Raw genomic sequence first — 56,289 nt, forward strand, 5'->3', positions numbered from 1 at the left:
GTTGGCGATGGCCGTATTATCTCTGATTTCGAGACTTATTCAGAGTCTCCCTAGATAGGCTGCTAGCGCCAGAGCAGCTGCGGTTCCACCGAATGCTGTAAAGAAGATTTCAAGCATTATTCATATGATCCTATGCAGCTAACGCTTGCAGCATGCGCACCCACGGAATGGAGCCGAAGGCGCAATGTAGTGGGCGTCGCCGTGCCTGCACTAGTTAGGCATCAGACTACCCCTTGTTCGATAGCCCACATCCAAACTTGAGACACGATCCCTGCTACACCCACAAAGACGATTGCCCAGGTTAATCGATTACCTACCTTTGCCGTTTTTATCTGATCTTGGTGGCGCTGAACGTTCAACTCAAATTCCGAGAGGGTAACCAGGGCTTTACCGGTCACGACATAGTTCGTACCTTTCTTAGTCAACTCTCCGGAATCCACAAATGAATCAAGTACAAGTTCTAGGTGAGCTTTGTGCTTATCCTTATCTGGATGATAGAGCCACTTACGTGAATATTTCTGAACTGCCAGCATAAGCGGATATATCTCATCTCGTGGGTTGTCGATTTTACGTTCTACGAGATGACGAAGAAGTTCCATTCTCTCTTCACGAACCAAGCGCTTTTTGTTGTATAAGGATTGGCTTACCCGGTCTCGGAATTTAACAATTTTGTGCCAACGGGCAAGATCCATCAGCAGAAATTTACCGGGGTCGGTATAGTCAAACTGGTACCCTTGGTAATAGTGCTCTATTCTCAGATCAAATTTTGCTGGGTCGATATCCTCTTCTGAAAGGATTTTCTCCCTCCCGGACTGCTCACCTTTCCAAACCAACGCCTCGTACCCGGCCTTTTTACGTTTCCGGATCAATATGCGTGTGTTTGAATCAGTATCCTCCAGTTTGACTGAGTAGAAGTCGTTATCCATTGCCCCGGGCGAGCTGAGCGTAATACCCTCAGGGGCCGGCTTCTCCAAAGCCTTATTCAGAGCACGAAAGAACAACTTAATCTCCTTGCCTAACGCCAGTGGTAATGGGCGGCAACGGAGCGCAGCGTAGTTGGCGTCCCGTTGACCACCTTGTTAGAGAGGAAAGAGCTCACTCCGAATAAAGTGCAACAACCGCAATCAGCAGCGAAACCAGAGAAACAATAACTGCGAGGACACTTAGGCGATTTGCGGTTCTACTTATTGCATTGGCGTCCGCAGCGAGCTGAATCTTGGTCTGGCTATGTGCATTCTCTGTTTCTTTCTGGCTATCCAATTCTTCCTGCTCAATTTGGTCAAGCCTGGATTTCAGATAAGCAAACTTCTCTCGCTGGAACCTAGATTGATTACCCAAGTTCACTTCGTTCTGTAGTTCAGCTCGAGACAGAGAATCAATCTTTGCTTTCGCCTCTGGGCTTAAAGTTGCCATTCGTCTCTCGCTAACATTTATATATGAGTCCCAACGATCACTTTTCCACTGACTCATATCTCAAATCAACAATCCTCCAAAACTAGGCGGGAAACTTAATCACGTCAATCAGTTCCGTTTCGGAAGTTGTTAAAACGGTGATGGAAAAACAATCGTTTTAACCACTATCCCGAATTATTCGGACATCTGTAAGCACATGAATCAACTGATTAATTTACCCATCATTGAATTCGTGTCCAGATCATGGTCGAAATGACCGTTTTTCCACCCAATTTGTCAAACCGTCCGGATTTACCTTTACCACTCCAGCCGGGGGCCGATCCGGTATTCGTAACTCAGACCTAGTACTAGTCCAGCCACTACATTTTCTTACGTCAGCGCCGTTTCGGCGTCCACGCCCAGACCATCTCGATCTCAATCGGCTCCTGGTTCTCACTGTCGTGGATGGTCACTGCCACCGACGTCTCGCCCTTGTCTTCGGTGCGCATGCGCGCCTGCTGCTCGGGGGTCAGCCGGGCCTCCACGGTCATGTCGCCCTTGGCACGGCGTGTGTATTCCGCGTGGGCGATTTTAATCACCGGTACTTTGTCATCGGGTACGTTCAGGCCCACCAGGAAACCGGTGGCGGACTCCGCCAGCAGCAGCGAGGCCACCGCGTGAACACCGCCGATGTGGTTCTGTACCCGGCGCTTGTTGGCCAGGCTGATGACACAACGGCCCTGGTCAAGGGACTCGACACGAATGCCTGTGGTGCCGGTAAACGGTACGGCCTTGCCGAAGAACAGGCTGAGGGCCCGGGGGCGGGCAAAGGCGGGCAGCTGGTTGATTCTGGCGACAATACCGGCCAGGCGATTGAGAGAGGCCACGGGTTTCTCCACTTAGCTGAATTATGGGAGCAGGACAATAACCCATTCGTCGAAGTATTGAAACGGCCGGCCAATGACGGCCGCCGGCCCGCGGGCTATACTCCGCGCTACCGTATCTGACGGAACTCTCTGACAGCAAACAAGGATCTGATCATGAGCGACCTGAAAGCCAAGTTTGACGAAGCGGTCAATTACATCCAGACCGCCGAAGGTGACTTCAAGCCTTCCAACGAGATGAAGCTGGAATTCTATGCCCTGTTCAAGCAGGCCACCGCCGGTGATGTCAGCGGCAAGCGACCGGGCATGATGGATTTCGTCGGCCGCGCCAAGTACGACGCCTGGGAAAAGCTCAAGGGCACTTCCGCGGACGACGCCATGCAGAAGTACATTGACCGCCTGGAGCAGTTAAAGGGCTGAAAACGCCTTTCAGGCCGGCACCCTCTGACCGCAGGGGCTGCCGGCGTTCCGGTTACCGGGGATAACCACAGGTCACAACCGGTAACCAATGAAAACTTTGCGACCGTCAACCGATTGTCATAAGATGCGGCCAATATAAAAACAACAACCGCAGTGGAAGGCTCACCATGCACATCACCGAGGCGCTGGAACAGACCCAGCCCGGCCTTGTTGGCCGAATAACTTCAGCGATTCACAAGCACCAGCTCAGTCAGCGGACCGAGCAGAATTATCTGCACTGGATCAGTCGTTTCGTGCTGTTTCACGACCAGAAAAACCCGGAAAGCCTGGAATCCGACGATTGCCAGCTGTTCCTTGCCTACCTGCGGGACCGTATCCAGGTCTCCCGGGCACGGCTGAACCAGGCCAGCCAGGCCCTCACGTTCTTCTTTCAGGATGTGCTTGGCAAACAGGAAGCGGCCGCCACGGCGGCCTGAAATAGCGTCACTCGCAACCGCCAGCCTTAACGGCCGGTCAGCGTCGTGTTGAGCGTTTCGTAGTTGCGGTTCTCCGGCGGCCGGATCAGGTAGTTGTTGCTGTGGGTCTGGCCGGGGATGGAGGGCGGATTGCGGAAGCGGATGTCCACCGGGATCTCGGAACGGCCAAGGTCGGTTCGACTGTCTCTTGGCTGCAATGCCAGCGGGTCGAGATAGAAGTCATCATCACCCTTGGCGCGAATTGCAACCCCCTCCGCCGGCGCCACCAGGCCGCCCTCGATGGCGGTATTGGCCAGCGACTCTTCGTGCATGGACACAAAGGGAATGGTCTCCATGGTGGAGCGCTCCCGGAAGTCAAACGCTGCCGCGTCGTCCAGCGCGTCGCCGCCCGGGTCGGTGCCCGCCACGGCGACAACCGGCACGCAAAGCACCATCAGCCACGCCCGGACCACACCGCATCCCTTGCCGGAAATCCTGTTCGACCTGCCCATTATGCCAACCCCTATCCTGCTCGGCGTCAGCCACCGGCGTTGCCGATGGCGGATCCATGTCATTTTTTGAACAGTTTATAGTCAATCCAGGGCGAGTGGACTCCGGCACGTCAGATTTGTGACGGCTTTCACTACGCATTCCGGGCCAACCGGAGCGATACCGCCCTGCTCAGCTCTGGTACACTCGGCCTTTCACCTGACAAGGCCCGGACCGGACAAGCCATGAGAACCCGACTGATTACCCGCGAGGGCTTCAACGCCCTGCAAAAAGAACTCGATTACCTGTGGCGGGAACAGCGACCGGAAGTCACCAGGAAGGTGCAGTGGGCCGCCAGCCTGGGCGATCGCAGTGAAAACGCCGACTACCAGTACAACAAGAAGCTGCTGCGGGAAATCGACCGGCGGGTCCGTTATCTGCGCCGCTGCCTCAGCGAACTGAGTATTGTCGACTACTCGCCACAACAGGAGGGCCGGGTTTTCTTCGGCGCGTGGGTGGCGGTGGAGAACGAGGACGGTAAAACGCTGCGCTTCCGGATAGTCGGCTACGACGAGATTTTCGATCGCAAGGACTATATCTCCATCGATACCCCGATGGCCCGTGCGCTGTTGAAAAAACAAGTGGATGACGAGGCAACGGTGCAAACACCGTCCGGTCCGGCGACCTGGTTCATCACCGCCATTGATTACGACAAGCCATAAAAAAACCCCGTGAAAACGGGGCAAGGCTAGCGCTGTGCTGGAGGCAGAAGCAGACACGGAGTGGGTCGCCTGCTTCTGTTTCTACTCTGCCCAGTATCCATGTCCAGGATTACCTGGCCGTGGCCGGTGAATTACCATTTTGTCAGCCTGCCCGGGCCTGGCGCCTGACCCCCGCACGAGCGCTACCTCTCCTATACCGGGCATTCGTCATGCCGGGAATTAGGTTGAGTACTCTAGAGTTTGTCGGTAGCGTGCCCGATAACGCGACGTTCACCAGCGTCTTAACTTGTTACGGAACCCGCCATGAATACACAGAAGCTGATCAACACTGCCCTGAACGGGCTTGACGCCCTCGGTTACCGCCTGGACCAGTTCGGCATTACCGGCCGCCTCAACCGCCACAACGTGGCTGCGTTCATCATGCTGGAACAGAAACATCTGGAAGGCGAGTGGGACAGCATTCAGGCCCGGATCGACCGTCGTCGTTCCCAGCTTGACGGACTGCGCCATACCGTTGAGGACAGGGCGAGCGCCGTGCTCGGCCCCATCTCCGAGCGTTTTGGCAAGCTGAGCCGCTGATCAGACCCGCGTGCTGTCCGCCGGTGAATCCTGTTCGCCGGCGGACGAGGCAACCGGTTTGGCGGGAATGGTTTTGATTTTCCGCTTTTCTTCCCGGTGCTGCGGCATCGCAACCTGCACCGTCAGTCCGGGTAACGCGGCGCCGGGATAATGGTCGCTCAGGGTGATTACGCCCTTGTGGATCTCCGCCACCGCACTGACCAGGCTCAGCCCCAGACCGTTACCCGGCAGTGAACGGCTCTTGCCGACCCGGTAGAAACGCTGGAACACCGATTCCTTCTCGTCATCGGGCACCCCGATACCGCTGTCGCTCACCTCGAAAATCGCCTTGCCGTCCTCGGCGCGGACCGACACGCTGATCTCGCCCTTCTCGGGGGTGTACTTGATGGCATTATCAATCAGGTTACTGATCATCTGGAACAACAGGTCCCGATCGCCATCCACCATCACCTGTTCATCCACGGCCTGGCGAAACACCTGCTCCTTGTCTTCCGCCAGGGCTTCGTACAATTCGCAGGCATCGCTGACCAGCAGCCCCAGCGACACCGGATGCATGTCGGCGGTACTGCCACGGGTTTCCAGCCGGGCGATCCGCAGCAGCGCATTGAAGGTAGCCAGCAGCTGGTCTGCTTCTGCCACCGCACGGCCAGCCTGCTCCCGGGCGTCATCGTTATCCACCAGCATGAGGGTGGTTTCCAGCTGGTTGCGCAGCCGGGTAAGCGGCGTTCTCAGGTCGTGGGCGATGCTGTCGGAGACATGCCGTATGCCCTCCATCAGGTAGACGATACGGTCGAGCATCTGGTTAAGGTTGTCCGCCAGCTGGTCAAAATCGTCGTCGGTGCCGCGGGTCGGGATCCGTAACGACAGATGACCGTTCATGATCTTGCGGGAAGTGGCGTTGATAACTTCGATCCGGCGGGTAGTGCTGCGGCTCATCATGAAGCCGCCAAGCAGGGCCAGGGCAAGGGTGATGCCCATCCCCCAGTTGATGGCGGTTTCGATGACGCGCTTGAGGGTGGCCAGGTCGTCCACATCGCGCCCTACCAGCAGCCGCAGACCGCCCTGCACTTCGAACACCCGGGCGCGGGCAAGCCGCTCAGCCCCCTGCCAGCCCACACTTTCATTGAGCGTAAAGTTGATCCAGCCACTCTGGGCCCGGGCACCATCCGGCCAGGCGCCGATGTTGCCGGCCAGCTTGAGGAAGTCTTCCGTGGTCAGCAGGTAGATGGATTTCGCGTTGGGATCCCGCGCTACCCGCTCGCGGATGATGGTAATCAGGCCGTTTACCCCACGGCCACGGTACTGCTCCGCCAGACCGGCAATTTCTGCCTCGATGGTCTCATCGGTCTGGGCCGCCATGAACCCTGCTGTACGCCAGTAAATGAATGCCAGCAACAGAAATACGGAAGTGGCAAACACCACCATGTACAGCAGGGCAAGCTGAAACGACGACGTTTTAAGTTGACTGAGCAGTTTCACGCAACATGTATCCTGCACCCCTGATGGTCTGCAGCAGTGGTGTATCGAATTCCTTGTCGATCTTCGCCCGCAGGCGACTGATATGAACATCAATCACGTTGGTCTGCGGATCGAAGTGATAATCCCACACCTTTTCGAGCAACATGGTGCGGGTAACCACCTGACCGGCATTGCGCATCAGGTACTCCAGCAAGCGGAATTCCCGCGGCTGGACATCGATGTTCTGCCCTGCCCGCTTGACGGTGCGGGCCAGCAAATCCATTTCCAGGTCCGCCACACGCAGGACCGTCTCGGTCTCGGCGGCCTGGCGGTTACGGCGAATCAGCGATTCAATCCGCGCCAGCAATTCGGTAAACGAAAACGGCTTGGTGAGGTAGTCGTCACCGCCGCCGCGCAGCCCCTCCACCCGGTCATCGACATCGCCCAGGGCGCTGAGAATCAGCACCGGCACCTGATTGCCGGTCGCCCGCACGGTCTTGATGATGGACAAGCCATCCATCCCCGGCAGCATGCGATCCACAATCATGATGTCATACTCTTCGCTGGCGGCCATCATCATGCCCTGTTTGCCATCGGCCGCATGGTCCACGACAAAATCGGACTCTTTAAGCCCCTTGATAAGGTAGTTTGCAACGTCCTGATCATCTTCAATTACCAGCGCTTTCACCGGTGAGCCTCCAGATTATCGGATTACATGATTAACAGGGTACGAAGAAGTCCGGGTGCCGGCCAGTTACGATCTTGTAAGAGGGTGTCGCCTATGGCGACGGTCACCGCTTGCCCTCAAACCACTGCAGGCTGTCTGCCGTGGCGGCACTGGGCCGGTACTCGGCGCTGACCCAGCCCTGGTAACCCATCCGGTCGATGGCAGCAAAAACATTCGAAAAGTTAATTTCTCCGGTGCCCGGCTCATGCCGCCCCGGATTATCGGCAAACTGGATATGACCAATCCAGGGTAGCAGGCACTCCATGGAGCGGATCAGGTCACCCTCCATGATCTGCATGTGGTAAAGGTCGTACTGCAGCCGCACGTTATCGCCATCGACTTCCTCGATCAGGGCCAGCACCTTGCCCGAGGTATCCAGCACAAAGCCGGGCATGTCGACCCGGGAATTGATTGCTTCCAGGCACAGGGTCAGGCCGGCCTCTTCCAGGCGGGCCGCCGCCCAGCTGACATTGCTGACCAGCGTCTGCCAGGCCAGGTCCTCATTGAGGTCCACCGGCTTCAGACCCGCCAGGCAGTTCAACCGGGGACAGTCCAGCACCCGGGCGTACTCGATGGCGGTCGCCACGCCGGCGCGGAACTCCTCGACCCGGTCGGGCAGACAGGCGATGCCCCGCTCGCCCGCATCCCAGTCACCCGGAGGCAGGTTGAACAGGACCTGGGTCAGCCCGTGTTCATCCAGCCGGGCCTTCAGTTCCGCGGCCGGCCAGGCGTACGGGAACAGGTATTCCACGCCACGAAATCCGGCATCGGCGGCACGGGCAAAACGCTCGGTAAACGGCACTTCGGTGAACAGCATGGTCAGATTGGCGGCAAAGCTCGGCATGGCTTACTCCTTGCGGGCAGGACCGACGGAACCCAGCAGGGCTCCGTTCAGGTGTTCAAGTTCCAGCAACAGGCCGCTGTGGTCCACATCACTGTGGCCGTTGGCGACCAGCGCCAGGTATTCATTATGAACCTGTTGCGCCAGCGGCAGGGTCAGGCCTTCGGCGCGGGCCTCGTCGAGAATCATCCGCATATCCTTGAGCTGGATGCGGGCGGGCGCGCCCGGCGCAAAGTCCCGGTCGATCATCCGCTGGCCATGGAGTTCAAGAATTCGACTGCCGGCAAAGCCGCCCAGCAAGGCCTCGCGGACCGCCACCGGGTCGGCCCCGCCACGGGCCGCCAGCAACAGAGCTTCGGACACGGCACCGATGGTGATGCCGACAATGGCCTGGTTTGCCAGTTTGGCCAGCTGCCCCGCCCCTACCGGACCAATGCGGGTAACCCGGCCCAGCACATCGAACACCGGCCGCGCTCGCACAATGTCGGCCTCGGACCCTCCGGCCATGATGCTCAAGCGCGCCTCGGCGGCACCCAGGGTACCGCCGGACACCGGCGCGTCGATGTAACCGGCCCCCTGCTCGCCAGCCAGCTCCGCGTGGCGGCGCGCCAGTGAGGGCTGAACCGAGCTCATGTCAATCAACAGGGCACCGGCCCTCAGGGCCTGCAATCCGCCCTGCGCCATCAGCACCTGCTCCACGACATCACCGTTTTCCAGCATGGTGATCACGATGTCGGCATCGGCCACTGCCTCGGCCGGTGACGCGGCCAGAGTGGCCTCGCGGGCAAACAGTTCGCATTTGCTGGCGGTCCGGTTCCACAGGGTCATGGGGTAACCGGCATCCAGCAGGTTACGGGTCATGGGCGCGCCCATCAGGCCAATACCCAGAAAGGCAATCCGCGGAAGCTTGTTTGTCATGGTCGTTGATCCAACTCCAAAAACTGGAAAAGCGGTTAGGTGGCAGGATGACTAACGGTCAGTTTCATCGATTATACAAACAAAAACGCCACCAGCCCGAAAGCATGGTGGCGTAATCAGAATCTGTCGCCGCTGACCGGATCAGGCGGCGTCGGCCATCTGCAGGCGAATCTTCTTCATGGCATTCTTCTCAAGCTGGCGGATGCGCTCGGCAGAGACGCCGTATTTGTCGGCCAGCTCATGCAGCGTCGCCTTGCTCTCGGACAACCAGCGCGCGCGCAGGATGTCCTGGCTGCGCTCGTCCAGTTCTTCCAGCGCGTGCATCAGGCGCCCGTTGGAATCCTCCGTCCAGTCGGATTGCTCCAGCTGCAGCGCCGGATCACTGCGACGGTCTTCCAGGTAATGGGCAGGCGCCTGGTAGACACTCTCATCGTCATCATCCATCGGCCCATCAAACGCGGTATCCTGGGAGGCCATCCGCCCCTCCATCTCCCGCACCACACGAGGCTCGACACCCAGGTCTTCCGCCACCGCATGAAGCTCGTCATGGCTCAGCCACGCCAGACGCTTCTTCTGGCTGCGCAGGTTGAAGAACAGCTTGCGCTGGGCCTTGGTGGTGGCCACTTTGACGATCCGCCAGTTGCGCAGAATGAACTCGTGAATCTCGGCCTTGATCCAGTGCACCGCAAAGGACACCAGCCGCACCCCGTATTCCGGGTTGAATCTCTTGACGGCCTTCATCAGTCCGACGTTACCTTCCTGGATCAGGTCCGCCTGCGCCAGACCGTAACCGGAATAGCTACGGGCAATATGAATGACAAAACGCAGGTGTGAGAGCACCAGCTGACGGGCAGCCTCCACGTCACCCTCGTAGTGCAGGCGCTCGGCAAGGTGCCGCTCTTCTTCCGCGGTGAGTACAGGAATCCGGCTCGCAGCCTGAATATAGGACTCGAGATTGCCCCCCGGAATCAGCCTGTCAACCAACTGTAAACTCGTACCCATGCAGTTCCTCCGTGCTTGGCAGCCCTGAAATATAACAACAAACAATTAGACCGCCAAGACCTTGAATAGTTCCCGAAACCTCAATTAAAACCTTAAAAAACAAACAATTGAAGATTTTCGGGTGTTTTCCACCTGCCCAGAAACTACGGGCAGACGGCATGCTTCTACAATACGGTGTTCCCGCAATAAGCGATCAACCACCAGCCACCTCACCGGGCTCGATGGCATCCAGATGGCGCTTGACCGCCAGCCAGGCACCGAGCCAGCCTAACAGCATTGCTACAACAATCAATGCCAGACTGCCGTCAAAGCTTAGACCATTGAGGGAAAATTCGCTGCGATAGAGCCCCGCCAGGCGTTCCACCGGGCCGCTCAGCCACCACAGCGACAGCTCCAGCAACAGCCAGGCTACCACCCCGCCACCCAGCCCGAACCAGGCGCCGGTATAAAGAAACGGCCGCCGGACGAAGGCATCGGTGCCCCCCACCAGCTTGGCCACCAGAATCTCATCGCGGCGACTCTCGATGGCCAGCCGGATGGTATTGCCGATCACCAGCACCACCGCCACCGCCAACAACAACGCCAGGGTCCACACTGCCCGCCCCAGCAGTTCGGTCATCGCATTGAGGCGCTGCAGCCAGCCCAGGTCCACCTGGACCCGGGCGACCCCGGCAAAGCCCTCAATGCCGGCCACCAGGGCCTCAACGCCGGCGGCTGTTCGCGAACCTTCCTGCGGGGTGATCAGCAGGGTGTGAGGCAAGGGGTTCTCATCAAGGTAATCCAGCGCATCAGCCAGCCCCGACGAGGCCCGGAATTCCGCCAGCGCGGCATCCCGGTCGATCAGCTCCACGCCGGCAACGTCACCCCGGCTGGCGACCCGCTCCCGCAGCTCCGCCGCCTTGTCCAGGCTCAGCCCGTCCGCCAGGTAGGCGGTGACCCGGGCACTACTCTCCCAGCCGGCGCTCACCCCCTGCAGGCTGGTCAGCAACAACAACAGCGCCACCGGCAGCGCCAGCGCCACCCCCATCACTGCCCAGGTCATCAGGCTCGCCAACGGCGTGCGCCACAGCCGGCCCGCACTGTCGACCGCCACCGTACGGTGGTTGGTCAGATAGGTTTCCGCCAGGGTACGCCACGGTGCCCGGGACCGCTCGGCACCACGCCGGGCGTCCGGCCGCTGACGATTCTGCGGGCTGCTCATACCGGCACCCCCACCGACAACGGCTTGCCACCCGCCACCAGGCGGCCCTGGTCCAGGGTCAGGGTGCGGCGGCCCATGTTAGTGATCAGGGCAATGTCGTGGCTGGCAATCAGTACCGTCACACCCACCTGACTGAATTGTTCGAACAGGTGCATGATGTCCGCCGACAGCTCAGGGTCCAGGTTACCGGTCGGCTCATCCGCCAGCAGCACCGGAGGTTTGTTCACCACGGCGCGGGCGATGCCCACCCGCTGCTGCTCCCCGCCGGAGAGCTGGATCGGATTCATCTTCTCCTTGTCCAGCAGCCCCACCTTGTCCAACGCCGCCCGCACCCGCCGACCAATGTCCCGCGCCGGCACGCCGGTTACCTGCAACGGCATGGCCACGTTGTCGAACACGGTGCGGTCAAACAGTAACTGGTGATTCTGGAAGACCACGCCGATGTGGCGGCGCAGGTAGGGAATCTGCCGGCGCGGCAGGGTATTGAGCACCTGGCCGCCGACAATCACCCGACCGGCACTGGGCCGCTCCATCAACATGATGAGTTTCAGCAGGGTGCTCTTGCCAGCGCCGGAATGGCCGGTCAGGAAGGCCATCTCCCCCCGCGCCAGGTCGAAATTCACCTGGCGCAGCGCAGTGTGGTCATTGTCGTAGCGCTTGGTAACCTGCTGGAACTCGATCATTGGCCGGGATTACTCATCAAACAGCGCGTCGATAAAGGTTTCGGCGTCGAAACTGCGCAGGTCGTCCACCTGCTCGCCCACCCCGATGAAACGGATCGGCAGCTTGAGCTGGCGGGCAATGGCAAACACGATACCGCCCTTGGCGGTGCCGTCGAGTTTGGTCAGGGTAATACCACTGACTCCGACTGCCTGCTGGAACACCTGGGCCTGGCTGAGAGCGTTCTGCCCGGTACCGGCATCCAGCACCAGCATCACTTCGTGGGGGGCGTGCTCGTCCAGTTTCTTCATCACCCGGACCACTTTTTCGAGCTCACCCATCAGGTTGTCCTTGTTCTGCAACCGGCCGGCGGTATCGGCAATCACCACATCAATACCGCGAGACTGGGCCGATTGTACCGCGTCGAAGATCACCGAGGCGCTGTCGGCACCGGTATGCTGCGCCACCACCGGGACCTGGTTGCGCTCTCCCCACACCTGCAGCTGCTCCACCGCTGCCGCCCGGAAGGTATCACCGGCAGCCAGCATCACTGATTTGCCATCTGCCTGGAACAGCTTGGCCAGCTTGCCAATGGTGGTGGTTTTGCCGACGCCGTTAACACCAACCATCAGTATCACGTAGGGCTTTTTGGCACTGGCCACTTCCAGCGGGTGGGAAACGCCGGCCAGCAGGCCACGCAACTCTTCCCGCAGGGCTGCCTTAAGGGCGGCACCGTCCTTGAGCTGGTTGCGCTCCAGCCGGGCAGTGAGGGACTCGATAATTTCCGAGGTTGCCGTCACCCCGACATCGGCCATCAGCAACGTGGTTTCAATCTCTTCCAGCAGATCCGCATCGATTTTCTTACTCACCGAGAACAGATCGACCAGGCCACCGGTCAGGCTGGCGCGGGTCTTGCCCAGGCCATTGCGGATACGCTCGAACACGCTGATTGACGGCTGTTCCGGCTCAGCTTGCGGTGCCGGCGCAACTTCGACCCGAACTTCAGCCTCGGCGGTCGCCGGGGCTTCGGCAACAGGTTCTGAGGCTGCCGGAGCTTTGGCAACCGGTTCAGCGGCGGCCGGGGCTTCTGCCGGCACCGCAGCTTCCCCGGCACCAGCCACCGGCGCGGCCCCTGGCTGGGGTTCGGGCTTGCGCTGGGGTACCGGTTTCGGTCGGGGCAGGCGGCGGCGATTACCCGCCAGGTCCGCAACAAAAATCAGCACCAACAGGGCCAGGAGGCCTAAGGAAATCCACTCTGCCGTCATAGCGATACCATCAAGTCTTTAAATGGGCGGGATAATAAAGGCGATCATTCTAGCGGCAGCGGGGAGCAGCGTCCAAACCTGTACGGTTTGCGGGCGCGGAATTCCCGCTGCATTTCCGCTACCATAGTGATCCACCCCGCCAACCGGGGAGGAATCTGACGTTCCTGACCGGAGTGACCTGACAACATGAGTCGACGCCCAGCCCGCAAACGCGGAACCGCCCCGACAGCGCCCGCAGGCGAGTTGCGGATCATCGGCGGGGAATGGCGCAGCCGCAAGCTGCGTTTCCCCGACGCCGGCGGCGTGCGCCCGTCCCCGGCCCGCACCCGCGAGACCCTGTTCAACTGGCTCAACTACCATCTGGCCGGCAGCCGCTGCCTCGACCTGTTCGCCGGCTCCGGTGCCCTCGGCCTCGAAGCCCTGTCCCGCGGCGCCAGCGCCGCAACCCTGGTAGACCACACCGCTGCGCTGGCCCAGGCCCTGCGGGAGAATTTGCGGCTGCTGCACTGTGATCGCGGCGATGTGGTGTGTCAGCCGGTGGACCATTACCTGGCGCAGCCTCCGGCACAACCCTTCGACATCGTATTCATGGATCCGCCGTTCCGCCAGGGCTGGCTGGAAAAGCTGTGGCCGGTAATTTTCACCCCGGCCTGGGTCCGCCCCGGCGGCTGGGTGTATGTGGAGCACGAAAGCGACCGTGCCACCCCGCCAGCCCCCGAGGGCTGGGAACTGTACCGCCAGAAGACCGCCGGGCAGGTCACGTATTGCCTGTTCCATGCCAGCCCGCAGGCCCCGGACCAGCCCTCCGGATAACCCCGCCCCAGAGACAAAAATCCCCGCTTCAGGAGCGGGGATTTCAAAGCCACGGGGGCTGACCGGAGATCAGGCAACCGGCCGCAACGAGTAGGCTCGCAGGTGCGCCGCAAACTCTTCGAGATGGCGGATACCACTGGCCTCTGCCTCGCGACACCACTCGACCAGCGCCTGCAGTTTCTCCTGGGGCTTCACGCCGCGGGCGCGCCACAGGGCCTGCAATTCGTGGCTCTTGTCGTAAATCTGGCGCAGCACCGGGTTGGTCTCCAGCAGGCTTTCCAGCTGCATCTGCTCTTTCGGTTTGATCAGCGAAACGTCCCGCGACAGCAGGCCCTTGAGCTTGCGATAACGGTTGCGGATCGCGGTATCGAGCATTTCTCTCTGCTGGCGCAGGGTCGGCTCCATCACCCGCTTGCGATACTGGCGCATGATGTCGAAACGGTTATTGGCGATGGCCTGCACGGTTTCGACATCCACCTCACGCTTGCCGGGCACATAGTGGGCAATCGGGCGGTACCCCTTGGGCTTGGCCAGACCGAACAGCTGGAACAGGCGGATATAACCCCAGCCGATATCCACTTCAAACCAGCGGCGGGACAGCTTGGAGGAGTTCGGGTAGGTGTGGTGGTTATTGTGCAGTTCCTCACCACCGATCAGGATGCCCAGCGGCGAGATATTGCGGGCATTGTCGGCACACTCGAAATTGCGATAGCCGATGAAATGGCCAATGCCATTGACCACCCCGGCCGCCCAGACCGGAATCCACATCATCTGAACCGCCCAGATCCAGATCCCGTTCACCCCGAACAACAGCAGGTTGATCGCGGCCATCAGGACGATACCGGCCATTTTATAGCGGCTGTAAAGGTTACGTTCGATCCAGTCTTTCGGCGTACGCTGGCCATAACGCTCCAGGGTTTCCGGCGTCGCCGCCTCGGCGTAGAGCTCGGCACCTTCCAGCAGTACCTTGCGGATGCCCAGTACCACCGGGCTGTGGGGGTCGTCCTCGGTTTCGCACTTGGCGTGGTGCTTGCGGTGGATGGCAGTCCACTCTTTGGTGTTCTGGGCCGTGGTCAGCCACAACCAGAAGCGGAAAAAGTGTGCCAGGACCGGATGCAGGTCCAGGGAGTTGTGCGCAGAATGGCGGTGCAGATAAAGCGTCACGCTGACAATCGTGACGTGGGTAATTCCCAGGGTGACCAGGATAAGCTGCATCACCGACAGGTCCAGAAGACCGTTGTACCACATATCGTTTTCCTCAAAATCATCATACACAGGTGGCTGCCTGTTCAGCCGCCGACCTGCTTCATGCCTACCTTTGTCACTTTAGCGTACAGCTGTTCGCTAGAACAAGCGCATTAAGGCAGGAATTTGTTACCCGGTGACTACCGTCCGGCACGTTTTTTTGCCGTATATTGGCCGTTGACAACCCTCACCCGCCCGCCACAATGGCAGACAGATTTGCCAGGAGAACCGTCATGCCCGAATTGCCGGAGGTGGAAACCACCCGCCGCGGAATTGCCCCTTTTTGTGAGCAGGAAACCGTCCGGCGGGTCACTGTCCGCAATCCCGCCCTGCGCTGGCCGGTACCTGCCGAGCTGGCGGCACGGATGGAGGGCCGGGTCATCCGTGCGGTCGAGCGCCGGGCCAAGTACCTGCTGATCCGCTTCGATGACGGCAGCGCCATCGTCCACCTGGGCATGTCTGGCAGTCTGCGGGTGATTACCGATGACAGCCCGCTGATGACCCACGATCACATCGAGGTGGAGCTCGCCAGCGGCACCCGTCTGCGCTTCAATGATCCACGCCGCTTCGGCTGCTGGTTGTGGAGCGAGGATCCCGACCACCACGCCCTGCTGGCCAGCCTGGGGCCGGAGCCCCTGGCGCCGGAGTTCAACGGGCCTTATCTGTACCGCCTGTCCCGTGGCCGCAAGACGCCGATCAAATCCTTTATCATGGACAATCATACCGTGGTGGGGGTCGGCAACATCTACGCCAATGAGGCGCTGTTCAAGACCGGGATTCACCCCAAACGGCTTGCCGGCCGGATCAGCCTGGACCGCTACCACCGGCTGGCAGAGGCCATCAAGGAGACCCTGAGCGCGGCCATCCTGATGGGCGGCACCACGCTGCGGGACTTCGTCAACAGTGACGGCAAGCCCGGCTACTTTGCCCAGTCCCTGCTGGTGTATGGCCGGGGCGGCGAACCCTGCCGGGAATGTGGCGAGCCACTGCGCGAGATCCGCATGAACCAGCGCACCACCGTGTACTGCGGACGTTGCCAGCGCTGACACGGCGAGGCCCGAAGGTCCGTAAAAGCCACGCTTGCCGCCAACGGTGATCTGCGGCAGTCTGGCAATCCTGCATTCCCGAATTGTGATCTGTTTATGGTTGACTGGTTATCCCTCGACACGGTGTTCCTCGATATGGACGGAACCCTGCTGGACCTGCACTTCGACAATCATTTCTGGCTTGAGCACCTGCCCAGGCGCTACGCCGAACATAATGAAATGACCGCCGGGGAGGCCCGCGACTACCTCATCCCGCTGATCATGGCGGAACGCGGTTCGCTGAACTGGTACTGCACCGACTACTGGAGCGAACGGCTGGCACTGGACATCACCGGCCTCAAGGCCGAAGTGGGCGACCGGATCGGCTACCGCCCCCATGTCCGCGAATTCCTTGGCGCGTTGCAGGACAGCGGCCTGCGCCCGGTCATCGTTACCAACTGCCACCCGGATCCATTGCGCCTGAAACTGGAGCGTACAGGCCTGGACCGGCTGGTGGACGGAGTGATTTCCAGCCACCAGCTGGGCAAACCGAAAGAAGCCGGCGAATTCTGGGACGAGCTGAACAGGCTGCACCGCTACAACCCGGCCCGCACCCTGATGGTGGACGACAGCTTCCCGGTGCTGGAAAGCGCCCGCCAGGCCGGTATTGGTCAATGCCTGGCTATTCTGGCCCCCGACAGTCGCCAGCCGGCGCGGGAGCGCCACCCGGAGATTCCCTCCATTCATCACTTTGATGAGATCCTGCCTGATCTGCAGCGCCGCGCGACCGTACAATCGCGGGACTGAAGCCGTTATAATGGCGACATACGATCACCAGGTGAGGAGATATGACCACGTCCACCACTGACGACCACAAGGTCCGCCTCGACAAATGGCTGTGGGCCGCCCGCTTCTACAAGACCCGGTCGCTGGCCAAGGAAGCGATTGAAGGCGGCAAGGTGCACTACAACAATCAGCGCTGCAAACCGGGGCGAGTGGTGGAACCTGGTGCCAGGCTGACGATCAGGCTGGGCTGGCAGGAGAAAGTGGTCATGGTGGACGACATCAGCGACCGTCGCCGCAGCGCGCCGGATGCCCAGAAGCTCTATCACGAAACCGAAGACAGCATTAAACACCGCGAGGACCTGGCCTGGCAGCGCAAGACCATGCAGGCTGCCCAGCTGCCGCCGGCGCGGCGGCCGTCCAAGAAGGACCGGCGCGACATCCAGCGGTTCCGGGAACACAACGGCATCTGACGGCCCCCGGGCGATTTGCCGGGTGCCATCGCCCCAATTATTCTCAGGAGAACGACCATGGCGTCTGACGACCAGTTCCAGCGCTTTATTTTTGAAAACAGCCAGGTCCGTGGCGCGTGGGTGCGGCTGGGCGACAGTTACACCCGCATCGGCAGCCAGGCCCCTTACCCGGACTCGGTGCGCCAGCTGCTGGGCGAATCCCTGGCCGCCAGCGTACTGATGAGCGGCACGCTCAAATTCAGCGGCACCCTGTCGCTGCAGGCCAACGGCGAAGGTCCGCTGCGCACGCTGATGGCCGAGTGCAGCCACGACCGTCACATCCGTGGTCTCGCCCGCTTCGATGAACACGCCGTCGCCGAGGATACCCTCAATGCACTGCTCGGCCAGGGCCGGATGGCCATCACCATCACCCCGGATCAGGGCCAGCGCTATCAGGGCGTGGTGCCGCGGGAGGCGGATACCCTCGCCGGCTGTCTGCAGGAGTACTTTGACCGTTCCGAGCAGATTCCCACCTCGCTGTTCCTGTTTGCCAATGAAAGCCACTGCGCCGGCCTGTTGCTGCAACGCCTGCCCGGTGATACCGAGCAGGACGACGATCTCTGGGACCGGGTGAACCACCTGGCGGCCACCGTCGAGGCGGACGAGCTGCTGACCCTGGACAGCCAGACCCTGCTGCACCGCCTGTTCCATGAAGAAACGGTCAGGGTGTTTGACGCGGAACCGGTCGTGTTCCGCTGCAGCTGCTCCCGTGACCGCACCCTCGGCGCCCTCGAAGCGATCGGCCGGGACGAGTGCTACAGTATTCTCGAGGAACAGGGCGCCATCGAGATGGATTGCCAGTTCTGCCATGCTCACTATCGCTTCGATAGAAATGATATTGATCACCTTTTCACCGGTCACACGCTACACTAAGCAACTTCGGCATAATGGCCCGGAAGCCAGCAACCACGCGGCTTCCGGGGCAGTCGTTTTTTAGCGGCGTCTCTGGCATAATAGCGCGCCTGAATTGACCCGATTGCTCAGTTTTCCGCCAGTTTTCCGGCGACCTGAGCAGTCTTGTAAATACCCTGAGGGCGAGGTCGAAGTGAGTAACACTTATATTGATCTGAGTTCAGCACGACTGGTCGAGCTGGCACTGGAAAGACGCGAAGGCCAACTGGCGTCTAATGGTTCGCTGGTAGTCAAGACCGGCAAGCGCACTGGCCGTTCTCCCATGGACCGCTTCATCGTTGAGGAACCCAGCACCGCAGATGCGATCCACTGGGGTCCGATCAACCGCCCGTTCGATGCTGAAAAGTTCGACGCTCTCTGGGACCGGGTTGAAGCCTACATCGCCGAGAAAACCTCCTTTGTTGCCCACGTTCACGTTGGCTCAGATCCCGAACACTACCTGCCGGTGAAAATGACCACCGAGACCGCCTGGCAGAACCTGTTCGGCCAGAACCTGTTTATCCGCCCGGAAAGCTACAATCCGGCCGACAAGCAGGAGTGGCAAATTCTCAACGCTGCCAACTTCGAGTGCGTGCCCGAGCGTGACGGCACCAACTCCGACGGCTGCGTGATCCTGAACTTCGCCAAGCGCAAGGTCCTGCTGGCTGGCATGCACTACGCCGGCGAAATGAAAAAGGCCATGTTCTCGGTACAGAACTTCCTGCTGCCGGAGAAAGACGTCCTGCCGATGCACTGCTCCGCCAACGTTGGCGAAGATGGCCAGACCTGCCTGTTCTTCGGCCTGTCCGGCACCGGCAAGACCACCCTGTCTGCCGATCCGCACCGTTTCCTGATCGGTGACGACGAGCATGGCTGGGGCCCGGGCACGGTGTTCAATATCGAAGGTGGCTGCTACGCCAAGTGTATTGACCTGAGCCAGAAGAACGAGCCGATCATCTGGGACGCTATCCGTTTCGGCGCCATCGTCGAGAACGTGATGATCGACGAGGAAACCCGCGAACCGGACTATACCGACGTCTCCCTCACCGAAAACTCCCGTTGCGCCTACCCGCTGGAGCACGTTGAGAAGCGGGTGATCGAGAACCGCGCCGGTGAGCCGTCACACATCGTTTTCCTGACCTGCGACATGACCGGCGTGTTGCCACCGGTATCCATCCTCAGCAAGGAAGCGGCCGCTTACCACTTCCTCAGTGGCTATACGGCGCTGGTAGGTTCCACCGAGATGGGCTCTTCCTCCAAGCTGAAGTCCACCTTCTCCACCTGCTTCGGCGCTCCGTTCTTCCCGCGTCCGGCCGGCGTTTACGCCGAGCTGCTGATGAAGCGTATGGAAGAGTTCGGCAGCAAGGTGTTCCTGGTCAATACCGGCTGGACTGGCGGCCCCTACGGTGAAGGCAAGCGTTTCAGCATCCCGACCACCCGCGCCATCATTGCCGGTATCCAGAACGGTGACCTGGACGACGTGGAAACCGAGCACCTCGACAAGCTGAACCTGGACGTGCCCAAGCACGTACCTGGCGTGGACACCGAGCTGCTGAACCCGCGCAACACCTGGGTCAGCCCGGACTACTACGACGGCAAGGCGGAAGAGCTGATCGCCCAGTTCGTGGAAAACTTCAAGAAGTTCGACGTCTCCGACGCGATCGTCAACGCGGGTCCGCAGCTGTAAGCGTTCCCCGTTGCACAAGAAAAGCGCCTGCTGCAAAGCATGGCGCTTTTTTTGTGGCGAGATCCGGAGCCCCGGAAGCTAGGTCCGGCAAGGCTCAGGCATAGAACAGCAACGGTACGAACGCCACCAGCAACAACGACAATCCCATGGCAACCAGCGGCATGATGATACGCTCATGGCGCTGGTAGAACGTACCGCCTTCCCGTTGCGCCGCCGCAACCTCCGCTTCGCCCACCACCTGGCGGGTCAGCAGGTGGTTGAGCGCCACCGGTGGGCTGAGGTAACCCAACTCGAAGGCCACCAGGGTTACCATCCAGAAATGCACCGGGTGAATACCACTGCCATAGGCAATGGTTGCGACCGTCGCGGTCACCAGGATCACCGCACCAAAGGCATCCATGATCATGCCGAGGACCACCAGGATCACCACCATCAACAGCATCGCGGACCAGGCCGAATCAAAGGACTGGGGAAAAGCCGCCATGACGTGGGAACGCTCAATGACCCCGCCAATGCTCACCGATAGCCCCAGCAACAGCAACAGGGCGCCGATCTCCGCCGTGGTATCGTTGGTAGCACTGCGCACGCTGCGCTCCAGACCCTGATGGTTGAGCTCGCCGCATGAGCCATCCTCTTTACGCCTGAGACTGAAGTGCTCATAGAGCAGAATCGCCAGCATGATCACCGGCAACAGTCGCGGCGCCGAGAACTCGTCCATGGTCACATCGAGGGCGAAGCGGTAGAACACCACCACCGCGGTGATCACCAGCGCATACGGCAGCAGCGAGCCGAGCGCACGGATCGTGGCGGGTAATGCAGTGCTGGCTGGCGCCAGCTCAAAGCGACCCTGACGGTTCACCGACAACGCCACCAGGCTGAACATCGCCGCGGTGAGCACGAATACCCAGATCCCCCAGCCAAACAGCTCGTCGGTGGTGACTTCGCGATTCAGATAGGCAATCACCACCACCAGCAGGCAGGGCCGCAGCACCACCCCCAGCGAGCCGGACATGGCGGTCGCCGCCAGCGCCAGCTGGCGACGAGCGCCGGCGGCCCGCAGTTCACTGTAGATAACCGCACCGGCGGCAATCACAAAGATACCCGAGGCCCCGGTGTAGGCGGTCGGCACGGCGGCCACCAGCACCGCCACCACCGCCAGCATTTCAGGCGGTAACCGCCAGGGGCGGAACACGTTGAACACCAGCGTGGCGAGGCGGGTCTGCTTGAGCATCATCCCGACCCAGACGTACAGCCCGACATTGAGAAACATGTCGGCCAGCTCCATCATCTTGCCGAGATAGATGCCGATCCCCGACGCGTGTCCGATCAGGGCAAAATAGCTGCCGGAGATCAGACACATCACGGTATAAAGCGGGACCGCGAGCAAGGCCTGGTTTAGCTGGCCGCCGGCCGCCAGGTCATCGGGGATTCGCATCAGACGATAGAGGCTGGCGAGGGTCAGGGCCGCAAAACCGGCCACCCACAGGTTATGCAGCAGCAGGGCATCGCTCGCCATGGTCACCTCGGCGGCGAGACTGGATTGCCGGAAAATGACACTCGACCCGAGCAACATGGCATTGGCCAGGGCCTGCAGACCAAACGACACCCGGTAATCGAGGCGTGTTTCCATGGCCCGCATGGCAATGTGATGACGGGTCAGGGTCGCCGACACTGCACACAGCATCACCAGGATAACGAGTATGTAGCGCTGGGACTCGAGGCCAAAGGCAATGACGTCCGCAACGAACAGCTCAACGGCCCGATAAGCCCGCAACGCCGGCGTCAGCTGACCCTGCAGGCTGACGTAGCTGGCATGGCTGCGCTGGCAATCGGCCACCGAACGCTCGACGGAACGGCGGACTTCGGCAGGATCCTTGTCCACTGAACCCAGCAGGTCCGCCAGCGGGTCATCGGCGTCGGCTTCCGCCGCCAACTCGGCGGCCACGGCGGCGTCGATATCACGGGTCGGATCACATTCCGGCCGCACCGGATCGGTGCGCAGTTTGTAATAGCCGCCAAACAGCTGTTCACCGCCCCGCAGCATCTGGTTGTGAATGTCACTGCTGGTGGAGAACAGCACCACCGCCAATAACAACAGGCAGGCCGGCAACGAGGAAAACCACTCGCGACCACTGCGGTTCAGGCCCTTCAAGAACATAGTGCGCTATCCCGCGGCAGGTGACTTACAGCAGATCGTCCAGGTTCATGGTCTCAACCTGTTCCGGCTGATCGTCCCAGAAGCGGCCAAACCGGCCCATGGGGGTCCGGTGCCCGGTATTCTCCATCCACATCCGGTCCGAGATCGCCACCATCAGCTGGGTCGACATCTTGTCGACCATCCGCCACTGCGGATCGGAGGGACGATTACCGAGCGAGTCGGCGTGGGCACGGATGACGGCGCGCAGGCCTTGCTCATCCCCCTTGTTCATGGCGGCGATGGCGTGAAACACATGGCTCAGCCGCACACCGGCCTGCTCACCCTGCTCATCAGCGATCGCCAGCCGCTCAAAGGCATCCTCACCCTCCGGCTGGGCGCCGGGAAGCATCGCCCACACCGTGGCCCGCAGCGCCAGCGGCGCGCCCCACCATTTGTCATTCTCCAGGCAGCTGGTCGCCCTCGCCACGGTCGAGCCGATGTTCATCGGCACCCCGATTGACGACGTTGACTGGATCTGGGCGTTGAGGGCCTGCAAGCCGCTCAGCAGACCGGCGAAATAGATGAATTCGTCGATCTCATCGTCAAAGTCCGGGCATTCGCCCTGCCCCGGCGCGCCATAAAATGCCGTGTGATGCTGCCAGCCACGGAGGTAGCGCGCGCCGGCCAGGCCACTGGCTCGCTTCTGCCGGATCATCGCATCCTCGGCTTCCTCGGCCTTCATCGCCCGCAGCGCCGCCAACGCCTCCAGCTCGTGCTGCCGGGCCTGCTCGTCGGCGCACCCACCGGCAGACAGGTAGAGCATCACGGCCAGCTGGTCCGGCTCCGACGTCACCCGGCCGAACGACATCAGCAGCGGCGCAGTGGCTTCACTCATTGCACAGCCCATGGCCAGATCTTCCGATTCCAGCAGGTAGGGCACGGTATGCCCGCGGGAGAAACCCTGCATCACGTCGCCGGTGGTTTTGTAAACCATATGGTTAACCACTCCACAGCCACTCAGGGTGACACTGACAGCAACGCCTGCGACCAGGCCGCGAATCCGGGACAGGCCGGCGCGGGCCTTGTGGGGGTGACTGATGATAGGAGTCATGACTGCTTTACCTTCTGGATTATTTTTATCGGCTGCGCCACCGCTCGGGGTGACCGTTTGGCTCGCCTTCGGCCAGCCAGTTACATTTCGTAACAAAACGGCATTATGACGAAGATGCCGGAATGTTTGTGAGACCGGTGCCACAAAGCCGCACCGGGACCACCGACCTGCTGCGACAGCGGTTTGACAACCCCCACCGACAGGCTATACCTGATTCGTCAGGGACCCGCAGGGAACGGCAGTCTGGCTGCCCGCGCCCGCCACCCTGGCCAACAACCACAACAACAAAGCCATGCAAGGAGTAGTTTATGCGCAAGCCAGAACTCGCCGCGGCCATTGCCGACCAGACCGGCCTGAGCCGTGATAAGGCCAGCGAAATCATCACCGCATTCACCAGCCATGTTTCCAGCGCGGTCGCACAAGGCCAGGATGTCAGCCTGATCGGTTTCGGCACCTTCAACGTGCGCGCCCGCGAGGCACGCACCGGCCGCAATCCGCAAACCGGGGCCAGCATCCGCATTCCCGCCGGCAAGACTGTCGGCTTCCGGGCCGGCAAGTCCCTCAAGGATGCCGTCAGCTAACGCTCAGCCAGGCGCGGGAGTGGCGGTCACCGCCACTCCCCTGCACCCACCGCGCCCTTCGGTCAGGAAGAGCACTCCGCACGGCTGCCATCCACCCGGCAGCGAATCGCCTTCATCAGCTTGATCGCGCGTTCGTCGTAGACGCCGTCGGCCAGCAGTGACAGACGTACCTTACGCAGCATCTTGTCGTACTCGGCGACGTCTTCCGCTGGCGGGTACATCCAGACCTCGTCGGGAATTCCGGCTTCCGCCTCGGCGATGATCTCGTAGGCCTCGTCGATCCGTTTCGCCGCCTCATCGCGAACCATTTGCCCGGCATCCTCCGGGAAGCGGTCACGGTGAATCACCACCTGGAAGTTCATGTAGGCAAGGGCGTAGCGGAATACCCCTCCGTTGGGTGTCACGCCCTTGTACAGTTCCAGCGGGGTGTAGGCAACGGCCGGGGCATAGGCCAGGTCGACGCTGCCGTTGTTGAACTTGCCGGCAAAGTTGGCCGAGTTTGACCCCACCACCGAGGCGCCCACATGGCGCACCATGCGTACCGATGCCGTGTCGAAATCCAGGGTGGCAATGCGCTTGCCCTGGAGTTTTTCCACCGAATCAATGGCCCGATCCCGGGTGTGCAAGTACACCGCCCCACCGGGGAACACGCCGGCCACTTCGTAGTTACCGTCAACCAGGAAGGGCCGCGCCTTGGGCTGGGCGAGAGTGTTGTACAACAGGCGCATTTCCTCCTCGCCGGGCACCGCACCCATTGCCTCCAGGCTGCCGGTGAACTTGTTGAACTCGCGGGCCCGGGTGCCGGTCAGCAGAACCGCATCACACTGCCCGGCCTTGAAGTCCTCGGCCGCCACTTTCTCGTCGGTATAGGCGCGCAGCTCCAGGCGAATGCCCTTTTTCAAGGCAACCGGCTGAAAGGTCTTGGTGATGGCAAACAGCGGTCCGTTGGCGCCGACGGGGTCGAACACGCAAAAACTGCGATCAAGAATGTCCGGGGTGCCGTTGGCCTGGGCAAGGCCCGGCAGGGCAAGACCGGTGAGCAGGGCGAGCGACGCGGCCAGCCGGGACAGGTTGGATGATTTCACGGGGATAGCTCCTGAATTATTGTTGTCGAACGGCGACCGCAGGGGGACCAGCCGGTGACGTTCTCCTTGTCATGGGTTCCGAGCCTAGGCCGGAGACGGGAAGAATACGTTGGCACAGGTGCCTGTACTCAAGGGCGTTTGAGCAAAAATGAGGATTTTGTGAAGTACTGGGCAGGGGGAGCGGAACCCCTGCCCGTTTGCAGGACCTGCGGCAGTGCTCAGCCGGCCGGTTGTTCCCAGGCGATCCGGCCATCACATAGTGTCAGCCGCACTACCCCGGGCAGGGCGCGCCCCGGCAGCGGCACGTGACGCCCGGCTGAGAGCAGACTGGCGTCATCCGGCTGCCAGGTCGCCTGCGGGTCGAAAACGCAGAGATCCGCCACCGCACCTTCCGCCAGACGGCTGTCACCACCGATGACCGTGGCTGGCCCGTGGCTAAGGGCGCCGACCAGCTGGGCCAGCGTCAGTTCACCACGCTCCACCAGGATAAGGCCCATCGACAACACACTCTCCACCGTCGACAACCCTGGTTCGGTATGGCCGATCGGTGCCTGTTTGGCGGCGGAATCGTGGGGCTGGTGCTGGCTCACAATCGCGCTGATCACTCCGTCACGAACTCCGGCCAACAGGCCCTGGCGGTCTGCCTCGGTCCGCAGGGGCGGCCGGACATGGTAGCGGCTGTCAAAGCCAGCGAGCGCGTCTTCGGTGAACAGCAGCTGATGCATTGCCACGTCAGCGGTCACCGCCACACCGCGGGCACGGGCATCGGCTACCATGGCAACACTGCGTGCCGAGGACAACTGGGACAGGTGCAGCCGGACACCGGTTTCTTCCGCCAGCAGCAGCATTTCCATGACCGCCGAGGTTTCCGCGACCTCCGGAATGCCAAGCAGGCCCAGCCGGGCCGCCACCACACCATCATGGGCGTAGCCGTCGGCGGCCAGCGCCTGGTTCTCAGGGCTGAACATCAGGGTGATGTCAAAGGTGCGGGCATAGGCCATACAGCGGCGCAGGATCCGCGCATTGCGCACCGGCAGCGAGCCGTTGCCCAGGGCCACACAGCCGGCCGCCCGCAGACCCGCCATGTCGCTGAGCATGTCCCCTTCGAGGCCGCGGGTGACGGCACCCACCGGCAGTACCCGGATGGCGGACCGCGCCGCCGCCACATCCCGGATCAGGTGCGTCACCGCACCGGAATCATTGACCGGCGAGGTCTGCGGGGAAGCACACACCGTGGTGAAGCCGCCACGGGCAGCCGCGCGGGTTTCCGACGCAATGTTGCCCTTCTGGCCGTTACCCGGCTCCCGCAGGTTGCAGGACAAGTCGACAAAGCCCGGCGTTACGACACAACCGGTGGCATTCACTACCCGGTCTGCCGTGGCCGCTTCCGCAGCCTCGCCGAGGGCGGCGACTCGCCCGTCACGAACCAGCACCGCCGTGGTACGGGGTGCGCCGTCCGTGCCGTCCATCAGCTGGCCGCCGATGATCAGGATACTGTTGGTTGGACTCGCCATCATGCCCGCTCCCCTTCTGCCTGACGCTGGCTACGCTCTGCCATCTGGCCTCCCATTGCCATCGACATGACCGCCATGCGCACCGCGATACCGTTGGTGACCTGGTTGAGAATTACTGACTGCGGGCCATCGGCCACCGCCGATTCAATCTCGACGCCGCGGTTAATTGGCCCCGGGTGCATCACAATGCAGTCCGGCCGTGCCAGCGCCAGCTTGTCCTGGCTCAGGCCGTACAGGCGGTAGAACTCGCGCTCGCTGGGCAACAGCGCACCTTCCATCCGCTCCCGCTGCAGCCGCAGCATGATGACCACGTCCAGATCTTTCATGCCCCGCGCCATGTCGTACTCCACCTTACAGCCCAGACTTTCGGCATCCTGGGGCAGCAGGGTTGCCGGGGCGATCACCCGCACCTCCGCAGCGCCGAGGGTGTTGAGGGCACAGATCTGGGAACGGGCCACCCGGGAATGCAGGATGTCGCCAACAATACCGACCCGCAAACCTTCGAAGCTGCCTTTACGCTGACGGATGGTGAGCATGTCGAGCATGGCCTGGGTCGGGTGGGCATGGCGGCCGTCGCCGGCGTTGATGATGGCCACCCCGGGTGTCACGCTCTCGGCAATGAAATGGGGCGCCCCACTCTGGGCATGACGCACTACAAACATGTCGCTGGCCATGGCTTCGAGATTGAGCAGGGTGTCGGACAGGGACTCACCCTTGGACGTCGCCGAGGTACTGATATCCAGGTTGAGAACGTCTGCGGACAACCGTTTGGCGGCAAGTTCGAAGGTGCTGCGGGTGCGGGTGCTGGACTCGAAGAACAGGTTTACCACGGTGCGGCCGCGCAGCAGCGGTACTTTCTTGATGCTGCGCTCGCCCACCTCGATAAAGGAGTCCGCAGTATCGAGGATGTCAGTCAGCAGGGAACGGTCAAGGCCATCAAGGGTAAGGAAGTGTTTCAGCTGACCGTCCCGGGTCAGCTGCAGGGATCGCGAGGGAGAATCTTGTGCGGTCATGGTATCGCCTGTGTGCAGTGGCCAGTATGCGTTGGTAAAGGGGTTACTCCTGGCTGTCGGTTTCCCGCAGCTCAATGCGCAGCGGGTCCGGCCCGCGCAGTTTGACCCGCTGATGGGACTGCAGCTCCAGCACACGCCCGGTCACATCCGGCTGGATGGGCAGCTCGCGGGCGCCGAGGTCAATCAGGGTGGCCAGAATGATACTCGCCGGACGGCCGTAATCGAAGATTTCATTCATCGCGGCGCGAATGGTGCGCCCGCTCATGATGACGTCGTCGATCAGCACAATGTCCCGTCCTTCGGTTTCGAAGGGCAACATCGAGGGCGTGACTTTCGGATTCAGCCCGATACGGCTGAAATCATCCCGGTAGAACGAGATATCCAGCTCGCCGAAAGGCTCGTCCAGCCCGAGCCGCTTGCGCAGCGCATCGGCCAGCCAGACGCCTCCGGTACGAATGCCGATCAGCGCCGGCGACTCGATGCCGCGCTCCGCCAGGGTCCGGCGCAGGCCGGCCTCCAGCTGGTCCAGCAACTGGTCCATATCAAGCAATGCGGTCATGGATTCCTCACTTACTGCGGGTATGTGTCAGGGTCCGCCCGGGTCAACCCTGCAGGCGGAACCAGGTCTCGAGAATCAGTACTGCGGCCAGGTCATCGATGCCATGACGGCCAAAGTCGCGGCTGCCACCGGCAGCCATCACATCACCCTTGGCCTCGTAACTGGTCAGTCGCTCATCCACCATCTCGACCGGCACGTTGAAGCGGCCGTGGATCCGTTTGCCAAACTTGCGTGCGCGCGCGCACATGTCGTTCTCAGTATCGTCCATATTGAGCGGCAGGCCCACTACCACAAGGTCGGGCTGCCATTCGGCCAGTAACGCGGCAATGGTGTTCCAGTCGGGTATGCCGTCCCGGGCCGGCAGCATTTGCAGTGGTTTGCCACTGCCGATCAGCTCCTGGCCAACGGCCACGCCAATCCGGCGGGTACCGAAGTCAAACGCCAGGACACGGCGCTTGCCGGCCTCAGGCATGCCCCACCGATTCGCTCAGCTGGTTGAGGTCAATGCCCATCAGGGCCAGCACCGCGCCGTAGCAGTCCTGCCAGGGGGTGCGGAACAGAATGTCGGTGGTTGCCGGGCAGGTCAGCCAGGCGTTGCTGGCCAGTTCATCCTCCAGCTGCCCCTCACCCCAGCCGGAATAGCCCAGGGCAACCCGGAATTCCTCCGGCCCGTTGTCTGCACCGATGGCAGCCAGGATGTCCCGCGAGGTGGTCAGCATCACCTCGCTGCTGACCGGCGCGGTATTCTGCCAGCTGGTCTGCGGACCATGGAGGACAAAGCCGCGCTCCGGCTGGACCGGTCCGCCACTGAAAACCGGCATGTCCAGTTCACCGCCGTCCAGGTCCAGCTGCTCCAGGATCTCGCCCAGGTGAATGTCCAGCGGACGGTTGATCAGCAGGCCCAGCGCGCCCTCCTCGGTATGTTCGCAGAGGTAGATCACCCCACCGTGGAAACGCGGGTCATCCAGGTAGGGCGAGGCAACCAGAAAGTGGTCCCGCAGACTGTTGGGTGAATGTCTTGATGCTGTCATCCTGAACTGAGCCCCCGTCTCTGAAACGACCAGGTCCGTATGATTTCCAGTTCGTCCGCTTCGTCCCGCATTTCCTCCGGGAAGGGCGCGAACGGTGCCGCCATCCGGACAATCCGGATGGCTGCGTCATCCAGCACCGTGCTACCTGACGATTCCAGGATGGCGACTTCCTTGATTGTGCCATCCTTGCGCAGAGATACCAGCATTCTCAGGTCACCGTAGATACCGGCGCGGCGGGCTTCGGTGGGGTAGTTGATGTTGCCAACCCGGGTCACCTTGCTGACCCAGTTCTGCACATACCAGGCATTGCTGGACCGCAGCGTGGAGGCCGCGGTAACCCGCAGCACCCGGGGCTTCTTGGCGTAGGCCCGTTGCTGGGCGTCGAAGCGGGCTTCCAGGCTGGCGATCTCCAGACTGCGCTCCATCAGGCTTTTCTTCTCCCGTACCGGCAGGGTTTCCTCCGGCGGCTGCTCGGCATTCTCCGCAACCGCTACCTGACGCCGGCTCGCCGCTTCGGTCTGCACCACCTGGCGCTCGGCCCGCGGTTGCGGAGCCACCGTCGCCGGCGGCTCGGGCTGAACCGGGCGAACCTCGCTGTGATTCAGCGGCGCCGGGTCCGGCGTGGTCAGTTCTTGCGCCTGCTCCTCGGTGCCGCTGCCCTGCTGGCTGGTCTGGGCCAGAAAGTCAGCCTGTTCCGGCGCCACCTCGTCGTCAAACTGGGACAAGGTGATCTCCATGGTCTGGGCCACCGAACGTGGCGCCTCGGGGGCAAACGTCACCCCCAGCACCAGCACCGCGTGCAGCGCCACCGCCATGAAAAGGGTAAACGAGAAACGATCGAAGTCGCTGACCTGTACTGCCATGCCCGCTATCTATCCTGCTGTTATCCGGCCGCCCTGTAGCAGCGGCCACTGGTCACGGTTACAGGGCCAGCCGACGCTCGATGGCGTCCATCAACTGGCCTGCAATGTCAATTCCGTACGCCGCATCCAGTTCACGGATGCAGGTGGGACTGGTTACGTTGATTTCGGTCAGATAGTCACCGATTACATCGATACCCACGAAAATCAGCCCCTTCTCCTTCAGCACCGGCGCCACCCGCGCACAGATTTCCCGGTCCCGACGGGTCAGCTCGCGGCCTTCACCGCGGCCACCGGCAGCCAGGTTGCCCCGGTTCTCGCCCTGGGAAGGAATCCGCGCGAGGGCGTAAGGCACCGGCTCGCCTTCAATCAGCAGGATCCGCTTGTCGCCGTCGGTGATCTCGGGAATGTATTTCTGCGCCATCGCCTGGTGGGCACCATGCTGGGTCAGGGTCTCGATAATGACCCCGAGGTTGGCATCGTTTTCCCGCACCCGGAAAATCGACCGCCCGCCCATGCCGTCCACCGGTTTCATGATGACATCACCGTGCTCGGCATAGAACTCCCGTAGCCGGGAGCCGGACCGCGTCACGATCAGCGGCGGTGTCAGATCATCGAACTGGGCGGCGAACAGTTTCTCGTTGCAGTCCCGCAACGCGGCCGGCGGGTTGACCACCAGCGCGCCCTGTTCTTCGGCGGCACTGAGGATGTAGGTGGCCATCAGGAACTCGCGGTCCACCGGCGGATCCTTGCGCATCAGGATCACGTCCAGCTCACCCAGCGCACGGTCCCTGGCGGCTCCAAAGGTATACCAACCCTCGGGATTCATGTGCACCGTGAGATCACGGGTATGGGCGCGGGCCTGGGCCCCGGCCAGGTAAAGGTCGGACTGCTCCATATAAACCAGCTCCCAGCCCCTCTGCTGGGCGGCCCAGAGCATGGCGAGCGAGCTGTCTTTCTTGTACTGGATGTCCTCGATGGGGTCCATCACGATACCGAGTCGGACTGTCATAGGGCCTCTTCACACCTGTGATTGGAAAAACACGAACGGGTCAGCAGAGCGATACCGTCGTTCGGTGCTATGCTGTCCGCAAATGGTATTGTACCCGAGACCTGAATGCACCTGCTGTAATCCCTGACCATAACCGTGACAGCCACGGCAGTGGTACATTTGGTCACAAAGTTGTGCTTTTTCTCAGGCCACCAATACTCTATAAATAAGCGTGGTTTATAGAACACCCTTGACGGGTGTGTTAAAAAGCCCCGGTCAAAATAACGATATTCGCTGAGCGCAAGGCAGCTGGACAATGGATGACAACTTCGAAAATCTGAAGATTATGGTGATTGACGACAGCAAGACCATTCGTCGCACCGCGGAAACCCTTCTGAAGAAAGTTGGCTGCGAGGTCATCACCGCAACCGACGGCTTCGATGCTCTTGCCAAGATTGCCGATTCCCAGCCAGACATCATCTTTGTCGACATCATGATGCCGCGCCTTGACGGCTATCAGACTTGCGCCCTGATCAAGAACAATGCTGCCTTCAAGAAAACCCCTGTTATCATGCTTTCCAGCAAGGACGGGCTTTTCGACAAGGCCAAAGGCCGGATCGTCGGGTCAGACCAGTACCTGACCAAGCCCTTCAGCAAGGACGAGCTGCTAAATACCATTCGCCAGTACGTTCCGCAGGCGCATCAGTAATCCCTGCCCCAGCACAGATCTATCGAGGAAATCATGGCCCGCATTCTGATTGTTGACGACTCTCCCACCGAGGTGAAGAAAATCTCAAGCATCCTTGAGAAGCACAAGCACGAAGTCCTGACCGCCGACAACGGCGCCGACGGCGTTGCACGGGCCCGCGCCGAGACTCCCGACCTCGTTCTGATGGACGTGGTCATGCCTGGGCTGAACGGTTTCCAGGCGACCCGCCAACTGACCCGCGCTCCTGAAACCGCGTCCATTCCGGTAGTAATCGTGACCACCAAGGATCAGGAGACCGACCGCGTCTGGGGAACCCGCCAGGGCGCCAAGGGTTATCTGGTCAAGCCCGTCAACGAAGATGACCTGATCAAAACGATCAATAGTCTGATTGCCTGACCCGAACCACGGAGTAAGCATGTCCGCCCAGACCGCCCCCTTTGCAGTTCTGACGGATATCGCCCAACGCAGCCGGGCCATGGCAGCGGGCCTGCCGGAACAGGAGGAAGCCGTTCAGCTCTGGAACGGTATCGGTTTTGTTCTGGCGGGCGAGCGCTATGTCGCGCCGATGGGTGAAGTCACTGAAATTCTCCATGTCCCCCGTTTCACCCACATCCCGGGGGTGCGGCCCTTTATGCTGGGGGCCGCCAACGTCCGTGGCCGCCTGCTTCCGCTGGTCGACCTTGCCCATTATTTCGAACTGCCACGCAGTACCCGCGGTTTCCGTGACCGCCGCGTGCTGGTAGTTGAGCAAGGCGACGTTTTCAGCGGTCTGGTAGTCGACAGTGTCGCCGGGATGCAGTACTTCACAGTGGACAGCTTCGTGGCCGAGCCCGGCGCTGTCCCTGCCAGCGTCCAGCCGTTCGTTCACGGAGGGTATGTGCGCAATGAAGAAACCTGGAAGGTGTTTTCCACCGTCGAGTTGCTTGACGACGAACGCTTTCTTGATGTTGCCCAGTGGTGATGGCAATGGCAGGAACATCACCATCCATTTTTAACTTTCGCAGAACCTAACTTGCCGCAGAAAAGGCCGGGAGCCAGAAAATGAAAAATAGAGCCGGAAGACTCAGCATGGGACAGGGAGGCAACAAACTGATTGCCGGCCTGATCGCAGGGCTGATCGCATTGACCGTCCTGCTCGTTGTGGTCCTGTTTATCATCAACAGGGACAGCCAGAACGACCAGGCCTACATCGCCCACTCCGCCGAGCTGAGGGTACTGTCACAGGAAATCGCGAAAAACGCTACGGAGGCCGCCGGTGGTACCGCGGAAGCCTTCGACCAGTTGCGCCGTTCCCGTGACGAGTTCGCCCGGCTGTGGGGCTACGTGGTTGATGGCAATCCGGAAACCGGCCTGCCGGCCAGTGACTTGGCTGCCAGCAGCCCGGTACAGGCCAACTGGGACGCGGTACGGGAAAACGCCGACAGCATCCTGTCGACCCGTGATGCGGTTCTCGGCCTGCACGAAGTGGCCCGGACTCTGAACGAAACCATTCCCCAGCTCCAGGTGGAGTACGATGACATCGTACAGATCCTGCTGGATAACCGCGCACCGGCCGAGCAGATCGCCCTCGCCCAGCGCCAGTCACTGCTGGCGGAGCGGATTGTCCGCTCGGTCAACAACGTACTGTCCGGTGACGAAGATGCGGTTATTGCCGCCGACCGCTTTGGCCGTGACGCCAGCCTGTTCGGCCGCGTTCTGCAGGGCCAGATGGAAGGCAACGCCGCCATGGGCATCCCGAAGGTTAATGACGAGGATGCCGTCTACGGCCTGGAAGCCGTCGATGAACTGTTCGAGTTCGTTTCCCAGAACGTAGATGCGATCCTTGAGGCCTCTCCCGACCTCTTCAAGGTTCGCTCCGCTGCCAGCAATATCTTCCAGGACTCCCAGGTTCTGCTGGATAACCTGTCCACCCTGGCAGACCAGTTCCGCAACCAGGCCGGCTCGCGACTGATCAGCCCGACCCTGGTCTACATCATCCTGGCCATCATGGTCGGCCTCGTTGTGCTGATCGGTGTGTCGCTCTACCGGGAAGCCCAGGAGCGCCTGAACACCACCCAGGAACAGAACGAACAGAACCAGAACGCGATCCTGCGACTGCTGGACGAACTGGCCGACCTGGCGGACGGTGACCTGACCACCGAGGCCACGGTAACCGAGGACTTCACCGGTGCCATCGCGGACTCCATCAACTACGCGATCGACCAGATGCGCGGCCTGGTACAGGCCATCCGGGGCACGGCGGTAAGGGTTGCGTCCGCCGCCCAGGAGACCCAGTCCACCGCAATGCACCTGGCCGATGCCTCCGAGCACCAGGCCCAGGAAATTGCCGGCGCCTCTGCCGCGGTTAACGAGATGGCGGTGTCCATCGACCAGGTATCTTCCAACGCCGCCGAATCCTCCGCGGTTGCGGAGCGGTCGGTTGCGATCGCGAAGAAAGGCGCGGAAGTGGTACAGAACACCATTCGCGGCATGGACAACATCCGTGAGCAGATCCAGGAAACCTCCAAGCGGATCAAGCGTCTGGGTGAATCGTCCCAGGAAATCGGTGACATCGTATCGTTGATCAACGACATTGCCGACCAGACCAACATCCTGTCCCTCAACGCTGCGATCCAGGCCTCCATGGCCGGTGACGCGGGCCGGGGCTTCGCGGTGGTTGCGGACGAAGTCCAGCGCCTTGCGGAACGCTCCTCTGCGGCAACCAAGCAGATTGAGGCGCTGGTTAAGACGATCCAGTCGGATACCAACGAAGCGGTTATCTCCATGGAACACACCACCGCCGAGGTGGTACGTGGTGCACGTCTGGCCCAGGACGCGGGTATCGCGCTCGAGGAAATCGAGAACGTATCCATGAACCTCGCGGAACTGATCCAGAACATCTCCAACGCGGCCCGCCAGCAGTCTTCGTCGGCGGCCCACATTTCCAACACCATGAACGTTATCCAGGAAATCACCTCGCAGACCTCCTCGGGTACCAACGCCACCGCGAAGTCTATCGGTAACCTGGCGGAAATGGCGTCCGAGCTGCGGTCTTCGGTAGCGGGCTTCACCCTGCCGGAAGAGGACGAGGCCGAGACCACCGAACAGGAGTACGGCGACGTTCCGGTGGTGAGCTGATCCTCACCGGAATGGTTGACAGTTTATGGCTGAAACCCGCAACCAACTGTCTCCTGCCGCTGGACTCTGGACCATGCGCCGCCTTCCTGACATGGATGAGGCGCAGTTCAGCCAGTGGCAGGCCCTGCTGGAGCACCGGACGGGCATAACACTGTCGAAAGAGCGCAGGTCGTTTCTCGAAACCAATCTCGGGATCCGCATGCGGGAAGTGGGCTGCAACAGCTACCAGGCCTACTACGAACGCGTGGTCTCTGGCCCGGAAGCGATCGTCGAGTGGTCCACCCTGGTGGATCGGCTCACAGTACAGGAAACCCGGTTCTTCCGGGATCCGGATGCCTTCCGCCTGGTCTCGGATTACATCCTGACACGGCCAAGGGAAGTCCTGAAGCGCCGGCCACTGGAAGTCTGGAGCGTTGGCTGCTCGACCGGGGAAGAACCCTATACCCTGGCGATGCTGCTCAACGAGGCCATGACCCAGCTGGCACTGCCCCCCCTGTTCGGGGTAACCGGCTCGGACATCAGCAAACCGGCCATTGAAAAGGCCTCGCGGGGCCAGTTCAGTGCCCGCAAGCTGACAGGGATGGACGACGTCATGCAGTCCCGCTACTTCCGGCCTGTCGAGCGGAACAGCGTGGAAATCCTGCCGGGCATTCGTGAGCGGGTGTGTTTTACCCGGCTCAATGTGCTGGACCTGAAGCAGGCACCCATGCACGGCATGAACATCATTTTCTGCCAGAACCTGCTGATTTATTTCCGTCGCTGGCGGCGGCGGGAAATCGTCAAGCACCTTGCAGAGAGACTGGCACCCGGGGGCCTCCTGGTCCTGGGCCAGGGTGAGCTGACCGACTGGCAGCCACCGGGCTTGCAGAGGGTACCCTCGGAACATGTGCTGGCGTGGATACGACGCCAGCCCGACGAAGAATAACCGGAGTGGTTATGGGCAATCACCATGACAGTATCGCCCTCGACTGGGTTCGGGGAGAAATACAGGACACGCTGACTCAGGGCCAGCAGGCACTCGAAGCGTTCGTGGAGAACCGCGAGGATACCGCGCGCCTGCGCTTTTGCCTGAATTACCTCCATCAGGTCCACGGCACCTTGCAGATGGTGGAGCTGTACGGCGCCGCCTTGCTGACCGAGGAGATGGAAAAGCTCACCCAGGCAATCCTGAACGACTCCGTAGCCAGCATCGACGAAGCCGTCGAAGTGCTGATGGAATCCATACTCCAGCTGCCCCAGTACCTGGAACACCTGTCCAGCAGCCGGGATGACTTCCCCCTGGTGCTGCTGCCGCTGCTCAATAACCTGCGCGCCGCGCGGGGCGAATCGTTGCTGTCAGACACCGCGCTGTTCAAACCGGATCTGACCCGCGCCCGGATTGCCTCCAACCCCGTGGCGGTCCAGCACCTGCAGGACCCCAAGGTACTCGCCAATGTCCGCAAGCTGCGCCAGATGTTCCAGTTTGCCCTCGCCGGTATCATCCGCGAGGCAGATCTGCGCGCGCATTACGACTATCTGCAGAAGGTCATCCAGCGGCTGGTCAAACTCTGCCAGCAAAGCCCCCGGGGCGAACTCTGGCGAGCCGCCGGCGGCTTTGTCGAGACCCTGCAAAGCGGCGATAACCCGCTCAATTCAGCCACCAAGTCGCTGCTGCGCAATCTTGACAGCGAGCTGCGCCGACTGATCGACGAGCGCGTCGACATCCTGCAGCAACCGGTTCCCGAGGCCCTGTTCAAGCACTTGCTGTACTACGTGGCACGGGCCCGCGAACTCGACACCCCGTGGGTCCGCGCGCTGCGCGAAGACTACCGGCTGGCGGAAGCCCTGCCCACCGACGATGACGTGGACGCCGCCCGCAGCCGGGTGGCCGGTCCGGGCCGTGAAGCGATCCACTCCGTGGTCAGCGCCCTCAACGAAGAGCTCGCCAAGCTGAAGGACCAGCTGGACCTGTTTGTCAGGGCCGCGATGCGTCAGAACGACGAGCTGGAAGAACTGCTGCCGGGCCTGCGCCAGATTGCCAATACCCTTGCGGTCATCGGCCTGGGGATACCCCGCCGGGTGATCCTGGAGCAGATCGAGATTCTCGAACGCCTGGTCAATCAGGTGGAAAAAGTCGATGACGGCACGCTACTGGATATTGCCGGCGCACTGCTTTACGTCGAAGCCAGCCTGTCCGGCCTGGACAAGGACCGCCAGCAGGAAATTACCGACAAGGATTACGGCAATACGCCCAACCTCGGTGGCCAGGAACTCAGCGACGCCCATAGCGCGCTGCTGAGGGAATCCCGCAATTCCCTCGAGCAGGTCAAGACCGCGGTGGTGAACTTTATCGCCTCGCAATGGGACCTGCGCGAGATTGAACACGTTCCGGAGCTCCTCCACAGCATCCGCGGTGGCCTGCAGCTGATCCCTCTGGAACGGGTTGCCGACATGCTGCAGTGTGCCGAGCGCTATGTCTCCGACGCCCTGCTGAGTGGCCGCCAGATCCCGGACTGGAAACAGCTCGACACCCTGGCCGACACCATTACCAGCATCGAGTATTACCTCGAGCGGCTGAGCGATGGCATCGCCGATAACGACGCCATCCTCCACATTGCCGAAGACAGCCTGGCGATTCTCGGCTTTCCGGTCGGCGCCGAGCCGACCTGGCAGGCAGCAGTGGAAGCGGAAGAAACCGTTGCCGCTCAGGCCGAGCCAGAGACCGACACCACGGCGGCATCCCACCATGAACTGGTGGATGACGAGATCCTCGAGATTTTTGTCGAGGAAGCCGGTGAGGTTCTCACCAGTATTCATGACTATTATCCCAGGCTGCGCCAGAACCACGACGATCGCGAGGCTTTGACCGAAGTCCGCCGCGCCTTCCACACCCTCAAGGGCAGTGGCCGCATGGTGGGTGCCAGCAGTATCGGCGAACTGGCATGGTCGGTGGAAAACCTGCTGAATCGGGTGATCGACCAGACCATTCGCCCCAACGATGAACTGTTCGCCCTGATTGATGACGTCAACCAGCGAATTCCCGGGCTGATCGAGGAATTCCGGAACGGCCATACCGAGGGTGATGTCGCGGCACTGATCGAGCGTGCCGAAGCCATGTCGACCACCCGCAAGGTTACCGACGTCGAAGCGGCACCGGAAACACCGGCGCTGGCCGAGGCTCCGGTCAGCGCGGCGGTCCCTGGTGGCAAGCCCGAACCGGTGGCTGCCGCGGACGACACCGACGACCTGATTGATGACGAAATTCTCGATATCTTTATCGAGGAAGCCGGCGAAGTTCTCGACACCATCCGTGAATTCCTGCCGATGCTGGTGCGCCAGTTCGATGATCGCTCGGCGCTGGCCGAAGTCCGTCGCGCCTTCCACACCCTCAAGGGCAGTGGCCGCATGGTGGGTGCATCCACCATTGGCGAACTGGCGTGGGCGGTGGAGAACATGCTCAACCGGGTCATCGACGGCAGTGTCTTCATGAATGACGACATCGCCGGCCTGCTGCAGGATGTCACCGGCGTATTGCCGGCGCTGGTGGAGGACTTCCGCGCCCGCCGCAACGCCTCGGTATCGACGGCGGAACTCGAAGCCCGTGCCACCAGCCTTGCCAACGGCGAAATACCGGACAGCGGCGAGCTGGCAGCGGCCGAGCTGGACGAGGCGGAGGACACCGAAAGTACCGCAGATGCCGCCAACGAAGAGCTGATTGACCAGGTGCTGCTCGACATTTTCGAGAGCGAAACCGAGACCCACCTGGAGACCCTGCGCGCGTTTCTCGGCAACGCCGCCGACAAGACCGCGGTGGCGTATACCGACCAGGTTTCCCGCGCACTGCATACCCTCAAGGGCAGTGCCCATACCGCAGGTATCGAACCCATTGCGCGGGTTATCACGCCGCTGGAACGACTGGTCAAGGACAGCCGTGCGGCCAATCGCAAGGCCGACCGGGATGCCCTCGACCTGCTTGCCGACGGTTGCGACTTTATTGTCCGTGGCCTCGGCCAGATTCGCGAAAACCCGCAGGCTACCCTGGCGGGTACCGAAGAATACCTCGAGCGCCTCGACACAGTCTCGACGCGCACCCTGGGCAGCCAGGATGCCCTGGGTTCGGAAGAAGCCGCCGTTCAGGCGCAACCGCAGCTGGTTGCCCTGTTCCTCAATGAGGGACTGGACATCCTGCTGGATGCCGACAGCATTCTCGATACCTGGATCCGCGAACCGGACCAGACTGCAGCGGTCGAAACCCTCGGTCGCGAACTGCAGCAACTCTCCGGCGGGGCCCGCCAGGCCGGCCTGACGGACGTTGCCGAGCTGGCGGAGCTGCTCAGCGAGATCTATGGCTATACCCGGACCTCGGCGATCACTCCCGGCGCGGACTTTTTCCGGGTGGCGCGGGCAGCGCACGAGCTCCTGATCAACATGATGGATCAGGTCGCGGCCGGGCTGGCCACCGTTACCGACGAGGACCTGCTGGAAGAGTTACGGCAGCTGCGCGACCTGCGCGATCTCATCGACGATCCTGCCAGTGAGGCACCGCAAGCCACTGAGGCAGCCGCCGAACCGGTCGCGGCCGTGCACACGGAGCCGGCAGACGAAGCCCTGCCACCGCTGCCACAAACCGACGAGGAAGCGGAACAGGAGCTGGCCGATATTTTCCTGGAGGAAGCCCGGGATCTGATCGACAGCACTGCAGAGACCCTCCACCAGTGGGCGACCGACAACGGCAACACCGAGTTACTGCGCCTGCTGCAGCGCGACCTGCACACCCTCAAGGGTGGTGCACGCCTGGCCGCCATCGAGCCGGTGGGTGATCTGGCCCACGAACTGGAAACCCTGTTTGAAGGCGTTACCGAGCAACAACTGGCCATCAACGACCAGCTCGCCGATCTGCTGTTCCGTTGTCACGACCGGCTTGCCAGCATGGTTGACGCCCTGGGGCAGGCCGAGTCACCGCGCCCCGCGCCCGACCTGATCAGCGAGATCCGCGGATACGTCGACCAAGCCAGTGCCGCGCGCCAGGTGACCAGCGTCAGCGAACCGGACACCCCGGCTGAGACGGCCCCACAAGTGGCGGCCGGCACCGAGCAGCCATCCGTCAGCAGCGAGGAGTTTTCCGACCTGGACCCGGAACTGGCGGAGATTTTCCTCGAAGAGGCCGGCGAGATCATCAACACCACCGCCGAACAGCTCCACCGCTGGCAGGCCCAACCGGCCCAGCCGGAGCTGGTCAAGGAGCTGCAGCGGGAACTGCACACCCTCAAAGGGGGTGCGCGGATGGCAGCCATTGCGCCGATCGCCGATATCGCCCACGAAATGGAAACCCTGTTCGAGCGGATTGCCGAGGGTCGCATCGCCGCGACCCGGGCGCGAACCGAACTGGCGTTGAAAGCCCACGACCAGCTAGCCTCGCTGGTGGAAGCCATCGCTGAGCAGGGTACCTGCGAGGCCGCCCCGCAACTGGTGGCGGAACTGCAGGCCGCCGGCAGCGACACCGAGACTGCCGAGGCAACACCGGTGGCAGCTCACCAGCCCGCGGAGCAAGACACCACCGCCGAGGAAACCATCGAGCTGAGCCTGCCGGAAGACGCCGCCGTGGCGGCGGAATCCGACGCCGGGGTCAATGCCTTTGCCGGACTGGATCCGGAGCTGGTGGGCATCTTCCTCGAAGAAGCCTATGACCTGATCAACTCCACTGCCAGTGCACTGCACACCTGGAGTGAAGATCCCGATAACCGCCAGGTGGCCGCCGAATTGCAGCGGGATGTCCACACCCTCAAGGGCGGTGCCCGGATGGCCGGGGTTGCCCCCATCGGCGACCTGACCCACGTGCTGGAAGACCTGTTCGAGAAAGTGGCCGAAGGCCAGCTGCAGGCCACACCGGAAATGAACGACCTGCTGTTTGCCTGTCACGACCGGCTGGCGCTGATGGTGGAACAGGTGGCCACCCAGAAGCCCTGCCCTGACGCGCATGAACTGATCGGCCGCGTCCAGGCCATCCTCGCTGGCCACCCCGCAGGCCAGGACCAACCGGCTGAGGAAAGCCCCCACGACGCCGGGTTGATCACGCTGTTCGAACCCGAGGAGCAAGGCGAGGATTGGCTAAGCCCTGAGCTGCCGCAGACCAGCGATGACGACCTGGCCGGCATCTTCCTGGACGAAGGCCGGGAGATCCATGCCGCGCTGACCGAGGCCCTTGCGCAGTGGCGGGATGATCCCGCCGAGCTGATTGGCGTTACCCAGTTACAGCAGGAGCTGCACACCCTGCGGGGCGGCGCCCTGCTGGCGGATATCGACCCGGTGGCGGAACTTGCCGAAGCCTGGTCCGATGCCCTGGAGCCGCTGGTCGCCGGAGGCAATAACCAGCAAGCCGCGCTCGCCCTCAGCGAACGGGCACTGGGCGCCCTCGACCAGATGCTGAACACCCTGGAAGACGGCGGCAAGGCCGCACCGGACCAGGAGCTGATCGACGCACTGCGGAGCCTGCCGGTCACCGTTACTTCGCAAACCGATGCTGACACCGGAGACAGCGGCGCAACCGCTGGCGCCGAACCGGTCGATGCTGAAGTCATCGAGATCTTCCTGGAAGAAGCCGGCGAAATTCTCGACCAGCTGGAGCAGCTGTTCGCCGACTGGCGCAAAGAGCCGGGTAACGCCCATTTCAACCGGGAGGCCCAGCGTGCCCTGCATACCCTGAAGGGTGGTGCGCGACTGGCCCAGCAGCGTGACCTGGGCGATGCCGCCCACGGCCTCGAGACCCGATTGATCGACCTGGGGGGTAATAGCCCGCAGGAAAGCGACTGGCAGGCCATTACTGCGGATCATGACAGTATTGTCGCCCTGGTGGCCGAACTGCGCCATCGACTTACCGGTAACGGGACCCCCGTCCCCCAGCCAGCCTCCGAGGCGGAGCTCCCGGACGCCCTCCGGGCAGAACCCGACGAGCCAGCCACGGAAGCCCCGGTAAACGAACCCGCACCGGCGGAACCGGCCCCGCTTGCCCGGGCCGCCGAACCGGCCACCCCGGCCCCAGCCAAGGCGCCGGCCAAAACACCGCGGCGGAAGCCTGCCGACGCCGGACGCGCAGCTCAGGAGACCATCCGGGTATCAGCGCCGCTGCTGGATGAACTGGTCAACCTGGCGGGTGAAACCAGTATTACCCGGGGCCGCCTCGAACAGCAGACCAGCGACTTCACCCGCACCCTCGACGAGATGGCTGCGACCATCGAGCGTCTGCGTGAGCAGCTGCGGCGGATGGACATCGAGACCGAAACCCAGATCCTGTTCCGTACCGAGAAGGAGCACGGACCGGATTACGGCGAAGACTTCGACCCGCTGGAGATGGACCGCTACTCATCAATCCAGCAGCTGTCACGGGCACTGACCGAATCCTCCTCGGACCTTGCCGACCTGCGGGAAACCATGGCCGACCGGCTAAGGGATACCGAGACCCTGCTGGTGCAGCAGTCGCGGATCAATACCGAATTGCAGGAAGGTCTGATGAAGACCCGGATGATCCCCTTTGCCTCGATGGTACCGAGGCTGCGGCGGATCGTGCGGCAGATCAGTGGCGAGCTGGCCAAAAAGGTGGAGTTCGACGTCCGTAACCCGGAAGGGGAGATGGACCGCAACATCCTCGAGCGGATGGTCGCGCCCCTTGAGCACATGCTGCGTAACGCCCTCGACCACGGCATCGAAACCCCCGCAGAGCGGACCCGGGTCGGCAAACCCGAGACCGGGGAAATCACCCTGTCACTGACCCGTGAGGGCGGTGACGTGGTGCTGCGCATGATCGATGACGGTGCCGGCATTCCGATCCGGGTCATTCGTGACAAGGCCATTCGTCAGGGCATGATGCGTGCCGATGAAACCCTGAGTGACCGTGAGATCCTCCAGTTTATCCTGCAACCGGGCTTCTCCACCGCACAGCAGGTGACCCAGATTTCCGGACGCGGCGTGGGCATGGATGTGGTCGCCAGCGAGATCAAGCAACTTGGCGGCAGCCTCGACATCGACTCACGCCTCGGGGAAGGCACCACCTTCACGGTACGCCTGCCCTTCACCGTGTCGGTCAACCGGGCCCTGATGGTGACCTCCGGCGAGGATTTCTATGCCATCCCGCTGAACACCATCGAAGGTATCGTGCGGGTCAGTACCTGGGAACTCGAGGAGTATTACAAGCCGGACGCGCCGCTCTATGAGTACGCCGGCCAGCAATACCGCCTGCAGTATCTCGGCAGCCTGCTGCACAGCGAACACCAGCCCAAGCTGCAGGGCCAGGCGCTGCCCTTGCCGGTTATCCTGGTCCGCGGTGCCGAACAGCCCATGGCGCTGCAGGTGGACAGCCTGATCGGCAGTCGGGAAATCGTGGTGAAATCCCTCGGCCCGCAGTTCAGTTCGGTGCGGGGCGTTTCCGGTGCCACCATTCTCGGTGACGGCAACGTGGTGGTCATCCTTGACCTGCCGGCGATGATCCGCTCCGACATCCTGTCGGAACGCCAGCGTATCGCCGCCATGAACAAGGCGCAGGAAGCGTACCGCCGCGAGGAACGGCCGACCATCGTGATGGTGGTGGACGACTCGGTGACGGTGCGCAAGGTTACCTCCCGCCTGCTGGAGCGCAATGGCATGGAGGTGGTGACTGCGAAGGACGGCCTCGATGCGGTTGCCCAGCTGCAGGACCACAAGCCGGACATTATCCTGCTGGATATCGAGATGCCGCGCATGGACGGCTTCGAGGTCGCAAGCTTTGTGCGGCACGACGACAGCCTGCGCAATACTCCTATCTGTATGATCACCTCGCGGACCGGCCAGAAACACCGCGACCGGGCCCTCGCCCTGGGCGTCAACGAGTACCTCGGCAAACCCTTCCAGGAAACCGAGCTGCTTGAGACGATTACACGGTTGACCGGTAACGACTGATGGCCGCCCCGGCAGGCCGGCCCGCAGTCGGGATAGTGTCAGACAACGTCCTGCAGCGGCACCGGCTGCAGGAGGCGGCGACACGATTCGGCCTCGCCGCCTGCTTTTGCGGCGACCCGCAGCGCCTGCTGGATTATCCGCGAATTCCCGAGGCCAGCCTGTGGCTGGTCACCCTGGAAGACGAAGCGGATCATCCGACGCTGTTCGATTACCTGCTGGAGCAGTCTGCCGCGCCGGTGCTGTTTGGGGTCGATACCGCACCACGGAGCGGCAGCACCGACTACTCCCGCTGGGAGCGGCGGTTGCTGAACAAGCTGGAACAGCAACTGGGGCCGTTGGAGCAGCTCGACTCCGCGGACACTCTGGAGCAGCTTGCCGGAGTCACTGACGACACCCCTGCAACCGATCCCCGGTTGCCCGCCTGGGTGACGCCCGCTGACCCGGACAAGCCCGCGAAAGAGGTGTGGATACTGGGAGCCTCGCTGGGCGGCCCCGCCGCCGTCAAGGCGTTTCTCGATCACCTCCCGGCCGGATTGCCGGTCGGTTTTATCTATGCCCAGCACATCGACGGCAACTTCACCGAGGTACTGACCCGGGTGCTGGGGCGGCATGCCCATTACCGGCTGCGTCAGGCCGAAGCCGGCCACAAGGTCCACCACGGTGAAGTGGTCCTGATGCCGGTGGAGCACGAGTGGATTCTTGATCACAACGGTCGGCTGCAGGAAAAGCAGACGCCCTGGCCGGGACCCTATGGCCCGTCCATTGACCAGGTGCTGCTGAATGTGGCGGACCATTATGGTCATCACTGTCATGCTATCCTGTTCTCCGGCATGGGCAACGACGGTGCCATTGCCGCACCGCTGCTGAAGGCCTACGGCAGCCGGATCTGGGTACAGGAAAGCACCAGCTGTGGTAACAGCTCCATGCCGGATTCGGTGGCCGAAACCGGCTGTACCAGTTTTACCGGTACGCCAGAACAGCTGGCCCGGGAACTTGTCAAAACGATTGAGGCGTCCTGTCTGCTGCAACGGCGCAGCCAGCGGGATTCTGTCTGAGGAACGCAAGATGAATGACAACCGCCAAGTACTTCCCTGTGTGCTGATCCCCATGGCGGGCCGGCAACTGCTGCTGCCCAACGTGTCGATTGCCGAGATTGTCGACTATGGCGCAACCACCCCCAAGGACAACGGGCCGGCCTGGTTGCTGGGCGAGCTCAACTGGCGCGGCCTCAATCTGCCGGTGGTGTCCTACGACGCGGCTAACGGCGGTGAACGCTCGGACGCCGGTGACGGCCGCGGCCGCATTGCAGTCCTCAACACCATTGGCAGTCATCACAACCAGCTGCCATTCCTCGCACTTGTCACCCGGGGCATCCCAAGCCAGACCCGCGTCGAGCAGTCCCAGCTTCACCCGCTGGAAGGTGACACCGGGCCCGCCGACCTGATGAAAGTGGACCTCAATGGTGAGGAAGCCTTCATTCCGAACCTGGAATACCTCGAGGACCTCGCCAGCAGCCACCACGGCTAACCGGTCAGCCCGATGAATGGCAGCAGGCGGGACCGGTGACGGTCACCAAGGTGAATGTTATAATGTTTCAAATTTTCACCGGATGTCGCTGCCATGGCCAATGCCGCGCTGCCTTATCGCCCCCACAACCACGCGACCTGTGTCAGCCAGGCGCTGGATGACGCCAGGGTTATCTGCAAGGCAAACAATGCCCGTCTGACACCGGTCCGGGAACGGGTGCTGGAACTGATCTGGCAATCCCACAAGCCACTGGGTGCCTACGATGTCCTTGCCGCGCTGGCCGAGGACGGTCACAACGCGGCACCGCCGACCGTTTACCGGGCCCTCGACTTCCTGCTCGCTAACGGCCTGGTCCACCGCATCGCATCGCTGAACGCCTTTGTCGGCTGCGCCCATGCTGGCCAGCACCATAACGGCATGTTCCTGATCTGCCGTCATTGCCACAATGTCCTCGAACTGACCGCACCCACGGTTGCCAGCGCGGTGGCGGCGGCGGCCGCCGCCGAGCACTTTGTTCCGGAAGACACCACCATCGAGATTGCCGGCCGCTGCCCCAATTGTCGCCAGGATGCCGACAATGACTGACCCCCTGGTAACCCTGGACAATGCCACCGTCCGCTTCGATGGCGTGATCGCGGTCGACCATATCAATCTCAAGGTCAGCCGCGGCGACATCATTACCATCATCGGCCCGAACGGTGCCGGCAAGACCACGCTGATCAAGGCGGTACTGGGCATCCAGCCACTCAGCGAAGGTGCAATCCACCGTCAGGCCGGCCTGACCATCGGCTATGTCCCCCAACACCTGCACCTGCAACCGACCCTGCCACTCACCGTGAAACGGTTCATGGCGCTGAGTGGCGTCCCGGCCGCGGCCTGCCGCGAAGCCCTGGAGCAGACCGGTGTCGGGCACCTGCTGGCGGCCTCGGTACATCATCTTTCCGGAGGCGAACGCCAGCGCCTGCTGCTGGCCCGTGCCCTGGCCCGGAAGCCGGACCTGCTGGTGCTCGATGAGCCGGCCCAGGGCGTCGATATCAATGGCCAGGCGGCGCTCTATGACCTGATCCGCCAGCTGCGGGACCGGCTCCACTGCGGGGTGATCATGATTTCCCACGACCTCCATCTGGTGATGGCCGCAACCGACAAAGTCCTCTGCCTGAACCAGCATGTCTGCTGCAGTGGCCATCCGGAAGACATTTCCCGGGACCCGGCGTTCATCGAAACCTTCGGCCAGTCGGTGGCTGAAAGTCTGGCGGTCTACCATCATCGCCACAACCATCAGCACAATCTCCATGGCGACGTGGTTGCCGCGGGCGACAGTGACTCTGAACACAGGGAATGCTCCGGCCATGGCCATCATTGATACCGTTCTGGATGACTTTTTCTGGCGGGCACTGCTGGGCGGCCTGGGAGTGGCCCTGGTGGCCGGCCCCCTGGGCTGTTTTGTGGTCTGGCGCCGCATGGCCTATTTCGGCGATACCCTGGCCCACTCGGCCTTGCTTGGTATTGCCCTGGGGTTCCTGTTCCAGCTCCCGCTCAACCTGAGTATTGCGCTCACCTGTGTCGGCCTCGCCATGGTGCTGGTGGTGCTCGGCCGCAGTCGTGGCCTTGCCACCGACACCCTGCTGGGCATTCTCGCCCACAGTGCGCTCGCCATTGGCCTGGTGGTGCTGAGTTTCCTGCCCGATGTGCGGGTCGATCTGACCGGCTATCTGTTTGGCGACCTGCTGGCCATGACCCGCGCCGACCTGGCCTGGATCTACGGTGGTGCCGTGGCTATCCTGGTGCTGCTGTTCTGGTTGTGGGACGGCTTGCTGATGAGCACCATCCACGAGGAACTGGCCGGGGTCGAAGGGGTACCGGTGGAGCGGCTGCGGGTGCTGCTGATGCTGATGTTCTCACTGGTCATCGCCGTCGCCATGAAGATCGTTGGCGTACTGCTGATCACTGCCATGCTGATCATTCCGGCGGCGACGGCGCGGCGGCTGGCGCGGACCCCGGAACACATGGTATTCCTCGCGATGGGCTTCGGCATGCTGGCGGTCGCCGGCGGATTGATGCTGTCCTGGCAGGCGGACAGCCCGGCGGGGCCATCGGTGGTAGTGACCGCATTCAGCCTGTTCGTACTGGTCTACAGCGTGGTCCGTCGGCCCCAACACTGAACGAGGGTGCGGTTCGCACGCGCTTGCGCCCGGATCAGGCTTCCGGCACGGGACAAAACTGGACTAAAGTGTGGGGACAGACATCAACGGGTGACCGGGACTTGCCGCCCGGCCCTACGGGGGAGCAACCATGGACGCTTCGACCCTGCTGCGGCGCCTGCCCTGGCATTACTGGCCGGCGATACTGGTACTGCTGGCCGGACTGGTGGTGACTGCGGTTATCGGTACGGGCTACCGGGACAGGCTGCAGTCCATCGGCGAGGACCTGGCCACCAGTCGTCACCTCACCCTGGCGACGCTGCTCGAGGAGCGCATCCAGAACCTGCTGGATTCCGGCCATCAACTGGCGGCCACCGCCACCAGCAGTGAGCCGGGATTCCGCCAGCAAGCCAATGCCCTGCTGGCCTACCGCAAAGGCATCCTGGGCATCGCCCTGGTGGAAACCGATCCCGACTGGCCCGGCGAACTGGCCCGTGCCCGGGACAACGGCCAGGTCATAGCGACCCCGGCGGTGGTGTTCCGGCCACCCCCCCAGCCCCCGGCCGAGCAGCCCGCCCCCGACGCAGTAACGCCCGGAGCGACCGGAACAGCCGGCACCTCCCCTGCCGGCACTGACCCGGAACAGGGCCAGCGAATGTCCATGCTGTTCTTCCCGATGGCAGATAACCGCCTGGTGCGGATGACCCTGGTGCCGGAACTCTGGCTCGAAGCCACCTTTGCAGATCACCCCCTGCCCGCCGGGGCTGCCTTGCAGGTCCACGACCTCTCCCAGCATTCGAAACGGCCACTGTTCCGCAGCTCGGGAGCCCCGGATATCAGCCATGAGCGCACGCTGCGCTCGGAACTGGCCTTTGCCAGCCGCCAATGGCTGCTTGCTACAATCAGCCCGCCCCCGGACGCGGGCCCGGCCCACACCCGGCTCTGGCTGGCAGGCGGCGGTTTGAGTCTGCTGGCCGCCTTCCTGAGCTTCTGGCTCTGTCGTCGTCAGCAGGGCCTGCAACAGGCACTGCAGGGACGCGACGTCTCCCTGGGCCTCAGCGCCCAGCAACTCGATAATGCACAGGTGGAAAAAACCATTCTGCGACAGGCGCTTAATGACAGCGAACAGCGCAGTCGGGACCTGGTAGAGCTGGCGGGCGGGGTCGTTGCGGAACTGGATGAACAGGGCCGGATCGGCTTCGTTTCGACACAGGTGACCGAGCTCCTGGACCGGCCCGCGGCGGCACTGGCCGGGCAACCGTGGGCCAGCCTTGTCAGCCAGCCTGAGCAGCGACATTTCCTGGCCTTGTTGGATGCCGCCCGCCAGGACCGCCAGGTCGAGCGGATGGACCTCAATCTGCTGGCCGCCGACGGCACCGCCGTGGCCGCCACCCTGCGGGTAAAAGTACTGAGCAATCCGGTCGATGGCGTTACCGGTTACCGGCTCTGCGCCCTGCGCCGGCCGCTGTAGCGCGGCTCAGAGGGTCTTGTGGGTACCATCACAAAGCGGCGGGGTTCCAGTGTGCTTGCAGCCACAGAACCACAGCCACTCCTGTTTTTCGGCGGTGTACTTGACCGGGGTGAAGCCGCTGCCTTTATGGGAGCCATCGCAAAAGGGCTGTGACTGGCTGCGGCCACAAGCGCACCAGAAATAATTGCGCCCGCCCTCAACCAGTACCGCATACGGCGATTTTTGCGGAATCTCAGGTTGTTGATCGCTCATGGTTTCTCCTTCACACCTGCACCTGCGGATTGTGAGCCAATGCCCGGAAGTATAGACGCTCTGCAGCTGGCTGCCCTCACAGCGGCTTGAGAACCTCCGCCAGCCGACCACGGTCAACCAGCTCCATGAACTCGTCCCCGAGACGGTCGCTCTCCGCCACTGCCCGTCGCCAGGCGCGCTCACGGCCGGCGTCATCGCCCAGGTACCTCTCGAAATCCTTGCGATCCGGCAGCTTGCGATCCGGCAGCGTTTCCAGGTATGCCGGGGAAGGCGCTACCAGCAGTACATCCTGCAGCCGGGTGGCATCGCCGCGGCGCCAGGGCAGGGACTTGTCGAACCAGCCCGGAACAACCCTGTCGGTGAAATGCGGATAGAGAATCACCCCCGGCTGTTCATAGGGCAGATCGAGATGGTAATCCAGCAGCCCACCGTCACGGTAGACGCCCTCCGGCGCACCCGGGATATTCCGCACACCGGACATCACCAGCGGGATCGACGCCGACGCCAGCAGCGCCGGCAGCAGGTTGTCGCGGGTCAGGGCCACCCGGTGACTGGGAAAGTCCACCAGGCTGGCCACCGGCGTCGGATACCGGGCATCGTGAATGATCCCCCGCTCCATGAACCGGCCCAGGTGGCGGCGGCTTACCATGTTGGCGCTGATGGCATTCATCAGGCCCAGACCGAGACGGCCCCGGCTGTCATGCTCCAGCAGGCCGCGACTGCGTACCACCACGATGCTGAGACGATAAAACGGGTGGTTCAGCAGGTAATCCTCGCGGCCTCCCAGCAGGGTTTCCAGGAACTGCACACTCTTGCGGGTCACTTCCGCCGGGCTCACCCCCCTGGCAAAACGCTGCGTGGTATACAGTTCGGCCAGCCGGGCCAACTGGGCTGCGGGATCATCGCTGGAGGCGATCGCGGCAAACCGCCAGCTCCCGATAGACGACCCGATCAGCGCCCGCTGCTGGGGCGCCCGGGGCAGCCAGTGACCGAAAATGGCCTTGTCCAGACCGGACAGCCCGAGGGCCTTGGGGCCTCCGGCGGCGCCGGGGATCACATGGACATCCTGTGGCGTCAGTGGCTGCTCGTGGAGGCGCTCCAGGGCACGGCGCCCGGCCCGGACGATAAGTGCAGGTTTACGAACCTGGATAGCTGTCATGGTGTTCCCCTCTGGTGGGCGGCCGCGCGTTAACGACGGGTGACAGGTTTCGGCGACACTGCATTCAGACCGGCGGGAGTTTAGCGGACTGCCCGGCAGGCGGCCAGTTACCGGACAACGCCGCACCCTGGTATGGCCGCCGGATCATCCGCTGACGCCTGAACTATCGTTCATCATCAACAGAGCATGCTAGACTCTTGCCAAACGCCTCAAGCGGATGAAGGCATGAACAAAAAGCAGCAGGAGCATGCTGTGCAACCAGAAACCACTCCACCGACAACACCGTCGAATCCGACCCTGGCCGTCCTTGGCTTTCGCCGCCAGATCGTCTATCACCTGCATTTCTGGTCACTGGTCGCCGTTGCCCCCCTGGTGATGATTCAGTGGAACCAGGGTCACCGACTGCTGGCGGGCCTGTTGCTGTTGTTCTGCGTCAACGCCGTGACGGTCATCGCGCTGTTACGCTGGCGTCGTACCTATTTTCTCCAGGGCCGGCTGTTTCCCCTGCTGGCGGTAACCTGCGCGGTCTATTCCACGGCGATCAACGGCCACGCCGGCCTCTACTGGGCCTATCCGGCCATCGCAGGCGGCTTCTTCCTGCTGCCATTGCGGGAGGCCACCATCAGCAACATCGTGTTCGTCATGGCCATGGCAGTAATCTCGTTCCTCAAGTTTCCCGAGGCTGACTTCTGGCGCATCACCTTTTCTCTCGGGCTGACCGGCGTCTTTGTCATGGTCTTCGCCTGGCTGGTGGGGCGACTGCAACGGGAACTGACCCTGCTGGCCACCACCGATCCGCTGACCGGTTGCCTGAACCGTTCCCAGCTCTCGGACATCCTCAATCGCCATATCCAGATGCGGGAACGCTATGAACGGGTCTCCAGCCTGGTGCTGCTGGACCTGGATTATTTCAAGTCCATCAATGACCGCTGGGGCCATAGCACCGGTGACCAGGTGCTGCAGCAGGTGGCGGGGCGCCTCCGCAAACGGCTCCGGGAAAGCGACCGGCTGTTCCGGATCGGTGGCGAGGAGTTCATGCTGGTACTGCCGGAAACCCGCCTCAGGGATGCCGATGAGCTGGCACGACAACTGCTGGCCACCATCAGCGCGACGCCTTTCGGGGACGGCATCACGGTGACCGCCAGTGCAGGGATTGCCGAAGTCCAGCAGGGGGAAACCTGGTCCGTGTGGCTGAACCGGGCCGACCAGGCGTTGTACAGTGCGAAGAACCAGGGCCGCAACCGTCTGGTCGTTGCCGGCCGGACCGGTGTTGAGCCGATCGCCGGCGACGTGGCCGGTGACTCCGCCGGTAAACCTGCCGGTAACTCTGCCAGCGACTCTGTCAGCAACTCCCTCAGCGGCCCGTGCTGAAATTCCGGAAAGCGCGATAAACCTCACCGGGACTTTCATAGTGGGGGTAGTGCCCGACTCCGCGCAGACTCACCACATCGGCTGCCGGTACCAGCTCCCGGTAACGCATGGCCATGGCCACCCCGGACACCGGGTCGGCCATCCCGGAGATCAGCCGCAACGGCTGCCGGGCCTGTTGCAACGCGCCGACCCAGCGGTTGCGATGGCAGCGGCGCTCCTCCATGTAATGCACCAGGCGATGCAGGATGCCGCGTCCGTTATTGTAGGTCAGCAACTGCCAGAAATTGTCCAGCTCGGCGGCCGTCAGCCCGTGGCGGTCGCCGAACAGGCGGGAGAAATTGCGGTTGAAGGTGCCACGGGTCAGCCCGCGACTGACCAGGCCGCCCAATGGACTGCACAGCAGCTTCTGGATCAGCAGGGGCCGATGGACCTCGGGAAACAGGGCGCCATTGAGAAAACAGACGCGGCTAATGGCAAAGGGCAGGGTACCTTCCTGGTCCCGTGCCAGCAGTTCCTGGACCACACTACAACCGTAATCGTGGGCCAGCAGGCTGATCTGTGGCAATCCTAGCCCCTCGATCCAGCCCTGCAGCAGGTCCGCCTGGTCTTCAATGCTGTAGTGATAATCCACCGGCTTGTCAGAAAACCCGAAGCCCAGCAGGTCTACCGCCAGCACCCGGTAATGCTGCGCCAGCATCGGCCAGAGCCGGCTCCAGTCCCAGCTCGCCGTCGGGAAGCCGTGCACCAGCACCAGTGGCTCACCCTCACCCGCCATGCGGCTGAAGATCGCGTGCCCTTCATAACTGAACCAGGTACCGGCCTGTTGCCAGCATTCCAGTGTTGCCGCACCGCCGGCCAACGGCGCATCTCCGGCCCGGGGTATCACCTGCTCCATGCTCGTTCCCTGGCAAAATTTGACAGCTGAAACTCTAAATCAATCAGTGCGGCCACGCCATCTCCAGGGACCGGAAATGGCGACCGGTGCCCGCGGCGCTGGTCTCTTTGGCCCGAATCACCGTATACCGTGGAGTCGCAACGCCGTTTGGCCTAAGCTCAGTCCTGGACTCCGTGACAAAAGAAGCGAATCAACGATGACAGACAAACTTGCAGAACTGGCTGGCCACTACCGGGAAATTCTCAGCGGGCTGGGCGAGGACCCGACCCGGGAGGGACTGGCAGACACCCCGCTGCGGGCCGCCAAGGCCATGCAGTTCCTCACCCGGGGCTACCAGCAGAGCCTGGATGAACTGGTCAACAAGGCGGTGTTCGAGTCCGCCATGGACGAAATGGTGGTGGTCCAGGACATCGAGCTGTACAGCATGTGCGAACATCACATCCTGCCGTTTATCGGCAAATGTCATATCGCCTACCTGCCCCAGGGCAAGGTGCTCGGGCTGTCCAAATTTGCCCGCATTGTGGATATGTATGCCCGCCGGCTGCAGATCCAGGAGAACCTGACTCGACAGATTGCCGAAGCCATCGAATCGGTGACCAATGCCCGCGGCGTGGCAGTGGTCATCGAAGCCCAGCACATGTGCATGATGATGCGGGGCGTCGAAAAACAGAACTCGCTGATGAAAACCTCGATGATGTTGGGTGCGTTCCGCAAATCCCAGGCCACCCGCTCCGAATTCCTCAACCTGATCCAGAAACGCTGACCCCGGGAGACACCATGACGGCACCCTCAGGCGGCCACCAGGCGACCGTCCGTATCAAGAACCTGCTGCTGCGGACCTACATCGGCATCAAGGAAGAAGAAATCAACAATCAGCAGGACGTGCTGATCAATGTGCGGCTGACCTATGATGCCAGCGAGGCAGTCAACAATAACGAGATCGAATCCGCCCTCAATTACCGCACCATCACCAAGCAAATCATCCGTCATGTCGATGGCAACCGTTTTGCCTTGCTGGAACGGCTGACCCATGAGGTGCTCAGTATCGTCATGGAGCATGAAGCGGTGCAGTGGGCCGAGGTGGAAATCGACAAGCCACACGCGCTACGCTACGCGGAATCGGTGTCTGTTACACTGCAGGCACACCGCAACCACTGACGAGCGAAACCATGCCAGTAAACCACCCCGAGCAACTGCGTCTACTCCTTGAATCAGTCAATACCATCGCCCTGGTCGGGGCGAGCGACAAGCCCCACCGGCCCAGCCATGAGGTCATGGCTTACCTGCAGGGTCGCGGCTACCGGGTAATCCCGGTGAATCCGAAACTGGCGGGCCAGACACTGCTCGGGGAAACCGTCTGTGCCAGCCTGTCGGCCCTGCCCGAGCCGGTGGATATGGTGGAACTGTTCCTGGCCCCCGAACGGACCGATCCGGTAATCGACGAAGCCATCCGCCTCAACATCCCCACCATCTGGATGCAGATTGGCGTAATCAATGAAGCCGGTGCGGCACGGGCCGAAGCTGCCGGACTGACCGTGGTGATGGACCGCTGTCCGAAACAGGACATTCCCCGCCTGGGCGTGACCATCCGCTCCCGCGCCGGGGCCTGACCTTGCGCAACAGCGCCTGAAGTCACCAGGTGAACGCGATTCCGGCCCGATCGGGTGTGTGTTACCCGCAAGTTCTGACATAATCTCGGCAACTTGCGAGCAAACTGGCGGGGGCGTTCCGGCCCCTGTCGGCACCCAGTAACAGCACATCCGGATACAGCACGCTGCCGTCCGGGCCGGAGTAGGTTTTGGACCAATCAACCAGCACGACCAGCACCCTCACCAGACTGCTCCTGAGCACTCTGGTGCCCGCGCTGATCATGCTGGTCTTCCTGGCCACCGCGACCGGCCTCAAGTTCGGCATCGAGCGTCAGGAAGACTCCCAGATCCAAGCCAGCCTCGCCACCGAAGCGGCCGCCCTGACCCGCGGTCTGGAGCAGGAGTTCCTCGCTCATGTCCAGGCCCTGCGGCGCATGGCGGAACGGACCGCCGCCGCGCCCGATATTTCCGAAGCCGTCTGGCGTCATGATGCCCGCAACTACCTGACGGATTACGGCGTCTACCAGGCCATCGAGTGGATTGACCGTGACTTCATTGTCCGCTGGGTGGAGCCGATCGACGGTAACCAGGACGTCGTCGGCTACAACGTGGCGTTCTCTGACAGCCGGCTCAGCGCGCTGATCGCCGCCCGGGAAACCGGCCGGCTGGACGTGTCCGGGGTGATCGAACTGAAACAGGGAGGCAGCGGACTGGTCATCTATGTGCCCATCCTCGCCGGTGCCGACAACCGCGGGTTCATCGCCGGCGTTTTTCGTATGGAGAACCTGGCACGGGCAATCCTGACCGAACGGGTGTTGGCGCTCTTCCGGGTTGACATCTTCCAGGGGGGCGAACCGGCCTACCAGCTCAATGCGGACCTGCCGATAGCCCCGGAATTCCGTCACCTGACACGGGTCGAGTTGCCCAGAATCAATTGGACACTGGCCATAACCCCCTCCGAATCCTGGGTGGCCGGCAAGCGCAGTATCTGGCCCTGGCTCACCTTCAGCGCGCTGGTGGTGATGGGCCTGCTGACCAGTCTGTCCACCCTGCTGGTCCAACTCATTCTCAAGCGCAACCGGGCGCTGCTGAAAACCCGCCACGAACTGGAACGGCAAGTCAGCGAACGGGAAGCCGTCCAGCAGGACCTCGCCCGCCTGGCATCGACCGATGCCCTGACCGGACTGGCCAACCGCCGCTTTTTCATGGAAGACCTGGCCCATACCCTGAAAACGGCCTGGCGCCAGCAGCGCCAGGTGGCACTGGTGATGATCGACCTGGACCGCTTCCAGACCCTCAACGATTCCCTCGGCCACCAGTTCGGTGACGATCTGCTGGTGCTGGTGGCCGAGCGGCTCAACCTGCTCAGTGACGAGCGGGTGATGATCGCTTACTCCGGTGGCGACGAATTCATGATCTGCCAGCAACATGTGGATGACCTGGATGAGGTGATTCACCTGCTGGGGCAGATCAAGCAGTGCTTTGCCGAACCTTTCCTGGTCCACGGTGAACACCACAGCATCACCGCCACCATGGGCGTAGCAATCTACCCCCAGAGCGGCGTGGATGCGGATGTGTTGCTGCGCAACGCCGACATTGCGCTCTACCGGGCCAAAGAGAGTGGCCGTAATACCTACCAGTTCTACACCGAGGGCATGCAGGACCGTGAAGTGCTGCGACTGGAACTCGACAAGGATCTCAGCAAGGCACTGGCAGATAACGAATTTGTGCTGCACTACCAGCCCCAGCTGGATCTTGCCCGGGGCCGGATGGAGAGTGTCGAGGCGCTGATCCGCTGGCAGCACCCGCAACGGGGCCTGCTGCCACCGGGCGAGTTCATCCCGCTGGCGGAGGAAAGCGGGCGAATTGGCGAAATCGGCCGCTGGGTGGTGCTGGCCGCCTGCCGGCAGCTGGCCGACTGGGCCGGCACGCCCCTCGGGCAGCTGCGGGTTGCGGTCAATCTGTCTGGCCGGGAACTGGACGATGAACACCTGGTGGACCATATCCAGCGGGCGCTGGCGCTGAGCGGCGTTGCGCCTGACCGGCTGGAGATCGAGCTGACCGAAGAGATCTTTATCCAGAACATCGAGCGCAACCTCCGGCAACTGTCGCGCCTGCATCAGCTGGGGGTTCACCTGTCGATCGATGATTTCGGGGTGGGCTACTCGTCGCTGGCCTACCTGCGGGATTTCCCGGTGGATCTGCTGAAGATCGACCGCTCGTTTGTCCGCAACATGACCGAGCGCCAGGACGATGCGGTGATTACCCGGGCGGTGATCAGTCTTGCCCACAGCCTGGGA

At 62.1% G+C, this 56,289-nt stretch carries 54 protein-coding genes (1 of these 54 only partly in view); 28 read left to right on the forward strand and 26 right to left on the reverse strand.

Going from position 1 to position 56,289, the window contains the following annotated elements:
- Positions 1-221: 221 nt before the first annotated feature.
- The 3 genes from CLH61_RS16490 to CLH61_RS16500 all read right to left on the reverse strand — a co-directional run bounded on the left by CLH61_RS16490 (position 222) and on the right by CLH61_RS16500 (position 2,279).
- The gene (locus tag CLH61_RS16490) at positions 222-1,001 is read right to left on the reverse strand and encodes a hypothetical protein (protein ID WP_099615867.1); all 780 of its coding nucleotides are present in this window, start codon (positions 999-1,001) and stop codon (positions 222-224) included.
- Positions 1,002-1,095: 94 nt separating this feature from the next.
- Positions 1,096-1,413 carry a hypothetical protein gene (locus tag CLH61_RS16495; RefSeq protein ID WP_143752169.1) on the reverse strand — a complete coding sequence of 106 codons (318 nt, stop codon included), beginning with the start codon at positions 1,411-1,413 and terminating at the stop codon, positions 1,096-1,098.
- 374 nt (positions 1,414-1,787) lie between these two features.
- Positions 1,788-2,279: a DUF4442 domain-containing protein gene (locus tag CLH61_RS16500; protein ID WP_099615869.1), complete on the reverse strand. Its 492-nt coding sequence runs from the start codon at positions 2,277-2,279 to the stop codon at positions 1,788-1,790.
- Between the two features lie 153 nt (positions 2,280-2,432).
- Here CLH61_RS16500 and CLH61_RS16505 point away from each other — a divergent pair, with 153 nt between their 5' ends.
- Positions 2,433-2,696 (forward strand): acyl-CoA-binding protein, encoded by a 264-nt coding sequence (locus CLH61_RS16505; protein ID WP_099615870.1) that lies wholly within the window; start codon positions 2,433-2,435, stop codon positions 2,694-2,696.
- A gap of 167 nt (positions 2,697-2,863) precedes the next feature.
- Positions 2,864-3,172 (forward strand): site-specific integrase, encoded by a 309-nt coding sequence (locus tag CLH61_RS16510; protein ID WP_099615871.1) that lies wholly within the window; start codon positions 2,864-2,866, stop codon positions 3,170-3,172.
- 26 nt (positions 3,173-3,198) lie between these two features.
- Here CLH61_RS16510 and CLH61_RS16515 read toward each other — a convergent pair whose 3' ends face one another.
- The gene (locus CLH61_RS16515; RefSeq protein WP_228152678.1) at positions 3,199-3,663 is read right to left on the reverse strand and encodes a hypothetical protein; all 465 of its coding nucleotides are present in this window, start codon (positions 3,661-3,663) and stop codon (positions 3,199-3,201) included.
- Positions 3,664-3,885: 222 nt separating this feature from the next.
- On the opposite strand from CLH61_RS16515, the gene greB reads away from it, so the two are divergent.
- Together greB and CLH61_RS16525 are read left to right on the forward strand one after the other, a co-directional pair.
- Positions 3,886-4,362, forward strand: a complete 477-nt coding sequence (greB, locus tag CLH61_RS16520; RefSeq protein WP_099615872.1) for a transcription elongation factor GreB — start codon at positions 3,886-3,888, stop codon at positions 4,360-4,362.
- 303 nt (positions 4,363-4,665) lie between these two features.
- Entirely contained in the window at positions 4,666-4,941 is a 276-nt protein-coding gene (locus CLH61_RS16525; RefSeq protein ID WP_099615873.1) for a hypothetical protein, read from the forward strand.
- Here CLH61_RS16525 and CLH61_RS16530 read toward each other — a convergent pair whose 3' ends face one another.
- The 8 genes from CLH61_RS16530 to ftsY all read right to left on the reverse strand — a co-directional run bounded on the left by CLH61_RS16530 (position 4,942) and on the right by ftsY (position 13,013).
- Positions 4,942-6,420 (reverse strand): HAMP domain-containing sensor histidine kinase, encoded by a 1,479-nt coding sequence (locus CLH61_RS16530; RefSeq protein ID WP_099615874.1) that lies wholly within the window; start codon positions 6,418-6,420, stop codon positions 4,942-4,944.
- A complete protein-coding gene (locus CLH61_RS16535) occupies positions 6,398-7,087 on the reverse strand; it encodes a winged helix-turn-helix domain-containing protein (RefSeq protein ID WP_099615875.1) in 690 nt (229 codons plus the stop codon). The genes CLH61_RS16530 and CLH61_RS16535 overlap by 23 nt, the downstream gene beginning before the upstream one ends.
- 103 nt (positions 7,088-7,190) lie before the next feature.
- The gene (gene hyi, locus CLH61_RS16540) at positions 7,191-7,970 is read right to left on the reverse strand and encodes a hydroxypyruvate isomerase (protein ID WP_099615876.1); all 780 of its coding nucleotides are present in this window, start codon (positions 7,968-7,970) and stop codon (positions 7,191-7,193) included.
- A 3-nt stretch (positions 7,971-7,973) separates the two neighbouring features.
- On the reverse strand, positions 7,974-8,885 hold the full coding sequence (locus CLH61_RS16545) for an NAD(P)-dependent oxidoreductase (protein ID WP_099615877.1): 912 nt from the start codon (positions 8,883-8,885) through the stop codon (positions 7,974-7,976).
- 141 nt (positions 8,886-9,026) lie between these two features.
- Entirely contained in the window at positions 9,027-9,887 is an 861-nt protein-coding gene (gene rpoH, locus CLH61_RS16550) for an RNA polymerase sigma factor RpoH (RefSeq protein ID WP_099615878.1), read from the reverse strand.
- A gap of 193 nt (positions 9,888-10,080) precedes the next feature.
- Positions 10,081-11,088 carry a permease-like cell division protein FtsX gene (ftsX, locus tag CLH61_RS16555; protein WP_099615879.1) on the reverse strand — a complete coding sequence of 336 codons (1,008 nt, stop codon included), beginning with the start codon at positions 11,086-11,088 and terminating at the stop codon, positions 10,081-10,083.
- On the reverse strand, positions 11,085-11,771 hold the full coding sequence (gene ftsE / locus CLH61_RS16560) for a cell division ATP-binding protein FtsE (protein ID WP_099615880.1): 687 nt from the start codon (positions 11,769-11,771) through the stop codon (positions 11,085-11,087). The genes ftsX and ftsE overlap by 4 nt, the downstream gene beginning before the upstream one ends.
- A 9-nt stretch (positions 11,772-11,780) precedes the next feature.
- Positions 11,781-13,013 (reverse strand): signal recognition particle-docking protein FtsY, encoded by a 1,233-nt coding sequence (ftsY, locus tag CLH61_RS16565; RefSeq protein WP_099615881.1) that lies wholly within the window; start codon positions 13,011-13,013, stop codon positions 11,781-11,783.
- A gap of 186 nt (positions 13,014-13,199) precedes the next feature.
- Between ftsY and rsmD the strand changes: the two genes are divergently transcribed.
- On the forward strand, positions 13,200-13,826 hold the full coding sequence (rsmD, locus tag CLH61_RS16570) for a 16S rRNA (guanine(966)-N(2))-methyltransferase RsmD (protein ID WP_099615882.1): 627 nt from the start codon (positions 13,200-13,202) through the stop codon (positions 13,824-13,826).
- A 69-nt stretch (positions 13,827-13,895) separates the two neighbouring features.
- Here the strand turns inward: rsmD and CLH61_RS16575 are convergent, their stop codons facing one another.
- On the reverse strand, positions 13,896-15,074 hold the full coding sequence (locus CLH61_RS16575) for a DesA family fatty acid desaturase (RefSeq protein WP_099615947.1): 1,179 nt from the start codon (positions 15,072-15,074) through the stop codon (positions 13,896-13,898).
- A gap of 230 nt (positions 15,075-15,304) precedes the next feature.
- Here CLH61_RS16575 and mutM point away from each other — a divergent pair, with 230 nt between their 5' ends.
- The 5 genes from mutM (at position 15,305) to CLH61_RS16600 (ending at position 19,969) form a co-directional block, all read left to right on the forward strand.
- Positions 15,305-16,117: a bifunctional DNA-formamidopyrimidine glycosylase/DNA-(apurinic or apyrimidinic site) lyase gene (gene mutM / locus CLH61_RS16580; RefSeq protein ID WP_099615883.1), complete on the forward strand. Its 813-nt coding sequence runs from the start codon at positions 15,305-15,307 to the stop codon at positions 16,115-16,117.
- Positions 16,118-16,213: 96 nt separating this feature from the next.
- Positions 16,214-16,903, forward strand: coding sequence for a GMP/IMP nucleotidase (gene yrfG / locus CLH61_RS16585; RefSeq protein WP_099615884.1), 690 nt, complete (start codon positions 16,214-16,216; stop codon positions 16,901-16,903).
- Between the two features lie 41 nt (positions 16,904-16,944).
- Entirely contained in the window at positions 16,945-17,352 is a 408-nt protein-coding gene (hslR, locus tag CLH61_RS16590) for a ribosome-associated heat shock protein Hsp15 (RefSeq protein ID WP_099615885.1), read from the forward strand.
- 57 nt (positions 17,353-17,409) lie between these two features.
- Entirely contained in the window at positions 17,410-18,264 is an 855-nt protein-coding gene (gene hslO / locus CLH61_RS16595) for an Hsp33 family molecular chaperone HslO (RefSeq protein WP_099615886.1), read from the forward strand.
- Positions 18,265-18,436: 172 nt separating this feature from the next.
- Complete coding sequence (locus CLH61_RS16600; RefSeq protein WP_099615887.1) at positions 18,437-19,969, forward strand: phosphoenolpyruvate carboxykinase; 1,533 nt, start codon at positions 18,437-18,439, stop codon at positions 19,967-19,969.
- Between the two features lie 94 nt (positions 19,970-20,063).
- Here the strand turns inward: CLH61_RS16600 and CLH61_RS16605 are convergent, their stop codons facing one another.
- Positions 20,064-22,127 carry a TRAP transporter large permease subunit gene (locus CLH61_RS16605; RefSeq protein ID WP_099615888.1) on the reverse strand — a complete coding sequence of 688 codons (2,064 nt, stop codon included), beginning with the start codon at positions 22,125-22,127 and terminating at the stop codon, positions 20,064-20,066.
- Positions 22,128-22,152: 25 nt separating this feature from the next.
- A complete protein-coding gene (locus CLH61_RS16610; RefSeq protein WP_211289139.1) occupies positions 22,153-23,217 on the reverse strand; it encodes a hypothetical protein in 1,065 nt (354 codons plus the stop codon).
- Between the two features lie 308 nt (positions 23,218-23,525).
- On the opposite strand from CLH61_RS16610, the gene CLH61_RS16615 reads away from it, so the two are divergent.
- Entirely contained in the window at positions 23,526-23,798 is a 273-nt protein-coding gene (locus tag CLH61_RS16615) for an HU family DNA-binding protein (RefSeq protein WP_099615889.1), read from the forward strand.
- Between the two features lie 62 nt (positions 23,799-23,860).
- On the opposite strand, the gene CLH61_RS16620 is transcribed toward CLH61_RS16615, so the two are convergent.
- The 8 genes from CLH61_RS16620 to gshB form a co-directional block, all read right to left on the reverse strand.
- On the reverse strand, positions 23,861-24,883 hold the full coding sequence (locus CLH61_RS16620) for a putative solute-binding protein (RefSeq protein WP_099615890.1): 1,023 nt from the start codon (positions 24,881-24,883) through the stop codon (positions 23,861-23,863).
- A gap of 218 nt (positions 24,884-25,101) precedes the next feature.
- Entirely contained in the window at positions 25,102-26,400 is a 1,299-nt protein-coding gene (locus tag CLH61_RS16625) for a dihydroorotase (RefSeq protein ID WP_407657597.1), read from the reverse strand.
- A complete protein-coding gene (locus CLH61_RS16630) occupies positions 26,397-27,410 on the reverse strand; it encodes an aspartate carbamoyltransferase catalytic subunit (protein WP_099615891.1) in 1,014 nt (337 codons plus the stop codon). Before CLH61_RS16630 ends, CLH61_RS16625 begins: the two co-directional genes overlap by 4 nt.
- A gap of 43 nt (positions 27,411-27,453) precedes the next feature.
- Positions 27,454-27,969: a bifunctional pyr operon transcriptional regulator/uracil phosphoribosyltransferase PyrR gene (gene pyrR / locus CLH61_RS16635; RefSeq protein ID WP_099615892.1), complete on the reverse strand. Its 516-nt coding sequence runs from the start codon at positions 27,967-27,969 to the stop codon at positions 27,454-27,456.
- A gap of 43 nt (positions 27,970-28,012) precedes the next feature.
- A complete protein-coding gene (ruvX, locus tag CLH61_RS16640; RefSeq protein WP_099615893.1) occupies positions 28,013-28,441 on the reverse strand; it encodes a Holliday junction resolvase RuvX in 429 nt (142 codons plus the stop codon).
- On the reverse strand, positions 28,434-29,000 hold the full coding sequence (locus CLH61_RS16645) for a YqgE/AlgH family protein (protein ID WP_170003772.1): 567 nt from the start codon (positions 28,998-29,000) through the stop codon (positions 28,434-28,436). Before CLH61_RS16645 ends, ruvX begins: the two co-directional genes overlap by 8 nt.
- Positions 28,997-29,863: an energy transducer TonB gene (locus CLH61_RS16650; RefSeq protein WP_099615894.1), complete on the reverse strand. Its 867-nt coding sequence runs from the start codon at positions 29,861-29,863 to the stop codon at positions 28,997-28,999. Before CLH61_RS16650 ends, CLH61_RS16645 begins: the two co-directional genes overlap by 4 nt.
- Before the next feature lie 58 nt (positions 29,864-29,921).
- Positions 29,922-30,872 carry a glutathione synthase gene (gshB, locus tag CLH61_RS16655; RefSeq protein ID WP_099615895.1) on the reverse strand — a complete coding sequence of 317 codons (951 nt, stop codon included), beginning with the start codon at positions 30,870-30,872 and terminating at the stop codon, positions 29,922-29,924.
- Between the two features lie 295 nt (positions 30,873-31,167).
- On the opposite strand from gshB, the gene pilG reads away from it, so the two are divergent.
- The 12 genes from pilG to CLH61_RS16715 all read left to right on the forward strand — a co-directional run bounded on the left by pilG (position 31,168) and on the right by CLH61_RS16715 (position 48,723).
- Complete coding sequence (gene pilG / locus CLH61_RS16660; RefSeq protein ID WP_099615896.1) at positions 31,168-31,560, forward strand: twitching motility response regulator PilG; 393 nt, start codon at positions 31,168-31,170, stop codon at positions 31,558-31,560.
- A gap of 33 nt (positions 31,561-31,593) precedes the next feature.
- Entirely contained in the window at positions 31,594-31,956 is a 363-nt protein-coding gene (pilH, locus tag CLH61_RS16665; protein WP_099615897.1) for a twitching motility response regulator PilH, read from the forward strand.
- A gap of 19 nt (positions 31,957-31,975) precedes the next feature.
- The gene (locus tag CLH61_RS16670) at positions 31,976-32,521 is read left to right on the forward strand and encodes a chemotaxis protein CheW (protein ID WP_099615898.1); all 546 of its coding nucleotides are present in this window, start codon (positions 31,976-31,978) and stop codon (positions 32,519-32,521) included.
- A gap of 80 nt (positions 32,522-32,601) precedes the next feature.
- A complete protein-coding gene (locus tag CLH61_RS16675; RefSeq protein WP_170003775.1) occupies positions 32,602-34,677 on the forward strand; it encodes a methyl-accepting chemotaxis protein in 2,076 nt (691 codons plus the stop codon).
- 25 nt (positions 34,678-34,702) lie between these two features.
- Complete coding sequence (locus CLH61_RS16680) at positions 34,703-35,602, forward strand: CheR family methyltransferase (RefSeq protein ID WP_099615900.1); 900 nt, start codon at positions 34,703-34,705, stop codon at positions 35,600-35,602.
- Positions 35,603-35,613: 11 nt separating this feature from the next.
- A complete protein-coding gene (locus CLH61_RS16685) occupies positions 35,614-43,584 on the forward strand; it encodes a hybrid sensor histidine kinase/response regulator (RefSeq protein ID WP_099615901.1) in 7,971 nt (2,656 codons plus the stop codon).
- Positions 43,584-44,639, forward strand: a complete 1,056-nt coding sequence (locus CLH61_RS16690; protein ID WP_099615902.1) for a chemotaxis protein CheB — start codon at positions 43,584-43,586, stop codon at positions 44,637-44,639. The genes CLH61_RS16685 and CLH61_RS16690 overlap by 1 nt, the downstream gene beginning before the upstream one ends.
- 10 nt (positions 44,640-44,649) lie before the next feature.
- Positions 44,650-45,111 carry a chemotaxis protein CheW gene (locus CLH61_RS16695; protein ID WP_099615903.1) on the forward strand — a complete coding sequence of 154 codons (462 nt, stop codon included), beginning with the start codon at positions 44,650-44,652 and terminating at the stop codon, positions 45,109-45,111.
- Between the two features lie 93 nt (positions 45,112-45,204).
- The gene (locus tag CLH61_RS16700; protein ID WP_099615904.1) at positions 45,205-45,696 is read left to right on the forward strand and encodes a Fur family transcriptional regulator; all 492 of its coding nucleotides are present in this window, start codon (positions 45,205-45,207) and stop codon (positions 45,694-45,696) included.
- Positions 45,689-46,474, forward strand: a complete 786-nt coding sequence (gene znuC, locus CLH61_RS16705; RefSeq protein ID WP_099615905.1) for a zinc ABC transporter ATP-binding protein ZnuC — start codon at positions 45,689-45,691, stop codon at positions 46,472-46,474. The genes CLH61_RS16700 and znuC overlap by 8 nt, the downstream gene beginning before the upstream one ends.
- Positions 46,461-47,273, forward strand: a complete 813-nt coding sequence (gene znuB / locus CLH61_RS16710) for a zinc ABC transporter permease subunit ZnuB (protein ID WP_099615906.1) — start codon at positions 46,461-46,463, stop codon at positions 47,271-47,273. The genes znuC and znuB overlap by 14 nt, the downstream gene beginning before the upstream one ends.
- 130 nt (positions 47,274-47,403) lie before the next feature.
- Positions 47,404-48,723, forward strand: coding sequence for a PAS domain-containing protein (locus CLH61_RS16715; protein ID WP_099615907.1), 1,320 nt, complete (start codon positions 47,404-47,406; stop codon positions 48,721-48,723).
- 6 nt (positions 48,724-48,729) lie between these two features.
- Here CLH61_RS16715 and CLH61_RS16720 read toward each other — a convergent pair whose 3' ends face one another.
- Positions 48,730-48,975 carry a CDGSH iron-sulfur domain-containing protein gene (locus CLH61_RS16720; protein ID WP_099615908.1) on the reverse strand — a complete coding sequence of 82 codons (246 nt, stop codon included), beginning with the start codon at positions 48,973-48,975 and terminating at the stop codon, positions 48,730-48,732.
- A 76-nt stretch (positions 48,976-49,051) separates the two neighbouring features.
- Complete coding sequence (locus CLH61_RS16725) at positions 49,052-50,134, reverse strand: patatin-like phospholipase family protein (protein WP_099615909.1); 1,083 nt, start codon at positions 50,132-50,134, stop codon at positions 49,052-49,054.
- Positions 50,135-50,359: 225 nt separating this feature from the next.
- Between CLH61_RS16725 and CLH61_RS16730 the strand changes: the two genes are divergently transcribed.
- Complete coding sequence (locus CLH61_RS16730) at positions 50,360-51,505, forward strand: GGDEF domain-containing protein (protein WP_099615910.1); 1,146 nt, start codon at positions 50,360-50,362, stop codon at positions 51,503-51,505.
- Here the strand turns inward: CLH61_RS16730 and CLH61_RS16735 are convergent.
- Complete coding sequence (locus CLH61_RS16735) at positions 51,489-52,400, reverse strand: alpha/beta fold hydrolase (RefSeq protein ID WP_099615911.1); 912 nt, start codon at positions 52,398-52,400, stop codon at positions 51,489-51,491. The genes CLH61_RS16730 and CLH61_RS16735 overlap by 17 nt on opposite strands.
- A gap of 196 nt (positions 52,401-52,596) precedes the next feature.
- On the opposite strand from CLH61_RS16735, the gene folE reads away from it, so the two are divergent.
- From folE to CLH61_RS16755, 4 genes are all read left to right on the forward strand, one after another.
- Entirely contained in the window at positions 52,597-53,163 is a 567-nt protein-coding gene (folE, locus tag CLH61_RS16740) for a GTP cyclohydrolase I FolE (protein WP_099615912.1), read from the forward strand.
- 14 nt (positions 53,164-53,177) lie between these two features.
- A complete protein-coding gene (gene folX / locus CLH61_RS16745; protein ID WP_099615913.1) occupies positions 53,178-53,558 on the forward strand; it encodes a dihydroneopterin triphosphate 2'-epimerase in 381 nt (126 codons plus the stop codon).
- An 11-nt stretch (positions 53,559-53,569) separates the two neighbouring features.
- Positions 53,570-54,010 carry a CoA-binding protein gene (locus CLH61_RS16750; protein ID WP_099615914.1) on the forward strand — a complete coding sequence of 147 codons (441 nt, stop codon included), beginning with the start codon at positions 53,570-53,572 and terminating at the stop codon, positions 54,008-54,010.
- 188 nt (positions 54,011-54,198) lie between these two features.
- Positions 54,199-56,289 carry the 5' portion of a putative bifunctional diguanylate cyclase/phosphodiesterase gene (locus tag CLH61_RS16755; protein WP_322868312.1) on the forward strand. Its footprint extends 171 nt past the window's final position, so only the first 2,091 of its 2,262 coding nucleotides appear in the window; it begins with the start codon at positions 54,199-54,201; its stop codon lies off the right edge, out of view.

It is taken from the genome of Marinobacter profundi (assembly GCF_002744715.1).
Lineage (GTDB): Bacteria > Pseudomonadota > Gammaproteobacteria > Pseudomonadales > Oleiphilaceae > Marinobacter > Marinobacter profundi.

What these genes read in the sequence shown, in the direction of transcription:
- CLH61_RS16625 (WP_407657597.1), bottom strand. Translation starts at nt 26,400, where the DNA reads ATGATGGCGAGTCCAACCAACAGTATCCTGATCATCGGCGGCCAGCTG.
- pilG (WP_099615896.1), top strand. Translation starts at nt 31,168, where the DNA reads ATGGATGACAACTTCGAAAATCTGAAGATTATGGTGATTGACGACAGC.
- CLH61_RS16545 (WP_099615877.1), bottom strand. Translation starts at nt 8,885, where the DNA reads ATGACAAACAAGCTTCCGCGGATTGCCTTTCTGGGTATTGGCCTGATG.
- CLH61_RS16645 (WP_170003772.1), bottom strand. Translation starts at nt 29,000, where the DNA reads ATGACAGCATCAAGACATTCACCCAACAGTCTGCGGGACCACTTTCTG.
- ftsE (WP_099615880.1), bottom strand. Translation starts at nt 11,771, where the DNA reads ATGATCGAGTTCCAGCAGGTTACCAAGCGCTACGACAATGACCACACT.
- hslO (WP_099615886.1), top strand. Translation starts at nt 17,410, where the DNA reads ATGGCGTCTGACGACCAGTTCCAGCGCTTTATTTTTGAAAACAGCCAG.
- CLH61_RS16725 (WP_099615909.1), bottom strand. Translation starts at nt 50,134, where the DNA reads ATGACAGCTATCCAGGTTCGTAAACCTGCACTTATCGTCCGGGCCGGG.
- ruvX (WP_099615893.1), bottom strand. Translation starts at nt 28,441, where the DNA reads ATGCCTGAGGCCGGCAAGCGCCGTGTCCTGGCGTTTGACTTCGGTACC.
- CLH61_RS16515 (WP_228152678.1), bottom strand. Translation starts at nt 3,663, where the DNA reads ATGGGCAGGTCGAACAGGATTTCCGGCAAGGGATGCGGTGTGGTCCGG.
- CLH61_RS16610 (WP_211289139.1), bottom strand. Translation starts at nt 23,217, where the DNA reads ATGACTCCTATCATCAGTCACCCCCACAAGGCCCGCGCCGGCCTGTCC.
- znuB (WP_099615906.1), top strand. Translation starts at nt 46,461, where the DNA reads ATGGCCATCATTGATACCGTTCTGGATGACTTTTTCTGGCGGGCACTG.
- znuC (WP_099615905.1), top strand. Translation starts at nt 45,689, where the DNA reads ATGACTGACCCCCTGGTAACCCTGGACAATGCCACCGTCCGCTTCGAT.
- CLH61_RS16630 (WP_099615891.1), bottom strand. Translation starts at nt 27,410, where the DNA reads ATGACCGCACAAGATTCTCCCTCGCGATCCCTGCAGCTGACCCGGGAC.
- CLH61_RS16525 (WP_099615873.1), top strand. Translation starts at nt 4,666, where the DNA reads ATGAATACACAGAAGCTGATCAACACTGCCCTGAACGGGCTTGACGCC.
- ftsY (WP_099615881.1), bottom strand. Translation starts at nt 13,013, where the DNA reads ATGACGGCAGAGTGGATTTCCTTAGGCCTCCTGGCCCTGTTGGTGCTG.
- CLH61_RS16735 (WP_099615911.1), bottom strand. Translation starts at nt 52,400, where the DNA reads ATGGAGCAGGTGATACCCCGGGCCGGAGATGCGCCGTTGGCCGGCGGT.
- CLH61_RS16720 (WP_099615908.1), bottom strand. Translation starts at nt 48,975, where the DNA reads ATGAGCGATCAACAACCTGAGATTCCGCAAAAATCGCCGTATGCGGTA.
- folX (WP_099615913.1), top strand. Translation starts at nt 53,178, where the DNA reads ATGACGGCACCCTCAGGCGGCCACCAGGCGACCGTCCGTATCAAGAAC.
- pyrR (WP_099615892.1), bottom strand. Translation starts at nt 27,969, where the DNA reads ATGACCGCATTGCTTGATATGGACCAGTTGCTGGACCAGCTGGAGGCC.
- CLH61_RS16685 (WP_099615901.1), top strand. Translation starts at nt 35,614, where the DNA reads ATGGGCAATCACCATGACAGTATCGCCCTCGACTGGGTTCGGGGAGAA.
- CLH61_RS16715 (WP_099615907.1), top strand. Translation starts at nt 47,404, where the DNA reads ATGGACGCTTCGACCCTGCTGCGGCGCCTGCCCTGGCATTACTGGCCG.
- CLH61_RS16495 (WP_143752169.1), bottom strand. Translation starts at nt 1,413, where the DNA reads ATGGCAACTTTAAGCCCAGAGGCGAAAGCAAAGATTGATTCTCTGTCT.
- CLH61_RS16695 (WP_099615903.1), top strand. Translation starts at nt 44,650, where the DNA reads ATGAATGACAACCGCCAAGTACTTCCCTGTGTGCTGATCCCCATGGCG.
- yrfG (WP_099615884.1), top strand. Translation starts at nt 16,214, where the DNA reads ATGGTTGACTGGTTATCCCTCGACACGGTGTTCCTCGATATGGACGGA.
- mutM (WP_099615883.1), top strand. Translation starts at nt 15,305, where the DNA reads ATGCCCGAATTGCCGGAGGTGGAAACCACCCGCCGCGGAATTGCCCCT.
- CLH61_RS16510 (WP_099615871.1), top strand. Translation starts at nt 2,864, where the DNA reads ATGCACATCACCGAGGCGCTGGAACAGACCCAGCCCGGCCTTGTTGGC.
- hyi (WP_099615876.1), bottom strand. Translation starts at nt 7,970, where the DNA reads ATGCCGAGCTTTGCCGCCAATCTGACCATGCTGTTCACCGAAGTGCCG.
- folE (WP_099615912.1), top strand. Translation starts at nt 52,597, where the DNA reads ATGACAGACAAACTTGCAGAACTGGCTGGCCACTACCGGGAAATTCTC.
- CLH61_RS16690 (WP_099615902.1), top strand. Translation starts at nt 43,584, where the DNA reads ATGGCCGCCCCGGCAGGCCGGCCCGCAGTCGGGATAGTGTCAGACAAC.
- CLH61_RS16605 (WP_099615888.1), bottom strand. Translation starts at nt 22,127, where the DNA reads ATGTTCTTGAAGGGCCTGAACCGCAGTGGTCGCGAGTGGTTTTCCTCG.
- greB (WP_099615872.1), top strand. Translation starts at nt 3,886, where the DNA reads ATGAGAACCCGACTGATTACCCGCGAGGGCTTCAACGCCCTGCAAAAA.
- CLH61_RS16670 (WP_099615898.1), top strand. Translation starts at nt 31,976, where the DNA reads ATGTCCGCCCAGACCGCCCCCTTTGCAGTTCTGACGGATATCGCCCAA.
- CLH61_RS16750 (WP_099615914.1), top strand. Translation starts at nt 53,570, where the DNA reads ATGCCAGTAAACCACCCCGAGCAACTGCGTCTACTCCTTGAATCAGTC.
- ftsX (WP_099615879.1), bottom strand. Translation starts at nt 11,088, where the DNA reads ATGAGCAGCCCGCAGAATCGTCAGCGGCCGGACGCCCGGCGTGGTGCC.
- CLH61_RS16650 (WP_099615894.1), bottom strand. Translation starts at nt 29,863, where the DNA reads ATGGCAGTACAGGTCAGCGACTTCGATCGTTTCTCGTTTACCCTTTTC.
- rsmD (WP_099615882.1), top strand. Translation starts at nt 13,200, where the DNA reads ATGAGTCGACGCCCAGCCCGCAAACGCGGAACCGCCCCGACAGCGCCC.
- CLH61_RS16730 (WP_099615910.1), top strand. Translation starts at nt 50,360, where the DNA reads ATGAACAAAAAGCAGCAGGAGCATGCTGTGCAACCAGAAACCACTCCA.
- CLH61_RS16575 (WP_099615947.1), bottom strand. Translation starts at nt 15,074, where the DNA reads ATGTGGTACAACGGTCTTCTGGACCTGTCGGTGATGCAGCTTATCCTG.
- hslR (WP_099615885.1), top strand. Translation starts at nt 16,945, where the DNA reads ATGACCACGTCCACCACTGACGACCACAAGGTCCGCCTCGACAAATGG.
- gshB (WP_099615895.1), bottom strand. Translation starts at nt 30,872, where the DNA reads ATGACAGTCCGACTCGGTATCGTGATGGACCCCATCGAGGACATCCAG.
- CLH61_RS16615 (WP_099615889.1), top strand. Translation starts at nt 23,526, where the DNA reads ATGCGCAAGCCAGAACTCGCCGCGGCCATTGCCGACCAGACCGGCCTG.
- pilH (WP_099615897.1), top strand. Translation starts at nt 31,594, where the DNA reads ATGGCCCGCATTCTGATTGTTGACGACTCTCCCACCGAGGTGAAGAAA.
- rpoH (WP_099615878.1), bottom strand. Translation starts at nt 9,887, where the DNA reads ATGGGTACGAGTTTACAGTTGGTTGACAGGCTGATTCCGGGGGGCAAT.
- CLH61_RS16680 (WP_099615900.1), top strand. Translation starts at nt 34,703, where the DNA reads ATGGCTGAAACCCGCAACCAACTGTCTCCTGCCGCTGGACTCTGGACC.
- CLH61_RS16700 (WP_099615904.1), top strand. Translation starts at nt 45,205, where the DNA reads ATGGCCAATGCCGCGCTGCCTTATCGCCCCCACAACCACGCGACCTGT.
- CLH61_RS16505 (WP_099615870.1), top strand. Translation starts at nt 2,433, where the DNA reads ATGAGCGACCTGAAAGCCAAGTTTGACGAAGCGGTCAATTACATCCAG.
- CLH61_RS16675 (WP_170003775.1), top strand. Translation starts at nt 32,602, where the DNA reads ATGAAAAATAGAGCCGGAAGACTCAGCATGGGACAGGGAGGCAACAAA.